Genomic DNA, 41,153 nt, shown 5'->3' with positions numbered 1-41,153 from the left:
CCATTCTGAGCTGCTCGTTCTCCTTGCGAAGCCGGCGGATTTCTGCAGCCAGATCTGGGGTGCCCCCGCCTCTCTGCGCTCCTTGCGGGCTTTGTCGACCCAGTTCGACAGGGTTGCCTTCGAGATGCCAAGATCCTCAGCTACCTGCCTCACCGACAGGTTTCCACTCTCGACGAGTCTGACCGCGTCTTTTTTGAATTCGCCGTCAAATTGTCGACGAGTCATCTCTTTCCTAGTTTTCTGTTCTTCCGTTTCACCCATACCTATATTCTCCTCGTTCTAAGGGTGAACCGTGTCCCGTATCGTGAGTAGTTTCAAGAGACCCACGACATGTATCCCTCTTTATACCCAGAGCCAGCACATCTCACGAAAAAGCGTAGCTTCTTACCTAGAGCCATCTCCATCTCTTTACCCTAGGTCTTAGATGTATAGTTGGAACACCATTTGACTGAATCTCTAGTAGCTGAATGCAGCTAGGGCCAAAACTTAGCTTCACGTCGCTCCCTAAATGCATATAAAGCCTCTTTGGCGTCCTCGGAGGATGATGCGATAACCTGTGCCTGGGTCTCGCGCTCTAGTGCCTGCTCCATAGAGAGGTTGTAGGAGTCGTTTAAGAGGCGTTTTGTGAGCGACAACGCTAGAGGCGGCATATCCCTAAGCCTTATCGCCCAGTTAGCTGTGACCTGATCTATCTCAGAAGGTGAGACCACCTCTGTTACAAGACCCATAGAACACGCCTCTTTCGCCCCGATACGCTCAGCAAAGTACGCCAACTTCTTCGCCTTCTGCAGCCCTACAAGCCTCGGTAAGAGAAAGCTGCCACCAAAGTCGATGGTAAGCGCTCTCTTGGAGAAGATCTCCACAAAACTTGCACCCTCAGAGGCTATCACAAAGTCGCATCCAAAGGCCAGATTACAACCAGCGCCGGCTGCAACACCTTGTACCTTAGCGATAGTGGGCTTTGAAAGACCGTGCAACCGAAGCGCTACCTCGGAGATGCGTCTCATTCTAAGAAGTGGGTCCATTCTGACTCGTGCCTGATCACGAAGATCAGCCCCTGAACAAAAGGCCTCGCTTCCCCCTGTGATGACTAGCACTCTGGCATCTCCGGATTCAAACTTGACAAAGAGATCGTCAACCTGTTCCCACATCTCATGAGTAATTGCATTTTTTACCTCTGGGCGATTAAGTGTTAGCGTTGCCACGCCGTCTTGCTCTTTGTAAGCGATATTTTCCATGAAGGCAACTTAGCAAATCACAGGCGAGGTTTTACTTCGAGAGACAAGGAGAGGACGGTTCTATGACACATCACGCATCCATCTGCCGCAACCAAACTCTAAGCCAATAACTTTTTATTGATATGGATCCGATCTCTGACCACGTAGGACAACTCACAGACCCCCTCTCAGGACTGATCGCCGATGTCAGATTCGTCCATCCTTACAGGGCAAACAAGATCTACATCTGCCCATTATGCAACCAAGAGATTCTCCATGGTATCGGGCACTACGTTGTGGTTCCCTTTGAGGCACCTGATCTCCGCCGACACTGGCATCGGCAGTGTTGGCAGAGACGCACCCGATACCGTTAGCTCTGTCTTAGCGCCGTCTCTAGAGCCTGTACAAGATCCTGTTCAAGGAGATCCCAGGGTTCAATTCCAAATGACAGGCGCACAAGACCAGGGTGGGTGCCCTCCTCGCCCTTATGTATCGCTCGACGCTCCGCTAAAGACTCCACGCCTCCTAAGGAGGTCGCCTTATGAAATTGACGAAGTGCGTCTAGAAACCTCTCCGCTGTAGCTTCATCTTCGAAGACCACGCTTACAACACCACCACCTCCGGTCATCTGGCGCATCGCTAGCTCAAGGGTGGGACTGCTTGGATGGTAGGGGTAGTAGATCCTTGACGGGTCTAGATACTTAAAAAACACAAACAAAGAGCTATAGGCGTTCTTTGAGGCCCGGTCGACCCTTAGTTCCGCTGTCTTTAACCCCCTCAGTATTAGATACACATCCCATGCAGAAGGAATTGCACCAAGAAGTGACCTCCTGAGGCGAAATAGGGAGTCGAGCTCAGGGTCCTTCGTGACAACAGCTCCGCCCAGCACGTCGGAGTGTCCCGACAGTGCCTTTGTCAATGAATGAACAACCACGTCGGCACCTAGAGACAGTGGTCTTTGAAGAAACGGAGTAGCTAGTGTAGAGTCCACCACCGACATTAAGCCATGGTCCCTACAAACTCTAGATATCGCTGCGATGTCGTAGAGGTTGAGATGTGGATTAGAGGGAGACTCATAGAACAAGATATCTCCAGGAGAGGCGTCAGTGATAAAACATAAAGAGCTCAGTTGCTTTTGCGTCACCATATTTAGATGAAGTCTTCCAATGTCACTCAGGTACTGAGCTAGTCTTCTTGTGCCGTTGTAAGAGTCCTCGGCCAGAAAGAGAGTCTTCCTACCTTCAACTGCGGCAACGATGGATGAGATAGCACCCATACCGGAGGCAAATACAGTACACCTTCCCCCTTCTAGCCGTCCTACCTCCGCCTCTAAGTACTCCCAGGTAGGGTTAGTATCTCGGGCGTACACGCTACGCTGACCCCTAAAATACGTCGAGTTAAGCGAGATGTAAGGATTCGGACCGTAGAGATGACCGATCTCCGAATCAAAACCTTTAGACGTCTCTTTGTCTCGGTCAGCAGCCAAGGTCAACTCCTAGGTAACGAATCAGACGGATGCGATCTCTTCAACGTTTACATCTCTGAAAGTTATGACCCGAACCTTGTTCACCAAACGCTGCGGCCGATACATATCCCACACCCAGGCATCCTTCAAGGTCACCTCTACGTAGTCCAAACCCTTCTCAGACGTCTTTACCTCGAGCTCTACGGAGTTTGCTAAGTAAAAGCGTCGCTCGGTCTCCACCACGTACCTAAAGAGCGACAATACGGAACGATACTCCTTGTAGAGAGCGAGCTCTATCTCAGTCTCATACCGTTCGAGGTCTTCAGAACTCACGGGTTAGCTTTTCACTCAGGCGTGCTAGAGCCAAAGTACGACCAATAGGGTAAGGCGTCATCGCCACACTAGCGCTTCTCTTTTATCTTTGCCGCTTTTCCTACCCTGTCTCTCAGGTAGTATAGCTTTGCTCGCCGAACATCACCACGAGTCACGACTTCGATCTTGGAGATGATAGGGCTGTGCACAGGAAAGGTTCTCTCAACTCCCACTCCAAAGCTAACCTTTCTCACGGTGAAGGTCTCATGAAGTGAAGAGCCCTGGCGGCGTATGACAGCTCCTTGGAAGACCTGGATGCGCTCCTTATCACCTTCCACGACCCTTACGTGCACCTTAAGGGTGTCACCTGGGGCGAAGTCGGGTATGTCTGAACGTAACGAGTCTTGATCTACGATGTCAGTTGGGTGCATTTCAGTCCTCAGATGTGCTTGGTATCAAATCAACCTCTACAGAATAGCCGTTCTCCGCTAGAAACTGCACGTCCTCCTCGGACAGCACCTCGCGCTTCAAAAGATCGGGACGCCAACTTGCAGTCCGCAACAAAGAACTTCTTCGGCGCCATCTTTCGATCTCTTGGTGATTACCCCCCAACAAGACACCTGGAACCCTCATACCCCTAAACTCCGCTGGACGGGTGTACTGAGCGTACTCTAAGAGACCGTCTTCAAAGCTATCTTGCGCTGGTGAGTTTTCGTTACCAAGGACCTCAGGCAAGAGCCTTGAGACAGCCTCTAAAACACAGAGCGCCGCAAGCTCGCCACCGGCTAACACGTAGTCGCCGAGACTGATTCTCATATCCACTACCAACTCTTCGACCCTCGCATCGACCCCTTCGTATCGCCCGCAAAGTAAAGTAAAGCCCTCCAAAGACGCCAGCTCCCTTATTTTGCTCTGACTGAGCCGTTCCCCCCCTGGTGTAAGGAGCACAACTGGCCTGGCTACGTCGTTCGCCTCGATGGCTTCGACTATCGGCTCGCACTTCATGAGCATCCCGGGTCCACCTCCATAAGGAGCGTCGTCCACCGATCTATGCAAATCATGGGTGTAGTCTCTAGGGTCTATAAACGATAGCTCAAGAGCACCCACCTGTTGAGCCTTAGAGATCACCCCAAAACCACAGTAACTACGCAGCTGATCTGGAAAGATCGAGATGAAGCTAACCCTCATATCTCAAAGATCAAACAGACCCGCTGGGGTGTCTACGACAACTACCTTCTGTTGCTTATCAAAATCAGACACAAAAACCATCGGGACAAGCTTACCGTTGTCAAGGACCAACAGGTCCGAGGCTGGGTTCGCCTCAACCGATACCACAGAACCCCTCACGACACCTTCAAGGTCAATAACCTGAGCTCCGATGATCTCGTGAACCAATAGAGCGTCGTCTTCGTACTCACCAGCTTCACCAAGTAGCAACGCTCCTTGGACTTCTTCAGCGGCTTCACGACTGTCCACGCCTAGGAAGTGAACGAGTAGTCGATCCTTGTATGGACGACAAGAGACGATCTCGACCTCAAGTGTCCTCTCACCTTTTTTAGCCTCAAGCCTCACTCCGGCCCTGAAACGACCTTCAACGTTTGAGATCGCCTTGACTAACACATCACCGTTCAAGGAGTGTGGCTTTGAAATCCACCCAACCTCCAAGCGATCAGGCACGAAGTCTACCCACAGTCATCTGTGACTAAGATGGACGGCGTTTTGGTCTGCCGCCTTGTCCGTAAGGTCTACGTTGTCCCGGTCTCGAAGGTCCGCGTCTTCCGTCGGAGAACTCTACGTGGGTCTCAAGATCGTTCTTTGCACCTGCCACCTGCACCAAAGCTCTAACAGCGTTCGCTATGCGGCCGCCTTTTCCAATAACCTTGCCTAGATCGGAGCCGGGAACCTGCAGGGTAAGACGTACTGACTCTCCCCTCATTGAGCGCCGAATCGTAAAGTCATCTTCTCTAAGGAGCAAGGAGGTGGCTAAGAACCTAAGCAGACTCTCTGCGCCGTCAGCTCTTGATGTATCCACGTTCCCGTTGGGATCTGCGAGCTCTTCGCCGCCCTCTCCGCTCACCTCGTTCTCTAGGTTATCCACGCTCAGCCTTAGCCTTTTTGAACTCATCAAGAGCACCTGAGATCTGAAGGAGCTTCTCCACCCTCTCAGAGGGCTTAGCGCCGTTCAAGAGCCACTTCACAGCCTTTTCGTTGTCGATGCTGACCTCTGATGGTTCCGAACGAGGAGCATAGTGACCTATGATCTCAATGAACTTACCGTCTCTGGGGGAGGTAGAGTCGGAGGCAACAACCCTGTAGTAGGGCTGTCTTTTCTTGCCAAATCTTGTTAGACGCAGTCTTACTGCCAATTGAACTCCTTGTTCGCGGGAAGATCCCCTTCCCAAAGTACTAAGTAACCGATGGTCATATTAGCAGGTCTCAGCGACGGTTCTTCCGTCCCTTCTTTGACGGTCTGGGCTTTGGCCGCCTCTTCGTTGCCGAGGCGGGACCGATACCCATAGACCTCATCATCTTCTGCATCTCCTTGAACTGTTTGATGAGAGCAGAGACGTTTGCAGATGTAGTTCCAGAGCCAGCTGCAATTCGAGCTCGACGGCTTGCATCTATGATCGAAGGGTCCGAGCGCTCCTTCTTCGTCATTGAGGAGATCATCGCCTCGATCTTGCCCAGCTCTGCATCGTCGATCTCTACATCTCTCAGTTCCTTTGGCACACCAGGGAGCATCGAGAGCATGCCTTTGAGAGATCCCATCTTTTTGACCTGACGGAGCTGCTGGAGGAAGTCCTCGAGATCAAACTTACCCTCCATAAGCTTCTTGGCACCACGTTCAGCTACCTCTTCGTCCATGGTTCGCTCAGCCTGTTCTATGAGGGTAAGAACATCACCCATGCCCAAGATCCGAGAGGCCATCCTATCTGGATGAAAAGGCCCAAAGTTGTCGAGCTTCTCCCCGTCAGATGCAAAGGCGATAGGTTTTCCGACCACCTCTTTGACCGACAGAGCTGCACCGCCCCTTGCATCTCCGTCTAGTTTGGACAGAACGATGGCATCAAGCTCAAGGACGTCGTTGAACGCCTTGGCAGTGTTTACGGAGTCCTGTCCCATCATTGCATCTATCACCAAGAAGGTGTACTTCGGTCTTACCTCCCTTGAGATAGCCGCTATCTCATCCATAAGTTCGGCGTCTACGGTGAGGCGCCCAGCTGTGTCGATGATCACGACATCTCGACCTATTCGTCTCGCCTCAGCGACTCCCGCCTTCGCCACCTCGATCGGAGAGGTCCACTCAGAGAACATTGGTACCTGGATCTGGGAGGCAAGAGTCTTTAGCTGCTCTACCGCCGCTGGCCTTTGTAGGTCGGCCCCGACCAACATAGGAGATCTTCCTTGAGCCTTGAAGTATCTGGCCAGCTTGGCCGACGTGGTGGTCTTTCCAGATCCTTGGAGACCCGCCATCAATATAACTGTTGGGGGTTTTGACTCATAGGTGATACGAAATGTCTCGCCACCTAATACATTGATAAGCTCGTCGTTGACCGCCTTTACTACCTGCTGTCCGGGGGTAAGCGACCTAGATGCCATCGCACCCACCGCAGCCTCACGTATTCTGTCCGTGATCGCTCTTACCACCAACAAATTGACGTCGGCCTCCAGGAGGGCGTTTCTGATCTCTCGCAGAGCCAGCTCAACATCGGCTTCGGAGAGACGCGCCTTTCCTCTAATCTTGGAGAGAGCGTCTTCTAAACGCCCACCTAGTGACTCAAACACCTAAAGCGACTCCTTAATCTAACGCTTAAAAACCAGACCAAAGTTGGCTACTGGGACACCTCGCCTGTTATCTCATAAACAAAGGCTTTCGGGTCGAAGGGCACGAGGTCTAAAATACCCTCACCTAATCCCACAAACTTGATCGGGATATGAAGTTTATCCTCAATGGCAAAGGCCACGCCACCTTTGGCAGTGCCGTCAAGCTTAGTAAGTATTACTCCAGTAACCGAGGCAGCTTCGGCGAAACCCTGCGCCTGTAAAAGCCCGTTTTGCCCCGTCGTTGCGTCCAGTACCAGCAAGACCTCTGTGACGGTTCCAGAAGCCTTCTCTGCGACGCGTCGTATCTTTTTTAGCTCGTCCATCAGGTTTTGCCTGTTTTGCAGACGACCTGCGGTGTCTGCAAGCACAAAGTCTGCTCCCACCGCAGCTCCATGAGATATAGCGTCAAAGACCACCGATGCTGGGTCCGCACCAGATGCACCCTTTACAACCTGGACGTCTGAGCGCTGAGCCCACATCTCGAGCTGCTCTGCAGCCGCAGCCCTAAAGGTGTCCCCTGCTGCTACTACAACCTTCTTACCTTCAGAGGACAGTAGTGCGGCCAACTTCCCGATCGATGTCGTCTTGCCTACCCCATTTACTCCGACGAAAAGGACCACCGAGGGAGGCGCATCACCTAGGTTGAGGTCTCTGTTACTGTGGTCAAGACGCTCTATCATCTCTTCCCTTAGCATCTCAAGCGCAGCGTCTGTGGCGGTGACACCTTCTTTGTAGACTTTGTTCCTCACCGACTCCACCAGATCCACCGAGAGGTCTAAACCTAAATCAGAGAGGATCAGCGCCTCCTCAAGTTCTACCCAGAACTCCTCCCCAAGGGCCCGTTTCGCCCTCATCCGCGCTAGGGCAGAGCCAAGTAAAGACCGTGACTTTGGAAGTGATCCATCTAGACCTCTAGAGATCACAGGCTCTTTCGAGCCGGCTTCTTCTCCCTCAAGTGACGGGGCACCCGCTGGACTTTTTAGGGCTGGTTTCGTCTCTGTCTCTGTACCAACCTCCATGGCCTTGGGCTTTTTAGAGCGAAGGACGAAGAAGGCGCTTCCCCCTACGACGACAAGCACCACCACAACTACAGCAAGGACAATACTCATATGAGATTCATAGTAGGCACAAAAAAGCGTATTTGCGCAACTTGTTGCGACATAACGACCGATGCATATCGTTACATAAGTACTACCATCGAAGAGCCGCAAGACCTAGGGGTCGTAGCTAGATGTGGGGGATGTTCGCTACTTAGCCCAGGATACGACCGTCGGATAACTCTACATATCTATCACAGAGGAACATTGATCTAAAGATCTCTGAGTGTGAGATCGCAACCATAGTTGCCCCCAAGAACAGATCGTTTATGAGCCCGACAATAATCTTTTCGTTCTCGCCGTCTAGGTTTGCCGTAGGTTCATCCAATAAGACGGTCTTTGCTCCCCTTAGAAGCACCCTGGCAATCGACAGACGTTGCATCTCTCCGCTTGAGAGAGAGTTCTGGCGCATAGATATTTTAGAACCTAACGACCCACCCCTGCTTAGGTACCATGAAAGTAACCCCACTTGATCGATCACTTCCATAAGCTCCGCGTCTGTAGCCTTAGGGGAAGCGATGCGCAGGTTTGCCTCGATCGACGCTTCAAATACGTAGGGCTCGGGCCCGAGGTAGCTTATGTGTCGGGCGATCTCCTCTTCGCTTAGCTCGGAGGTGGGTACACCGTCGATAGTGATCTCGCCTCGGTTGGGAAGCCATCCACCCATAATCAGGGAGGCTAACGTCGACTTCCCGCTTCCACTTGGACCAGTTACCAACAGATGCTCCCCTCGTGGGACGATGAAAGATACACCTTTTAAGACGGGTTTTTCCGATGAAGGATACGAGAAGGTCACATCTGTCAAAGTGATCTCCACAGGGCCATGTCCGGGAAGTTCACTTGGATTACGGTCCAAGCTGCGTTTTTTGAAAGAAAGCATCGAATTCAACCTGTCCTTTGACACCTTGAAGGTCGCTACCTTTGAAAGCTCTACAGCCACCGTCAAGAGGCCCTCGAAAACCCCTAGTAACAAAAAGGGCACAACTGCGACGTAGACAGAGCCCAACCGATGCGACGCCACCTCTTTGACCCCCAAATAAAGAGTTGCCGAGACCGTAAGTACCAGCGCCACAGCCTCAATCAACGCCACGACGCCAGAGAACATACCGATTGAAACCTGAGTCTGTGCGAATCTACGGGTATCAGCTCTGAGGCGGTCTAGTAGGAAGTCGTCTGAACCAAGAAGCCGCCTCTCAGAAAAGGTATCAGAGACCGACGAAGCGCTCCTATATGCGCTTGCACGTACTGACTGGTTTGATCTAGATGACCGTGTCGCAATGACGTAGCCCAAAAGAGGTATCGAGACGGCCATGACCACTGCGCCCAAGGCTGTTACAACTCCAAAACTCACCGAAAAAGACGTCGCCACAGCGATGGCCACCACCAAGGAGACTCCGCTGGCCACAAGGGGTTCAAGGACCCTCAACAAAAACGCCTGAGTCTCCTCCACATCTCCGTTTAGGGAGGCAGTCAGTTCTGCAAAGACCCCAGGGAAAAGACGGTGCGGCACCACGTTTGCTAGGGCTCTAAAAAGCTCGACCCTAACTCGTGCTGCATACTCAAGCACCAAGGAGTGTCCCACAAGCCGCTCCCCATAGAGCGACGCCCCACGGGCGACGGCAAAAAACCTGACCGAGCCGATCGCCACGCCAAGAGTCAATATTCCGGGCTTGAGCGCAGACTTTGCTAACAGGTATGCGGAGAAGGCAAACAAAATACCGGGAGAGAGGTATGCAAGGGCACCTGAACTCAGATAACCTAGCACAGACCATCTCTTTTCCCTAAATAGTTCAGACCCTAGCTTCGTAAGTGACATTTTCCCTCGCTAAAGACCACAACCTGATCACACTCAGAGGCAACGTGAGGAGAGTGCGTCACCACTACGGTTACAGATTCCTTCGTGGCTTCTCTTAGCACCCTTACCACCTCTGCCTCAACCTTTGGGTCTAGATGCGAGGTGGGTTCATCTAATAGAACAAGACTCCTTCGGGAAAGAATCACCCGTGCCAACGCCAGGCGCTGTCGCTCTCCTGAGGAGAAGTTCACTCCCGAGGGAAGCACCCTGTCCAAAAGACGGAACTTCATATAACTAAGTTCAACCAGTTCAAGCGCCTCATGGATCTCTTTCTCTGAGCAGTCGCCCCTATACAAAGAGAGGTTTTCCCTCAATGTTCCATCGAAGAACCCGGGACGGGAAGGAAGATAGGCTATCTCCTGCAGAATATTGTGCAAATCACCGTCGCTACCGGCTAGTCTCAGCCGTCCATGGAAGGGTATCTCCCCCGTTATCGCCCGCAAGAACGAGGTTTTGCCACTCCCGCTTGCACCTGTAACTCCGAGCCACTCCCCTATTTCTAGGCTTGTTGTTAGATCCACGTATATCGATCTCTCGGGGACTTCAAATCCAAAGGAGTCAAAGACTAAGTAAGGGATTGCGACCCGACCAACCAAGGGGTCCAATTTATCTAGACAGGCTTGGCTCGACCCTTTCCCGAAAAAAGTTAGTGAGTTGTTCGGATCGTGGGAGTCGATTCGGTCTAGCACCGCTACCGCGTCCTGGGAGGCATGAAACTGAAGCGCTGCGGTTCTAATTGGAAGAAAGATCTCAGGGGTTACAAAAAGTACCGCTGCTCCAGCACCTAGAGATAGCCCTCCATCGTTTAGGCGAATGCCGATTGAGACAGCCACGATTGCCACCACGATCGATACCAAGGTATCTAGAGCAACACCAGAAGCAAAGGCTATCTGAAGCACCGACAGGGTAGTCTTCTTCAGCTCTGACGCCGACCTTGATATGGACTTTACCTGAAGTTCCGCCTTGTTGAAGGAGTTGAGCACCCCCACACCCCTCAGAGTATCTAGGTACAAAGCGTTCAGAGATACCGTTGCCTCTAACTTCTGTGCAGCCTTATCCTTTGTGGCTTGTCCGATCACAATCATCAACACCGGTAGGACTGCCAGTCCTACCAAGATCTCCACGAAGTACAACACCCCGTGGAAAAAGACAAAGAGGATGAGTAGTGGGGTTACCGTAAAAGATGCGGTCAAGGAGGGAACTAGACGTTGCACGTAGGTAACTACGTAAGTGAGTCCGTCGGTACTTAGAAAGCCAAGCTCAGACTCTGAGATATCTGAGTCTTTCGCTGAAGATAAAAGGCGACTCCGAAACCGCTCTGCAACGTATGCCCCGTAGCGCAGTGAGGCCACGTCAGCTGCCTTTACAATCAAGAGACGCAGGCCAAAAAACAGAGCAAACAACCAAGTTGCCTGGAGAGCTGTGGCTATCTTGTGATCTATGACAACATCTTGGAAGACCTCGCCGATCTGAAGGGCGCTTAGGACCAAGAACGCCGCCTGCAGCGCCTCAAGTAACGCAACCGCTACAAAGGCCGCCTTAGCTCGCCCACCTTGCAAGATTCGCATGTCTAGCGGAGGAGAAGTCTTTTCCGCCTTGATGTCTCCTCCGCCTTGCATATAAGTTACGAATCTACTACTAGATCTATCTTTATAGGTGCGAGGTCTGCGTCACATCCGTTACGCCGCTTCTCGGTGGAAGCGAGATTCTCTTTCTAAACACCCAGTAAGTCCACGCTTGATAGGCCAGTACAAAAGGCGTGAAGATAAGAGCCACGATCGTCATTATGTGTAGGGTATAAGGCTGCGACGCCGCCTTGGCTATCGAAAGAGAGAAAGCCTGCGAGGTCGACGACATCATAACATCGGGATAAAGGGTCATAAAGATCGTAGCAGTGATAGCCAGTATTGCGACTCCCGTGAAGAGAAATGCCCATCCAAACAGCCTCTCTCGAGCCAACCACGACACAGATGCCACGATCAAGAACGCCGATACAGGTATTAATCCCGGCACGTCACCCGAGTGTCCGTCACCTCTAGCGACCAGATAGGTCACGGCTAAGAACGCCAACAACACCGTAGTCGTAATCGGCGCTATCCGCCTTATACGATCAACCACTTTCTCTTTTAGATCCCCCGTAAGCTTCAATGAAAGAAAAAGAGCCCCATGCAACAAAAAGACCATCGTAGTGGTAAGACCTGCAAGTAGGGCATATGGTTGAAGCAGATCAAGGACATTACCCGTAAAGACACCCTGGGCGTTTAGGGGTATTCCCTTGATAAGGTCCCCAAAGGCAACTCCCCAGATAAACGATGGAACTAAAGACCCAAAAAATATCACTCGATCCCAGTTACGTTTCCAGTTCTTGGAGTTGCCTTTACCTCTGTACTCAAAGGCAACACCGCGCCCTATCAGCGCCAGAAGTATTACGAACAAAGGGAGGTAGAAGCTCGAAAACATCGTCGAGTACCAAAGTGGGAAAGCGGCAAAGGTAGCCCCGCCAGCGACTATGAGCCAGACCTCATTACCGTCCCAAGTTGGTCCGATGGAGTTGATCAGAGCCCTACGCTCTACGTCCGAACGTGCAACCACGGGAAGAAGCATACCTACACCAAAATCAAATCCCTCGAGGAAGAAGTATCCCGCCCACAGGACCCCTATAAGGATAAACCAGAACAACTGAAGACCGCTTGCGTGCATCTCTTAGCTCCTTTCTAGTAGACCAAAGAGCCGAGCTCTTCATCTTCCATCTCGTCATCGTGGTGCAAAGAGAGACCCTTATCGCCCTCTCCTATCACCTGAATCTCTTTCTTGGCGTACTTGAGCATCAACGATATGTCAACGGTCGCAAGCAATCCATACAAAGCGGTAAAGCCCACTAAGGTAATGCCCACCTCAAAGGCAGAGAGGTTGGAGACGGCCTGCGAGGTCTTGAGCAGTCCATAGACCACCCACGGCTGCCTGCCCGTCTCCTGGAAGATCCAACCGGTAGTATTAGCGATAAATGGTAGTGGAACCATCGCCATCGCTGCCCATCTAAACCACTTAGAGTCATCGAGTCTCTTCTTGCGAAGTAGGTACATTCCCCAGGCTCCAAAGGCAAGTATGACTGCTCCTATACCAGCCATGATCCTAAAGGACCAGTAGTCGAGCCATACGATGGGCACGTAGTTACCCTTCCCGTACTCTCTTTCATACTTCGCCTGTAGCTGATTTATCCCCTGGACCGTACCGTTCCACTTATCCGTAGCTAGTAGCGATAAGACATGAGGAAGGCCGATCTGAAATATAACCTTGTCGTGCAGGTTACCGATTGTAAGAAGAGACTCCGAGGCACCCCGTTCAGTGTTGTAAAGTGCCTCTCCAGCAGCCATCTTCATGGGCTGGTCTTGGACCATAACCTGGCCTTGGACGTGTCCGTCTAGAGCCATCGCCAGGGAAGAGACAAAGAGTACTATTAAAGCGACTCTCGCTCCAAGAGCAAAGATATCTTTTGTCGCCTTCCTCTTCATCTGATAAAAGGAGATGCCCAGCATAAGAGCGGCCGCTGTCATCGCAGCTGCGAGAAGCGTATGGAACAAAGTCACCAAGAACAGCGAGTTGGTTAGAATCGCCCAAAAGTTCGTCATAACAGCCTGATGAGTAGCCTTATCGATACTGTAACCAACAGGATGTTGCATCCAGGAGTTAGCCGCCAAGATAAAGGAGGCAGATAGAACTGTGCCGAAAGACGCCATCCAGATCGAAAAGAGATGTACCCTCTCTGAGACCCTGCCTTTGCCGAAGATCCAGATGCCAAGGAAGGTCGACTCCATAAAAAAGGCCAAGAGTCCTTCGATCGCCAGGGGGGGACCAAAGATGTTCCCAACGAATGCAGAGTACTGTGACCAGTTCATACCGAACTGAAACTCCTGGACTATTCCGGTGACCACACCTATGGCAAAGTTAATAAGAAACAGCTTTCCAAAGAAACTTACAAGGCGGTCGTACCTCTCGTCATGCGTCTTATAGTAAGCACTTTGAAGGATCGCTACTAACACCGACAACCCTATCGTCACCGGCACGAATAGAAAATGATAGATCGTCGTTGTTGCAAACTGCCACCTTGATAGCAGGAGGGTCAAGTTACCTAAGATCGGATGCATCTTCTACGCTCCATTCCAACTCTTTTTTATCAATCATAAGAAGAGCTAACGATACCCTCCTGGGTATCTGAGTCGTAGTTCACACTTTGATCCAATAATTTTCTCAGAGAGTACTTGGCTTAAAGTCACGAGAGGTTTACTTACAAGGACCTAACTAAGCACTTCGTTACTGCATACAACGACTGCGGGACTTGTGAGCTAGAGAATAAGACTTTGGTTGTCCTAGACCAATTCACTCTCGTAGCGAGAGACCTCTTCCCTTATGATCTGCGAGCTTCCCTTCTGGGTGGAAGACACCCCAACGAGGACGTCTGCCGTCTCCATGGTGCGCTTTTGATGGGTAACGACTATTATCTGCACTCGACTTCGAAACTCTTTTAGAAGTTCTATGAAACTAGTTAGATTTCTGTCGTCTAACGCAGCCTCTACCTCGTCTAAGACTACAAAAGGGGTCGGTTTTGTCTCAAAAATCGAGAACAAAAACGCCAACCCTACCAAAGACCGTTCGCCGCCAGAGAGTAGCGACAGTCTGGTCACCTTCTTGCCTGGAATCTCGATGTCGAAGTCAACCTGCGCCTCTAGTACGTCCTTGTCTGTCTCAAGACGTAAAGAACCTTTGCCCCCGGGGAACAGCTTTTCAAATAGACGAGTGAAGTTCCGCTGTATCTGGGAGAACGTGTCAGCAAATGAGATACGCATCTCGTCATCTATGGCGCTTAGAAGACTGCGCATCTCTCTCCGAGACGCTCTCACATCCGATGAGTTAGCTTCAACCTCTTTTAGCTCAGCTCTCAAAGCCTCAAGCTCCAAGGCTGCGTAAGCATTGACGGGGCCGATCTCCGAGAGGCGTCGCTCCACCGACTCCAGTTCATCTTTTGCTAAAGTTGGAGCCACACCTTCCACCGGCCTTGCACTTAGAACCTGAGCCATAGAGGCTCCTAGATACCTCGAGAAAGACTCCTCTTTTAGCCTCATGGTCAAAGACACCTTGGAGATCTCCTCATCAAGAGAGCGAGACTCCTCTCTCGTGCTCTGCAGCTGAGCCTCAAGACTCTGACGTGTACTTTCTAGGGTAGCCCTTTCCTTTGCGCGTCGAGATATCGCCTCTCTAATAAGACCAAGTCTAGATCGGACTTCATCCCCTAGTTCTAGTAGTTCCATGAGGAAATGCTCTAAAGCATTGCGGTAAGTCCTCGCCTCTTTAAGCCGATTATCCAAAAAGGTTCTCTCCTTCTTAGAAGCCGCCATAGCATCCTCGTAAAGCCTTGTCTCTTCGGACAGATCTGCCTCTATCTGTCTGAGCATCTTGACGTAAGATTCAACCTCAACTGCCTTTAGCCTTATCTCATTTTTGAGAGTCTCAAGCGCCCGCTGTCGCGCCTCAAACTCGCGTCTTTGTAAGCGGGCATCACTTAGGGAAGCCTCCTTATGAGCAAGAGCTCTAAGCGTCTCGGTCAGGTCTCTTTCTTTTTCAGTGAGATCCTCTTCGCTCAAGGTGAGACCTGCACCTTCAAGCTGAAGGGTAAGTCTCTCCTTGTCTTTCTCTATCAGCTGAAATCTGTCCTCAACTACCTGGAGCTTTCTGTGATGAGCAGTCTGAGTCTCAACAAGCCGCTCGATCTCAACAACCATGGATCGGTGCTCCCTAAGTGTCGAAGTTAGCCTTGTGTCCACCCTGGCGATCTTCTCTTGGAGCTCCTTGTATCTTTGATCCCACTCTTTACGGCGCTTTTGGAGGTGTAACGTTCTAAGTTCTATAGCTCTGTCCCCCCGAATCGAAACCTCTGTACGCCCAAGTGAAAAGACGTGCCCTTGTCTTGTGACGAAGCGAGCATGGGGACGTTCGGCGAGGAGCGACGCAGCCTCTTGATCATCATCAACCATGAAGACATCTTCAAGTAGGGCCATGAGCGCCTCTTTAGAGACCCCTGTTTCTTTGGCTTCGACGTTGGACACAAGGAGCTTTTTAGGCCTGTTTCCAACAAAAGCGTCAGAACTTCGCTTCGATGATATCCCTTCAAGAAACCCTTCAGTTACGATGACGCCCGAGCTGCCCGCTTCACACAGCGCCAGATAGCCTGCTCTTAGGTCTTGTTCCGAGGAGACAACGAAAGCCCTTCCGAGATCGCCGAGAGCTGCTTCGAGAGCGAACTCATATCCCTCAGGCACCTGGTAAAGATCGAGCAAAGTCACAAAGTCAACCTGAAGCGCAGCTCTTGACTGCCTTCCTCCCTGAAACGTTCTAAGTGCAGAAAGCTCAGCGTCTATTGAAGATAGCTCTTCTTTGACGCCTTGGGCGAGTTGCCTTAGCGAAGACAGCTCGTCCTCCAGGGCATCGGCGTCCAGCTTTAAAGTCTCTGCGTCTTGGCGCTTCACCGACACTTTGGTCTGGGTCTCAAGTATCGACCGCCGCAGGGACTCCGAGTCGGCCGAGAGTTCCCGCATCTTTTTAGCCAACTCCTCCAACGCTTGGTGTCGCTGCTTTTGATCGTTCTTCTCCTGCACAAGTCGTCTTTTGAGTCCCTCGAGGTCTGATCGCTTTTCATGGACAGAGGCCCTTAGCAGATCAACCTCTCGCTCGTAGGTCTCGAGCTGCTCTCGAGGTGGCTCTACAACTGACTCAACCCTATCTTTCAGCCTCTGCTCCTTGTCTACAAGCTCCTTTCCTTCAGCCGCAACCTTTGCCTCAAGCTCCGCCTTGGATTTACGAAGCCTTTGTATGCGACTTAGATCAAGTTCTGCGTTAAGTTGTAGGACTCTACCTTCGATAGAGCGAATCCTCTCTCTCAAAACAGAGCTCTTCCCCTTTATCTCAGATTCAAGACTCTGGATCTCTCCGTCTAGCGCCTCAAGCTGCGCAAGCGCCGCAGATTCATCAACTCTTTTGAGCTCAGAGAGATCTCGAGCACTCTTCGCCAAAGCCTCACTTGTCTCAACCGCCTTTACTTCTAGGGCAGCTTTAGCCGATTTGAGTGTGGTCTCTGTGATGCTTAGTTCTTTCATCTCCATAGAGGCGATCCATAGAGATAGTGACCTCTTCCTACCTATTAGCTCATCGCGCATTCTCGCTAACTCATACTGTTTCTCAAGCGGCTTTATCTTGCGCTTTAGGTCGCGCTCCATCTTTGAGATATCCTCAAGATCGCCATCTACTTCGACAAGACGCTTTAGGGCTTGGTCTCTACGCCTTTTGTGGCGCGTTATACCAGCAGCCTCCTCTATTATCACCCTAAGATCGTCGGCTTTGGCGTTTACAATGTCATCCACCTCGCCCTGTGAGATAATAAGGTGCTGGCTCTTTCCCACCCCCACCTCACCAAGGAGATCCACTAGGTCACTTAGTCGACAGGCGACCTCGTTTAGCTTGTAACTGCTCTCGCCGGAGCGGTACAGGCTTCGAGAGATTGAAACCTCACTAAGAGGGACAGAGAGAGACTCATCTGAGTTGTCAAAGGTGACCGAGACCTCTGCCCGACCTAGCGGAGGCCGTTTGGAGGAACCGGCAAAGATTACATCCTCCATCTTAGATGACCTAAGCTGCTTAGGTCCTTGAGCTCCTAACACCCAGGCTAGAGCATCTACGACGTTGGACTTGCCCGAACCGTTCGGTCCAACTATCACAGTTAGCCCCGGGGAGAACTTTACCTTTGCTGTGTCAGCAAAAGACTTGAACCCCCTAATCGAAAGATACTTCAGATACATAGCCTCATCTTCACAAGTTTCTTAGCCCATCCCACTTTGACCGACTAAGAGTAGTCCCATCGGTCAGCTCCCTGCTGGCAGATCGAACAGAAGCTTGAGTACCTGCCAGCTATCAAGACGCGGTCGATATCCTCTCCACATACCATACACGCCTTGGAGTAACGGCCATAGACTAAATGCTCACTCTGGTAGCTACCAGGGCGCCCAGATAGATCCATGTAGCTCTTGTCTTTAAGTGACGACCCACGAAGAACAACCGCCTTGTTGACAACCTCAACCACTGCCTCAGCCACTCGCTCAATACCTCTTTTGTCCAAGGCTGAGACTGGGAAAGAAGGAGAGACTCTGGAGCGAAATAAGACCTCGTCGCTGTAGATGTTGCCGAGTCCTGCTATCACCTTTTGATCGAGGAGGACCGCTTTAATTGCCCTAGAGGATCGCACAGCTACCTCCCCCAACGCACCTGCTACGTTATGGGGATAGAGGTAAGGGTCTATGCCAAGCCTTTTGCTTAGAGTCATTGGCCTACCCAAGTCGTCAAGTCCTGTCTCCAAAAACACCTCTCCGAAGGTTCTCGGATCCCAGAGATATAAATCCTCTTCCGAGAACCTGACATGCATTTTGGTGTGATCCCTGCCATTTGGCATCTCTGGAAGCTGAAGGACAAATCTTCCCGACATTCCAAGATGGACCACCAGATAGCTGATCTCACCTATCTGGGAGCCTGATAACTCCAAAATTAGGTACTTACCGTATCTCTTAGCATCACTTAGTTGCCTGCCAAGGAGCTCAGGACCGACCTCCTCTAAATTAGTCTTGTTACGCCTGATGGTTCTTTCACCCAAGATTTTGAGCATCTCGAGGCGCAGTCCAATAAATCTGAGAGCGAGATCACTTCTTATCGTCTCAACCTCAGGCAGCTCAGGCACCTCGCAAACCTGGCCTATAACTCTTGGTGAGGGACTGAACCGCCACCTTGGCTGCCGCCTGCTGGGCCTCTTTCTTGCTCTTACCCAAACCCTCTCCTAAAGTCTCATCCCCCAGCAAGACCAGCGAGGTAAAGGTTCGGTCGTGATCCGGCCCTGACCAGCTGTCTCTATAGGTCAGGGTCGATTGAGGCGTGGAAGCTGCCACCAGTTCCTGGAGCCTTGACTTGTAGTCTCCTAACACGTCATCTGGCACACTTTGGTCGATCAGATCACTAAGTACCTTTACGACAAACTCCTCCGACTGTTCCGGACCAACCGATAGGTAAAGGGCACCTACGGTTGCTTCAAAACAGTCGGCAAGCATCGAAGGTGTTGGGGTCTTCAGATCTGCCATGTCAGCCGATGAGAACCTTAGCCTCTCACCAAGGCCAAGACTATCTGCAACTAGAGCAAGTGAATGGGTGTTTACAACGGCAGCTCTCACCTTTGTCATACGACCCTCAGGGAGCTCGGGATATCTCCTAAATAGGTGGGAGGTCACTGCGAGCTGCACGACTGCGTCTCCCAGAAACTCTAGACGTTCGTTAGAGTCACCGTCACTAGTTGCAGCAGAGCGATGCGTCATGGCTTGATCGAAGAGTCTTGTTCTTAGAAAACCCCTTGGAACAAGGCCATTGAGGTTAGCTCTTTTCCCACTTGCACTCATAGTTCTCACCGATTGATGCGTCGCCTCGCAGTCTTCAACACTCAGCTCCAAGAAAACCTAAGCCTCACTACAAAGCCGACGAGCTGACAATTCATGAAGGGCTTCCAACCCTAAAACAGGTATTTGACTCCTCATAAGAGCACTTAGCCACCGCTCTGTAGGGGTCTTACGGTTGAAGATTCCAAGGTAAGACCTTTACCTCATCACGGTCTAAGCGAGATGAATGGGCTCATAGAGAGATCAGCTTCCCAACTTCTCGACTACGTAGTCCACAGCATCTCTCATGGTCTTTAGATCTTCCAACTCATCGTCTTCAATTCTAAAGGTCGTGTCACCCTTAGAGAACTCGTCCTCTATCGCCTCTACAAGCTCGATCAGAGCAAGTGAGTCTGCGTTCAGATCCTCACTAAAGGAAGAGCCTTCGCTTATCTTGGAGGGGTCGATCTCCAAGATGTCCGCCAAGTGCCCTCTAATAGTCTCAAATATCTCCTGACGGGTCAGCTCCGACACATCTGTCTCCTTTGTTCTATGAACCACTAAGGGCAGTCCTGATCGCTTCGATCAGCCCGAGCTGCGCAATCTTATCTGCCTCTACAATTGCGTTAAAGATCGCCTCTGCACCAGAGGAACCGTGTCCGATAAGACACAGGCCGTCCACACCCAACAAAGCAGCTCCCCCATAGGTATCCGCAGATAACTCAGTTATAAGTGGTGTCAGTCTGGGCATCGCCTTTGTCAAGAGGTCATCGGCATCGTCCGTTGGCGAAAGCGCACCAAGGGCTGCCTTGGCGAAGGCACGCATACCACCTTCTAGTGTCTTTAGAACCACGTTTCCCGTAAAGCCGTCGGTAACTACCACGTCGACATCACCCGCCATAATGTCTCTGCCTTCGCAGTTACCGATGAAGTTGATCCTTCCTTCCTTGGACAAAAGCTCGTAGGTCTCCTTTACCAACGAGTTGCCTTTCCCCGCCTCCTCACCGATGGAAAGGACTGCAACTCTGGGGTTTTCAATCTGAAATCTAAGGCCCGAGTAGATCGAACCCATAACTGCGAACTGCACTAACCATTCGGGGGTACAGTCCGCGTTTGCGCCAGAGTCCAACAAAATTGTCGGTGCGAAGTGGCCCGGACGTGGGATCGTGGTTGCGATGGCTGGTCTGGAGACCTTTGAGATCCGGCCCATCTTAAACAAAGAACTCGCCATAGCCGCACCGGTATTACCAGCAGAGAACAAAGCGGAGGCTCTGCCGTCACGGACCGCTTCAGCGCAACGCACTATGGACGAGTCTTTCTTCCTTCTCACTGCGTAGGCGGCGTCTTCGTCCATCTCTACCACCTCGGCAGCCTCTAAAACCGTGACATTGTCTAGTCCATCCACCATACTTACGGCTTCAGAGGTACCGACCGCTAGTATTGGTATGTGACTCTCCTTTGACACCCGCTCGAGTCCTTCGGCTATTGCAGCTGGTGCATGATCTCCTCCCATGAGATCAACGGCAATGGGTTTCACTGTGCTGTACCTTTACTCCACCTCGACGGCTTGACGCCCCTTGTAGTACCCACAGGTAGGACAGACATAGTGAGGTCTCTTTATCCCTCCGCAGTACGGGCAGGTGCTTGATGAAGCGACGTCTAGCCGCCACGCACTAGCCTTGCGGCTCGCCGACTTCGCCTTGGAGGTCTTCTTCTTAGGAACAGCCATTTAACGTTTCTCCAGAGTTACGTGACTTACGGTAAAGTACAAGGAAATAACTCTAGCCGGAGTTTCACTTGAAGCCTCCCTACAAAGAGCTAAGTTTGCCCCATCTGGGATCAATCTCATCCTTCGAACAGCTACAGGCTTCTTCGTTCAGGTTCTGGCCACAGTTAACACACAGCCCTTTGCAGCTCTTAGAGCAAAGGGGTACTACTGGGAGCTCTAGGACCACAAAGTCCTTTACTAGTTCACTAAGGTCCAAGATATCACCGGACAAGTGGTAGGTATCTTCCTCCCCTTGCCCCTCCTCCTCAAACAACTCAACCACATCCACCTCAATAGGACCCTCAGCCTGCTCAAGGCATCGAACGCAGGAACCCTGCCAAGTTGTCTTGATTGTAGCCGTTACCAAAAGTCCCTGGTGAACCGGCTCTACTACACCTGTAATAGTGACAGGCTCACCCTCTGGAACCTTTGAGAAGCTGACAAAGGCGTCTTTTATCCGCCCCTCAAGTTCAAAGTGCAGAGGTTCAGATGAATCACGTAAAAGCTTTGTAACACCTATGGCAAAGGGTTTCATACTCTCTAACTTTCATCCTGATCGAAAAAGTCATCCTCTAAAGTGCCGCTGTTTCCAACTATAGGTTTAGCAGGCTCTCTAACGCCCACAGAGATAGCAAGTCTCTCCCTCCCCGCCTTGACCGCCTTCAAGGTGTTGACGAGGGCTATCTCAAGGGCTGCTAGACGTTGGTCTGCGTAGTCTTCAGCCTCAAAGCGCATCTTTGAGGCCTCTTCCTTGGCTTCCTGAATGAGATGACGCGCCTTTAGGTTCGCCTGACGCATCACCTCCGTCTTTGACACAAAGGTCTCCGCCTGCGCTCGAGCCGCCTCAAGTATCTCCTCAGCCTCCAGCCTCACACCCTCAAGGTAGGACTCTTTATCTCGCAGAAGCCGTCTAGCCTCCATAATCTCCTGCGGGACCATATCGACGGCACGGTAGAGAAGGTCTAGAAGCTCTTCTCTTGAAACCATTACGGAGGAGGACAGCGGCACAGACTTCGCAGACTCTACAAGCGAGATGGCATAGCTCAAAATAGACGAAACGCTGTCGCCGCCACCAGGTACCTGACCTTGAGGGCTATCATCCGCCATCTGCACCTCCAAAGCGACTGGAGAACTCCTTGGCTACCGGAGGGGGAACCATCGCAGATATATCTCCGCCAAAGAGGGCTACCTCCCTTAGTAGCTTAGAGGCTAAGAAGCTATAGATAGACGACGTAGGAATAAACACCGTATCGATGCCAGAGAGCTGCCGGTTCATCTGTGCCATCTGCAACTCTGACTCAAAGTCCGAGACAGCTCTTAGCCCTCTAACTATCACAGTAACGTCCAAAGACCGTGCCAGATCTACCACCAGTGTCGACAGTGACACGATCTCGACGTTGTCAAGGTGGGAGGTGGAGGCCTCAATCAAGCTCTTTCGTTCTTCCAGATCGAACATGGGACTGGCTTTTTGCGGATTTCGCATAGCGGCGACCACAACCTGGTCAAAGAGTTGTGATGCGCGTTCCACTACCTCCAGGTGCCCGTTGTGAAAAGGATCGAAGGACCCCGGGAAAAGCGCTTTCTTCAACTCAAGCCACCTCGCTGTTCTTCAGCGCTCATAATAGTAACCACACTTCCGCCGTACCTCTTGCTCCTAAGCACAGTCCTTCCCTCTACAGCCTCAATCTCTCGATCAGACTCAAGAAGTAGGATCGCCGACCTTGGAGCACTCATAAGTAAGACACCCCACTCAGAGAACCTATAGGGAGGGTCACAGAACACAAGGTCGTATTGGTCCTTCTCGTCGTCACTCATACGCTGTAAGTACTCTAAAGCATCTAAGCGCACCACCCTTGCACGATCTTGCACGCCGAGTCTAAAGATATTTTCCCTCAGTACCTTAGATGCTTTAGACGACCACTCTACAAATGTCGCACTCGAGGCACCTCTAGACAGCGCCTCAAGGCCGAGTGCACCGCTACCGGCGAAAAGATCAAGGACTTTGGCCCCAAAGAGGTCGTACCTCGCACAGAGCATATCGAAGGTCGAGCTTCTTACCCTCGCAGTCGTGGGTCTGGTCGAGGACCCTTGTGGCGCTACAATACGCCTCCCCTTGTCGCTACCTGATAGGACCCTCACAAGGGTTCACTTTACCACCTAACAGCTTTACATGCGACTACGGCCGCAAGGACGCACTACCCCATAAAGAGGTACCTAACGTCTTCGTCTTTGAATAACTCTCGTATCTCCTCTTTGAGCTGTGGGGCACGAAACAGCGTGGGATCACTTGAGATCACAGCCTCAGCCACCTCACGCGTCTTTGGCACCATGTCTCTGTCTCTCACCAAAGACGCAAGTTTAAGGTCGTTGTTACCCCTCTGCCTCGTTCCAAAAATGGTGCCTTCACCCCTTAGCTCCAGATCTTTTTCTGCAAGAAAGAACCCGTCTGTGGATCGCTCAAGCGCTCGCAGACGCTCCTCTGCCTGAGACTTGTCAGAGTTTGAGAGCAGGTAACAAAAAGACTCCTTCTTACCTCGACCGACCCTGCCTCGAAGCTGATGCAGCTGTGCTATTCCAAACCGGTCGGCGTCTTCGATCACCATCATCGTTGCGTTAGGGACGTCGACACCAACCTCAATAACGGTTGTGGCCACAAGCACATCTATCTCATGGCAACGAAACGCCTCCATAACACGATCCTTCTCATCGGCTGACATCTGTCCGTGCATGAGGCCAACTCTCACCCCCCGTAAGGGACCTTCCTTCAGGCGCTCGAACTCCATCACCGCAGACTTAGCCACAACCTTGTCGGAGCCTTCAACCAAGGGGCAGACGACATAACCTTGTCCCCCTGCCCCTACCTCTTCTAACAGGTGTTCATAGGCGCTCTTGGTATCACCCGAGAGCCATATCGTCTTTATAGGAGTGCGGCCCGGCGGAAGCTGGTCTACCACACTTACATCCAGATCTCCATAGACAGTCATGGCTGCCGTCCTCGGAATCGGCGTCGCAGTCATAACCAAGGTATCGGGATCCCTCCCCTCACCCTGACGGTCACGAGCCCTAAGCACAGCCCTCTGATCCACACCAAAGCGGTGCTGCTCATCCACTACAACAAGCCCAAGAGACCTAAACGAGACCCCTTCAGACAAAAGCGCATGGGTTCCAACGACGATGTCAATTTCACCGCTTCGCACACCCTCTACTACGCTTTTTCTCTTTGCCCCAAGTGAACCCTTTAGCAGTCCGACACTTATCCTCTTCTCTGATCCCTGAAACAGGGAGTAGGTACTTTGGTCTTTCACCTCAAAGTCTTTGAGGTACTTAGAGAGTGAAAGAAAGTGCTGTTCCGCAAGAACTTCGGTCGGAGCCAACAGAGCCGCCTGCATGCCGCTTTGAACAGAAAACAACATAGAGACAAGAGCTACAAGCGTCTTTCCAGAGCCGACGTCGCCCTGTACGAGTCTGTGCATTGGAGCGGGACCTTCCATGTCCCGTGCAATCTCGGAGACCACCCTCTCCTGGGCCTTTGTGAGCGGGAAGGGTAGTGAGGAGATAAAAGCGCCTACGAGTGATACCCTTTCTGCCTTTTTACAAGCATACGGCGACACCTCATGAGTCACGCCACGAGACTCCCTCAAATATCTCGCCTTTCGGGCTACCAAGGTAAGCTGCAAACGGAATAGCTCATCGAATATCAGGCGCTGTCTGGCAGCTTTTGCTTGGTCCAAGGTCTCTGCAAGGTGAACGTAACGATAAGCCGAGTCTCTATCCAACAGGTTAAAGCGTTCGATTACATCCTTTGGCACTGGATCAAAGATGGAAAAGGATGGATCGCTAAAGACCGTTTTTATCGCCCTGTGGACATCCCAGGTGGATATATGCGCCTTCTCACTCATGGGATAGATCGGAACAATCACCCCGGTACGATCTCCGACTGTATCGACGATTGGATTGGTCATCTGAAACTGCGACCTAAAGCTCTGCAGCTTGCCAAAGACTGCAACCTCTCGCACGCTCTCTAACTGCCGTTGGCGCCACGGTTGATTGAAAAATACAAGCTTGCAGCGCCGATGTCCATCAGAAAGTTTCGCTTCAACCATGACCTTGCCGCCTCGTAGTCTTCGGCTACTTACGTCACTGAGCAGACCAAGAACTAAAATCTCCTGGTCCAAAGCGGCCTCAACTAGAGGCGACTGGCGCGTGCGATCTATGTAACGTCTTGGATAGTAGGTGAGGAGGTCGTACACGGACTCGACCCCCAAAGCACTAAAGGCTTTTGCGCGCACAGAACCCACCCCGTGGATGCGTTCTATAGGCAGCTGAAGTAACTCAACGATCGAACTTTCGCGCACCGTCGACACACTTTCGCACATATGTTCCAGTATAGGCTCAAGGTGTTACTCAATGGAGATCAAAAAGGGATAGTGTGGCTGACCTCCGTACAAAAGATCCACGCAGAGACTGGGAAATGCCCTGCTTAGCTCCGACTGAATCTTTTCAGCCTCATCTCTTTGAACCTGAGACCCATAGACCAATGTGACCAATTCATCGCCTTCGCACAGCATCACCTCGCAGAGAGCAAGGGTCGCTGCCGCTAAGTCATGGCTGGCGACCTCTACCTTGGAACGGTATATCCCGATAACCTCGCCAACTTCAAACCTTACATCCTGAGAGGAGACAACACCTGATCTTGAAGCATAGGCAATTTCGCCGAAGCGAACCTCGTCGATCTTTTCTTTGAGAACTGCTGCGTTCTCCTGGGCTGTCTTTTCGGGATTAAAGTCCAAAGCCAGGGAGAAGGCCTGTAGCACGGAGCTAGTAGGGATGACCTCCACATCCTTAGGGGAGAGGTCTTTCGCTAGGTTCGCCGCTGCAACCACATTTTTACTGTTGGGAAAGATAACCACCGATCTACCCCTTGCCTCGGAGATAGCTCTTAGAAGCTCCTCCGTAGAAGGGTTCATCGACTCACCACCATCGACAAGAACATCTACCCCAACAGAGCGCAAAGTCTCCGCAAGACCACTCCCATTGACCACCGCAACCATAGCCGATACAGTATCCCCAGCTTCAACGCTCGAGTGAACGTGGTTATCGGTCGATTCTGTCGCTGTATCTGACAACACCTCCATTGCGTGCTCGCCGATCAGCTCGTATAGATCCGACACCCTGATTCCGCTAATGCTTCCCACTCTGATTCCGCTTTCGATCGACGCTCCAATATCGTCACAGTGGATATGGCAGTTATAAACTCCATCTGACCCCACTACCACGATTGAGTCCCCTATCTCCGCCCACCTCCTCTTCATCTCTTCAACACCTTCGGAGTCAGCCTCGAGGAGAAACATCACCTCATACCTCGGTCCTCTACTCGAGCTGCTTGGGTCCACGTATGTAACTTCGTCAGAGATATGAGCATCGCCTTCACCGTCTTCTTCGAGCCAAGGGTGGCTTCTCAAGGAGTCTGGGAGATCCTTACCCAAAAACCCCATGTAAAGCGCCTCTAGAACATGCACGAACCCCGCACCACCGGAGTCCACTACGTTCGCCTTCTTTAGCTGCTCTAACATGTTGGGTGTCTCAGCCAGGGTCTTTCGGGCTCTTTCAAGAGACTCCCTGATCACCAGCTCTAGATCTGCCCCTGCACTTTTAGAGACTATAACCGCCTGCTTAGCTGCACTGGAGGCCACCGTCAAGATGGTGCCTTCCATGGGCTTTAGTACAGCTGCACGGGCTTCGTCAGCGGCTTTTTGCAGTGCCTCTGCCCATGCACTCACTAGCTCAGTGGGATCTTTTACCCGCTCTATAGAGGATGAGAGATGGGACACGAACCCTTGAATGATCTGCGAGAGGATGACGCCAGAGTTGCCACGCGCACCTAGAAGCGCAGCCTTTGAGATCGTCTTGGCCAGGACTGCTGCCTCTTCTGCCTGTCCTTGAACCTTCTTTAGAGCCTCGTTCACCGACCTTACCGTAAGCAACATGTTGGTGCCTGTGTCGCCGTCAGGAACAGGAAACACGTTGAGACGATTGAGCCTCTTGTAGTTTGCCTCTAACAGCTCTTCGAGCTTGAAGAAGCTTCTCTTTATGGCGTTCATCTCGTCGAAGTTTCTTTCATTCACTGCACAAATAGTAGTGCACAAAGCCCGATAGTGAACTAATAAATCCCGATACCCCTTCACTCACAACAACTAATTTCTCACATCACATGACAACAATAAGTGACATGGTTTTTTTAGATCGCTGTCTTCTCCAAAAACTGAGATCGTCGGTCCCCTTAGCTTGCCTCGGAATCGTTGCAGGTCAACGTGATCTTACCCGTCTATGAGTCCTCATCAAAACGAGGGCGTTATGCCGCTAATGAGCTACCAAGCCCTTATGCCCCTCGTACCTCTAAATGCTCCATAGGATTACACCCAACGGCTCGACAACATAAAGCACGAGATAGTCGCCTTTATATGTGCGATGAGCACCAGCCGACATCACCCAAGAGTCCTCAATATCCGTTGCATCTTTGGATGACGTCAAATTATCGATAACTGTCCAAGAGAGCTCGGCGGAGCGTGTAGAATAGGTCTTCCGTGTGCGACAGTTGAGGAGATAAAGTGGCAGCAGTATGTGAACTTTGCGGGAAGAAACCGTATTTTGGCATGAGTCTATCACACTCTCACAGAAGGAATAAAAAGAGGTTCAACCCCAACATTCAAAGGGTTAGAGCCGTCGTTGGTGGCGCTCCAAAGCGCATTTCGGTGTGCACCTCTTGCATTCGTGCTGGCAAAGTGAGCAAAGCCTAAAAGACGATGTCTCTCAGGGGAGAGGACGCTTACGACGCCGTACTCTGGCTCTCATTCGGTGGACCGGAGTCGAAAGAGGACGTAGTTCCATTTCTGCAAAACGTTACTCGTGGGCGCAACATACCCAGAGAGCGCTTAGAATTAGTTGCCCATCAGTACTACCTGTTCGACGGAGTCTCTTCCATAAATGAGCAAAACCGTGCGATGATCGAGGCGGTTAGGGAGGAGCTAAAGAGCAGAGATCTGGCGCTTCCTATATATTTCGGCAACAGGAACTGGCACCCCTATGTGGAGCACACTGTCGGTCAAATGATTACAGATGGAGTAAAAAAAGCACTCGTCTTCGTCACCTCAGCGTACTCCTCGTACTCCTCCTGTCGGCAGTATCGCATGGATATCGCGCGCTCTATCGAGGCTAACGCCGACACTGGTTCTATCGTCCTTCACAAAGTTCGTGGATTCTACAACCACCCCAAGTTTCTGAATTCGCTTGTCGAGTTGACCGTTATGACCTTTCGATCAGCAGGATCTCCTAGACCATCTACTACCGCTTTCGTAACTACCGCACACTCGATACCTTTAGCGATGGCCTCTGCTTGCGACTACGAAAGCCAGCTAAGGTTCGTAAACTCCTATCTAAAAAAGGAACTCGAACAGGCCCTAGGTAACACATACCGTGTCGATCACGCATTTCAATCCAGAAGCGGTCCGCCCTCCCAGCCTTGGCTCGAGCCAGACGTTGGAGACAAGATCGATGAACTCGCCAGCGAAGGTTTCAGTGAAGTAGTGGTAGTGCCGATCGGGTTTATCTCCGATCATCAAGAGGTTCGATACGACCTCGACACCCTCGCTAAGGAACGCGCAGAGACGGCTGGCGTAAATATGTACCGAGTCCCCACTGCCTCTAATTCTTCGCTTTTTATCTCTATGGTCGCCGACCTCATCGAGGAGAGACTCGCAGATCACGGCACACGCCTAGCCGTGGGTGCGGCCTTGCCTGACTTCTGCGAGGAGCACTGCTGTTTGTTCTCCGAGTAGTCACAGCGATTGATATGCAACTTTAGCTGGAGACAACCTCGCCGGTCAGCGTTACCTCTAAGATTTAGACGCTAACGCTTGGTGGCACCCACAAGAAGTTTTAAGACCCTAATCGAACGGACAACAAGGCTCCAAGCCTTTGAGTTAGATCCACATGCCACCTCTATAGGTATGAAGTTCAAGGGTCAACAAAACACGAGTACGCTTACATACTCCTCTTAGCGAAACCTGCGAAAAGTTCATAACAACGCCATACCTATTGGCAGATTGGCATTACCTGTGTTCCAAAGACACATAACACCTCACACACGACCCTCGAACAAGAAACCAAGCCGCTACCCCACTTAGCACCGCAACTACCAAGTGGCCTCAAAATGCGATACTAATCACCCGCTTAGGTAGCATCGTGACTTTTTTAGCTAGCGTAAGAAGTGCGCACCCCTCCGACGAACACCATCGGTCTGTGAACCTTGTTAGGGATTGCTCGCTTAGTAGCTAGTTGTTCCTGATCGTCGATCTCAACCGCTCAAGGTGATCCCAAAGCCTCTTGGGCAACTTAGGACCAAAAGAGTTAAAGTGCTCCTCGATAGATACAACCTCTTCGATAAGCTCAGATTCATTAACGTCAAATAGCTGAGTTAGGCGCTCTGGCTCGAGATTAAGACCTTCAAGGTCAAGATCCTCAGGCTTTGGAACTAGACCAAGAGGAGTAGAAAGAGCATCCACCTTACCCTCAACCCTTTCGATCATCCACTTCAGGACCCTGGAGTTCTCGCCATAGCCTGGCCATAAAAACCGTCCATCAGCGTCCCGACGGAACCAGTTGACCAGGAAGATCTTAGGTAACTTTGAATCATCTCCCGACTCACCCATAGCCAGCCAGTGCGCAAAGTAGTCGGCCATATGATAACCGCAGAAAGGCAGCATCGCAAAAGGATCCCTGCGCAGCTTGCCAACCTTGCCTTCAGCTGCAGCCGTGGTCTCCGACGCCATCGTTGCGCCCATAAAGACTCCGTGATCAAAGCTGAACGACTCCGTTACAAGAGGGACTAGGGAGGACCTTCTCCCACCGAACATTATCGCTGATATCGGTACACCATTTGGATCTTGCCACTCAGGTGCGATGGTCGGAGAGTTAGAGGCTGGTACAGTAAAACGGGCGTTTGGGTGCGCCGCAGGTGAACCCACAGAAGGGTCCCAGGGTTTCCCTTGCCAGTCCGTCAACTTTCCGGGCTCTTGCTCGATTCCCTCCCACCATACATCTAAGTCCTCAGTCAGTGCAGTATTGGTGAAGATAGTAGAGTGCTTTATCGTCTCCATAGCAACGGGGTTACTTTTAGAAGATGTACCTGGCGCCACCCCAAAAAAGCCCTTCTCTGGGTTCACCGCATAGAGCCGTCCATCGGATCCAAAGCGCATCCAGGCTATATCATCTCCTATGGTCTCCGCTTTCCATCCTTTCAGGGTCGGTACTAACATGGCGAGATTTGTCTTGCCACAGGCGGAAGGGAAAGCTCCGGCCACATAGTGGACACGCCCAGAGGGATCCGTTAGTTTCAGTATCAGCATGTGCTCTGCTAGCCATCCTTCCCGTCGAGCCACCGCAGTTGCGATTCGAAGAGCTAGACATTTCTTTCCAAGCAGCGCATTTCCACCGTAGCCCGATCCAAACGACCAGATCTCTTCGGTCTCTGGAAAGTGAGCAATGTATGTATTTTCAGGGTTACACGGCCAAGGAACATCTTCGCTTTCCTCGTCATCTATGGGTGCCCCCACACTGTGAAGACACTTGACAAAGTTACCGTCGTCCCCAAGACGCTCAAGAACAGTTCTACCAACCTCGGTCATATACATCATGTTTAGGACAACGTAAGCAGAATCCGTTATTTCAACGCCAATAATTGAGAACTCTGAGCCCAAAGGACCCATTGAGAACGGAATCACATACATAGTCCGTCCTCTCATTGAACCTTTATATAGATCTGTAAGAGTCGCTTTCATCTCCAAGGGAGACCGCCAGTTGTTCGTTGGGCCGGCGTCTTCCTGCCTCTCGGAGCATATATAGGTCTTGCTTTCGACCCGAGCTACATCTCGGGGATCCGAGTGCGCCCAGTAGGAGTTTGGACGTCTTTCCTCGTTCAGCCTTACGAGGGTCCCTGCTGCCACCAGCTTCTCAGCAAGCTCTTCAAACTGCTCCTGTGAACCGTCACAAAGGTAAACTTCCTTTGCTTCACAGTGATCGAAGATCTCGTTGATCCATCTTTGTAACTCAGGATGGGAGACAACAGTGGACATATCAAATCCTTCCAACGCCAAATGATTTTTCTATAAAAGTGCTTGCGTATTACAGCTAGGGTAAGTTTTACTCATTTTATATATAAACGCAAATACAAGGAACTGAGGTAGCGAGAAACTGAACCCCCAACCTTGGAATGAAGAACAACTTATCCGTAGGGTAACTGACGAAAACGCTAAGAAAGGGCCCCATATTGAAGTGGGAATAGGTGACGACTGTGCTGTGGTGGTCCCCCAATCTAAAGATCTTCTGCTCTGCAGTGATATGCTCGTGGAGCACACCCACTTCGAGACTTCATACTTTAGAGCCAGCGATATCGGTTTCAAGTCCGTTGTGGTCAACCTCTCTGACATAGCCGCTATGGGGGGTATCCCAAAGTACGTTCTCTGCGCAGTCAGCGGACCAAAAAACTTCCCAATCGATGAGGTCCTCGAGGGAGTTCAGATGGCCTGTTATACTTACAACGCTGACCTTGTAGGGGGAGACATCTCTCGTTCCACGGAGATAGTCGTTACAATAAGCGTTGTAGGCACGAGCAACAACCTTGTGCCCATGCTCAGGTCAAAGGCAGCGCCTGGCGACTCAATAGTTATCACCGGTCCAACTGGAAGGTCTTCAGCAGGGCTAAGAAGCCTTTCAAAGAAGGGGCAAAGACCAGAACACCCCAGTGAAGTTGAGCTGGCACATCTACGTCCCAAGGCGAGAGTAACAGCTGGACGTGTGGCGGCTGAGTTCGGCACCAAAGCTGCTATCGATATCTCAGACGGTCTCGCGCTAGATCTACATCGGGTTGCGGACGCATCCGGAGTCGGCTTTCAGCTCGAAAGAGTTCCCTTTGTCTCCCCTGCAACCGCCGAAGACGCTTTGTTCGGTGGTGAGGACTACGAACTCCTTCTGTTCCATCCGGATGGAGAACTACTCGTAGAGATGCTAGAAGAGGTCTTGGAGGGCACCCGTGCCACCGTCATAGGTAAAGTCGTAGAAGACCCCACAACTAGAGATCTACAGGGAGAGCCTCTTCTAAAAAGAGGATACTTGCACTAGGCAATCGAGTCAGTTAGGAAAAGTTCTACACCGCTCACAAAGTGGCGGTGCAGATCAGTGACATAATCCATTTAGGCGTGCTCAAACCAAGCGAACTGTTTGATTAGGCGCGAACCTTGTATAAATGCCTTTGGATCTCTACCAAAGCAAGCAGCTATGCGAGAGTAGCCCCTTCAGTCACCGCGTTAGGCTGTCCCGACTTGGTAGAAAAGACAGGCTTGGAGTGTCTCACCGTTGCAAGCTTGGTCTTGAGCAGAACCTTGATAACCGCCCATGCCGGATCAAACTCACGCCTACCGAAAGACAGTCTTGCAGCCGTAGGTGCCGCATGGTGATTGTTATGAAGGCCTTCTCCAAAGGAGATCAGGGCCAGCCAGTTGTTGTTTGTCGCCAAATTACGATAGGGCCTCTTTCCGTACGTGTGGCCGATTGCATTAACGGCGGCAGAGATTCCAAGATAAGAGACCACGTGTACCAAGGAACCAACAAGAGCAACCTCCCACCCTCCAATGAGGTAAAGGATTGCAATTCCAATGCCAAGACCTAAGAGGGAACGATCCAAGAGCTTCTCATCGAGTTTGTCGCCCACAAGGTCCTTGGCGTACTTATCGACCGTGGCTCTACGATTCGCCTCTCTTCTGTAGTAAATGACGTTTCCAAGCTGAACCTTCCAAAAACCTAGGACCCATGGTGAGTGTGGGTCTGGATCCTCGTCGGTAAAGGCGTGGTGTTTTCTATGAACGGCAACCCACTCTCTTGGGCGGATACCGGTTGTAATCCAAATAACTAATCGAAAGACTAACGCTAACCTCTTGTCCATCGTTAGCGACTTGTGCGCCAAACCTCTGTGCAGATAGATTGTCGTTGCCATCACAGCGAGCTGTGTTGTTGCAAGGCCTAATATGACCCCTAATATCCATGAATTCACTTACCTATCGTACCTTCGAAACAGTGGATATATCCCTCTATCTCTAAGAAATATCGTTATGGCTCCGATAAGCGATCCGTCACCTTAGTCTCTGCTTTTATTTTTCGGTAATCTTTGCCGCACTGATCTTCTTGGCCCCATGTCGCATCCATAAAACCCCTAAGAGGGCGGTCAGATCAAAGGCCAGAGATACGAGACCGGAGTAAGTCGGATGCAGTGAATCCGTCAGAACCGCTATCAACTCTACGGCCCCTATCGCTAACAGCACTCCAGCTTGAGCCAAAAGAGGCGAAGAGAAGATCTTCTTGAGTTGCTGCTGCTCTGCACGGGCGATCTTGAGCGACAGCGCATTTTGATATAGGCCGAGACAGGACGAGCCCTTAGAGCTACAGCTATCGCATGGTGAACTTTTACCAGAGTCGCAAGAGCCACCTGAAGAGGCCTTAGAACCATAGATGTTTTGCTCTTTCACGTAACGGTATCCCACATACTCGCCTAAGAGCAAGACCGCCGCCACGATAACAACGAAAACAAGACCCGATGTCCTGAGAACCGCTGCAGCTAGAGCAGCTAAAGACACGACAAAAGAGACGGAGGACTGGGTAAGAACCAGTCGCATGCGACTCAGTTTGGCGAAGAATACCTCAACAGCGATCTCAACTGCATCTGCGAGACCCTCATCAGCCTTGTTCATACAGCCTCCCTTGGAACACCTCGAAGTCTTAGGGCATAGGCTAGAACAAATACGTCTGTGAGGGTAAAGCCCAAAAACCCAACCGCCATGAGGAGCGAGGCTGATCGCTGATAGTTATCCAGGTAGGTTAGGCCATAAAGTGACGCCAGAAAAAAGAACGATATCGCCACCAGAGCTGACACAATGAGTACCTTGGAATTAGTAGGTCCCACCACTATCTGAAGATAGACCACGGAGACCGCCAAAATACTCGCAAGTACGATGTGAAGCTGCAAAGCTGTAATACCCGAGGACAGTCCCCACTTGACTATGTCGTATGATGCCCCTAGATAGTTGTTATCGTTGTAGCCGGGATGGTCTTTGGGAATATTATCGTAGAGATTCATCCATATTCCGGCCAAAAACTGAACCGAAAGCACAAAGGCAATCACAACGGCACTTACAACAGTTTTACCGTACGCTCGCATCACCTTATCGCTTTTCAATGAACCTTCGATCACCTAACAACCCCTGAGAGTCTCGAATCCTTTGCACCTAAAACTAAGTTATCAGATGAAGGTAGTAATGTACTACCTTATAAAGCCCTGAACAGCCTCTGCAACCAGCTGAACAGCGATAGCTGCCAATAGAAGTCCAAAGACCCGGGTTAGCAACATGATCCCACTTTCCTTTAGAATCTTTATAAGTTGAAGGGAGAATCTAAGCGATAGCCACAAAATAACAAGTACCGAAAGGATCGCAGCGACGAGGGCTACTACGTCTCCTCCACCTCTTATCTCCTTTACAAAGACGATTATCGCAGCTATCGCGCCTGGTCCTGCGATAAGAGGAGTGCCTAGAGGAACAAGCGCCACAGAGACTTCATCAAGTGCCGTCGGCTTGGAAGCCTGACCGGTAAGGAGCTCTAGAGCCACGAGAAGCAGTAGAAGTCCACCGGACCCTTGTAACGCTGGGATCGTAACGCCTAGGTAGTCAAGTATCTGCTTGCCAAATAGTGCAAATACACCGATGCCCCCTCCTGCCACAAGAACCGCTTGAAATGCAAGCTTCTTCTGGGAGGAGGTCTTAGATCCACTCGTAAGAGAAAGGAATATTGGCACATTCCCTAAAGGATCCATGATTACCAGCAACGTGATAAAGACCTGCGTGAAAAACTTAATGTTGAAGGTTGCCATCTAGCCTCGTACCATCTGGGGATTCGGTACCTACAAGTTAGCTCTTAGATATACGACTCAATCCACCCTATGCAAGATTTGCATTGTCTTTGGATGTCTTTGATCCTTCACATTGCTCGAATCGGCACTTGTAGGTTTTTGGTGGTATTGCTAACGTTAGAGGTATCAGAACCTTGGGGTCAAGCAGGAGGTTGGGGTGATGGATCGAGGGATAGGCAACTGGGCAAGGGAACGAGCTAGGTTGTCGGGGGATCAGATCGCACTAAGCACCAAAAATGTAGCTATTTCCTACACCGAACTTGACACAAACAGCAATCGTCTAGCAACCTCGTTGGTCTCTTATGGGGTTCGTCGAGGCGATCGAGTTGCGCTGTTTTTAGAGAACTCACCACAGTGGATCGAGATACTCTTTGCAGTTTCGAAACTCGGCGGAGTCGTAGTCCCCCTCGAGGCTTCACTAAGAGTTGATGACCTGGCCTTCGTCATCGAGGATTCCAGTCCAAGGGTACTTTTCACCTCTGAGTCCGGCTACGAAACTGTTCAAAAGGCACTCAAATCTGTATCTTGTGAGATGGATCTAATCGTTACGACAAACATGGCAAGATCACCCGTCGCCGACTACAGCGCCCTGCTAGCAAGAGGAAAGCCAAGATTTGAAAGTAACCACATCGACGACACCGAGACGGCCATGTTGGCCTATACGGCCTCCCAGGCACTTCGACCACAAGCTGTCCAACTCAGCCATCGCAACCTAGAAAGCCATACGGTGTCGATGATAGCCACCCTAGATGAACTCTCTAGCAACGATGATACATTAACCGCAGAGCCGCTCTCATCAGTTCTGGGTCTCACGACCTTTGTACTTCCTCTTCTCTATCTTGGAGGGACCGTTCATATAGAACACGATCTAGGCGCTTTCTCAATCGCTGACGCGATCAATCGCACCCAGCCCACAGCGCTGTCGATGTCTTATAGGAACTGGCAGGAGATAGCTAGGCGCCGCGCGCTCGTCGAGCCAGTGTCCCTAAGATACGCTCTCGTCACCGAGGGAGTATTAGGTGCAGAGGAGAGCGATCTGCTGTACTCAATGGGGATAGACCCAAGGCGCACCTACGGTCTAAGCGAGGCCTCTGGGATCGTCACTGTTGATAATCCATGGTCCTGCTCCAAAGATCTCACAAGCAGAGGTAAGGCTATCTTTGGCACAGAGATACATGGATCGTTCGACTCAAAGCAGTCTTACAACAAAGGTGGTAGAGTCTCTGAAATATCAATTGCGAGTCGTTCTGTCACAAAGGGTTATTGGCTCTTACCCTATGAGACATCTAAGGTTATAGGCGACGGAGTCCTAAGAACTGGCGAGATCGGCACTGTCGACGCTCTCGGGAACCTTCACTTAGAAAGTACAAGTGAGAGGTGGCAAAAAATCGGTGGACGTCTCTCACACAAGGAACTGGAGGTAGGCCTTGCGAGCGAGGAGTTCATAGGCGAGGTAGTAGCTATCGACCTTTCACAGATGAACGGCACCGACGCTTTTTTGATAGCTGTTACTCCATCAGATCACAGCTCTTTCTCAGAGACTGAGTTGAGGAGGCGCCTGAAAGATCAGTGGAGCTTAGAAGGAGTGAATATAGAGATTATGGTCTTAGACGAGATGCCGCGATCCGCATCAGGAAAGTTGCTTCGGTCCCAGATAGCCCGCATGTTCTTCAAGTACACCGGGACACATATGCGACCTGAGGAAGGATCCAACACCGTCCTTCATCGGGAGTAGCTCCAACTAAGATACATCAACCCCGGCTCTGCGCTCTTTCGAGTGAAGATGGCTCAGTAGAGCGAAAAACGACGAGGGCAACGGAGAGTAGTACTCCGACGATCACTGCGGTCTCAATCGCCAAGCCAGAGAGGAGAAGCACAAGAAACACATACATCGCAAAACCGAGCAGAATTCCGTAAACGAACGGTTTCTTTCTTTGCCAGAACGACTCACTCATACGGATAACCTTTCCATGCCTCATACGTATCGTTAGAATCCATCGGATTAACTCTTCCGACCATTTAACGATTTTGGTGCTGACACAGTCCTAATAACAAACCCCAGTGCTTCTTTAGTTCATCTACTCCTCAGGTTCATCCACATCCCATAAGATATCCGCAGGGTCGAGGCGACGATGATCCAAACTCCAACTGCCATCGTAAGTGCCGAAAGTGTAAGTAGTGGAAATACGAGTAATAAAGTGCCACCAATCACCGAGAGGACGCCTAACGCTGCAAGGAATCGGGCAAAGTTAGCTGCTGGGCTCGCTGCGCGGAGACGAAACTCCATCACGCCTTGGAATATCAGCCCCACGCCAGTGAGGGAGCCCGCAAGCACCAACGCATACTTTGGATTGAGGAGGAAAAGCCCACCGAGGATTGCAATTACTACCCCAGTAAATCCCCCTATAGAGACAATGGGACGGGACAAAATAACGGAGGTTACGAACAAAACGATTAGGCCGAGGAAGACAACTGCTAGCCCCAACATCTCCCCGATCGCAGTATCAACAAATCTAGGCACGGCGACAAAGATCGCCCCCAGGAGCAAGGTGGCAAGACTAGGCACAACGCTTCGAAGCGAAAGTAGGTGAGCATCTCCATAGCTTTTGCTTTCAAAGTCACCGTGATAGTAGTGCTTAGGATACATGTTCATCATCTCCTAAGTCCACGTTATAAAGAACCACTTTGGCGAACAATAGTTTTGCATAACTTCACAGAAACCTCAATGCCCCTTTGATAATTTAACCTAGGTACCTCTTGGTCAGCCCCCGGCATGCCAAGATCACCCTAAGACTCTGTTATTGTTGAACTATGATTCCTAGAGCGCAATTCGGCAACACAGGGCACTTGAGCACCAAGATCATCTTTGGGGCAGCAGGTCTAGGCAGTTGCTCACAGGCCTTCGCAGACGAGGTGTTTGATACTTTAGTGCGCTATGGGGTCAATCACATCGACACCGCTGCTTCATATGGAAACGCTGAAGAGCGTATCGGTCCATGGATGAAGGAACATAGGTCGAAGTTCTTCCTTGCAACTAAGACAGAGGATCGAAACGCCGACGCTGCAAGGAGATCTCTAGAGCGTTCTTTGTCACGCCTTAGGGTCGATAAGGTCGATCTAATTCAGCTCCACAACTTAGTCGAGGCTGACGAGTGGGAACAGGTACATAGAACAGGAGGTGCTCTTGAGGCGCTCGTAAAGGCAAAGGACGAGGGCTTAGTCGACTACATAGGTGTTACGGGTCATGGAACACGCATCCCCGCCATGCACATTAGGTCTCTAAAGGAGTACCCTTACGACTCAGTGCTTTTCCCATACAACTACGCTATGATGTCCGATAGTTCTTACAGAGAGGACGTGGAGGAACTACTTGTAATTTGTGAAAAGCAGGGGGTTGCGGTGCAAGCGATAAAGTCTATCGCCAGGGGCCGCTGGAATAACACCTCTCCTGACACCCCTCACTACAGCTGGTACGAACCGCTTACCCACGCTGACGCAATAAGACGTGCGGTACACTACGTTCTTAGCAACCCACAGCTATTTCTGAACACCTCCAGCGACTATCGAACGTTAGATCATATATTGAACGCAGCCTCACTCCCCATCTCCGCTCCGGCAAACATCGAGATGGAAGATGACGCTCGAGAGTTTGGTATCAGCCGTGTCTTTGATGGGCACGATCTTGAACGAATCTGAATGATCTAAGTCCTCGCTGGTCAACACAAACCGTAGCGGTACACGGTTAATCGGTCACCATAGTTTGAGCGGACCCAATTGGAAAAGTTCAAATTCTTGCACATCTCCAGTCTTCATACCGCAGGATTTGATTGTCTTAGCGAACCCAAATAGTAACTTAGAGCTCAAGTCGCTTAGTACAGACAACTTTCCGCTAGTTCTTTCGACGCCAAGGGTATATCAAGATACTGCGCCGCTGAATCTTCGCTTTTACGAAGAGGTAGACCACTTTGCCATTGCGACTCGGTGGGTCCACGGCTTTATGGCCCGGTACGCTCGCCTTACTAGAGTTAAACTGCTTGTCCTCACACTTCTAGTCGCATGGTAGAGTACCACAAGACACGAAAGCTCCTTGGACGATACCTCCCGAATTTCCTCGGCTGCTACTGGCAATATATTTGCAAGAGGTCTGTCGCACTTCGTTCCAAAACCGTTATTTAGCGAACCTAGACCATGCATATCGAATACACACGCCGACCCTCTCATCACCAAAATCCATGGCTATAACTTTCCGAGCAGACATGCAACCAATGCCGGCGCAATTACAGCGGGAATTAGGCTCTAACGCCACCAACTAATGACTATCGTTGCTTTAGTCGCTGGTCTTTGTCTAGTGTTTAGCTACATTTACGTAGAAGTCCACTACCCCGGATAGATGACCGGAAGACCTGCTCTCGGAGCGTTAGTCATAATCATCTTCTTCAAACTTGGGACTTCGATTTTTCTAAGATTTGCCCCAAACCATCCAAGAACGCAAGCTATGGTGGATCTTTCAAACAAAAGACATCGACCAACAATCGATCACTTTGCACAAACCAATGTCAGATGAGCTACCTAAACAAGGTGATTGACCTCCTGAACCCGAGGTGACAGTTTCCTGGCGGCTAAATACATCTTGCCAGGCAACTTTGAGATCGGGATCGACCCTAAATCTCAGGAACCTTCCATCCCATTCCTTCAGCGATCTCCTTGCAGGTTGGACAGAGGGGATATTTCTTTGGGTCACGATTAGGTACCCAGGTCTTTCCACACAACGCAGTACAAGGAGTACCAGTTACAATGGCCTCAGTCACCGCCGAAGCAGGAAAAACAATATGAGCCATGCGGTCGCGCTCTTCAATGTCGGTTTCTCCTGGAAGAAGCCGGGTAAGTTCATCAACACTTGCCATGAAACCAGTTTACCGTGCGAGAAATCGTGAGACCGCCGACGTTAACAATCGCACCTCTCAAATATTCCTATGAAACTTCATAATTTTTTTATATGTCAGCTTGACTTAGGGAAGGATCTACACCCAAGTCCAATACCTAGGCATTGGATAACGCATCCAATGCGGCAGTACAGAGATCGACGCCCTACCATCCTTGCGTTACCGTCTCGCCAGCTACCACCAGCACAACGTGTGAGAACCTCGATTAGTAATATCGCTAAGCATAGTACGATGACGACCTTATTCTCTAGGAGCATTTACTTCACCGACAATGGAGATCTCTTGGGAAATTGCAAACTCACTTAGGTGGTTGCAAACCAGTGGCATTAATGACACTACTGGATTACCAACCTCTCCCTTCTTCAACTGCGCTGCGTCACAGCCCTCTGTCCCAGAGATGCGAGAATTCCCTGTTTACAGACGTGTTGCCAACGCCTTTGTGAGTGATACGACTGCTATCTTCTACTCCCACGGCGATCTTGCGCCGGGCTTTGAAGTCGTTGGCAATCAATTTCACATACATTGTCAGTGGTCATAAGTTTCAAGATTGTGTGCTTGCAAGACTTCGGAGCCCGGCTGCATATTCGGTGAGAACGGTATCGATGATCGGTACGCAACCTTTGAAAAGAAAGGCTCAGACGATCCCTGCCTCGGTGGGCGAGTTTAAAGGTACATGGAGAACGACGCCCTGGACGGCTACCTTAGCAGTTTCAACACCACGTTTCCTATTTACGGCTGAACGCCGACACGTTGCCGACACTTACGTCTCGTAGCAGAACGCACCATCACCATCGCGCACAAAAAGAGCTAACTGCGAAAAGCCCCGCATCAACGATGACGTTCTACTGGAGTCAGGGCTGCGAACCACCTCTCTACCTGATTCATCCAAGAAGAATACGTTGGTGTGAAATGGAACACAAATCTCGGATGGGCAAGGAGCCAGGTTCTCACCGACTCGGTCTTATGGGATAAGTAGTTGTCTAAAACGACGTGAACTCGTAAGCTCCTTTTGGTACTTGTCGGTCGATGAGCTCTAAGAACTGATAATGAATTCAACTGCCCTCTTGGCAACCGTCATCTTGGTGATAACCTTGCCGGAGGCGACATCAAGGGCAGCGTAGAGATTACTAATGCCATTGCGCTTGTACTTAGGTGTACGACGCAGAGGAACCCCTGGCACCATTGCAAGCATGGGCTGGGTA

42 protein-coding genes are annotated in these 41,153 nt (G+C 50.9%); 6 read left to right on the top strand and 36 right to left on the bottom strand.

Annotation, left to right across the window (positions count from 1 at the left end; translation table 11 throughout):
* Together BUA24_RS12945 and BUA24_RS07460 are read right to left on the bottom strand one after the other, a co-directional pair.
* Positions 1-225, bottom strand: a 225-nt coding sequence (locus BUA24_RS12945; protein WP_245790354.1) for a transposase, incomplete at its 3' end; no start/stop codon positions are given.
* Between the two features lie 248 nt (positions 226-473).
* Positions 474-1,238: an enoyl-CoA hydratase/isomerase family protein gene (locus tag BUA24_RS07460; RefSeq protein ID WP_072790754.1), complete on the bottom strand. Its 765-nt coding sequence runs from the start codon at positions 1,236-1,238 to the stop codon at positions 474-476.
* A gap of 122 nt (positions 1,239-1,360) precedes the next feature.
* Between BUA24_RS07460 and BUA24_RS12800 the strand changes: the two genes are divergently transcribed.
* Positions 1,361-1,591: a hypothetical protein gene (locus tag BUA24_RS12800; RefSeq protein WP_072790751.1), complete on the top strand. Its 231-nt coding sequence runs from the start codon at positions 1,361-1,363 to the stop codon at positions 1,589-1,591.
* Here BUA24_RS12800 and BUA24_RS07450 read toward each other — a convergent pair.
* From BUA24_RS07450 to BUA24_RS07330, 25 genes are all read right to left on the bottom strand, one after another.
* Complete coding sequence (locus BUA24_RS07450) at positions 1,588-2,703, bottom strand: trans-sulfuration enzyme family protein (RefSeq protein WP_072790748.1); 1,116 nt, start codon at positions 2,701-2,703, stop codon at positions 1,588-1,590. The genes BUA24_RS12800 and BUA24_RS07450 overlap by 4 nt on opposite strands.
* A gap of 21 nt (positions 2,704-2,724) precedes the next feature.
* A complete protein-coding gene (locus BUA24_RS07445) occupies positions 2,725-3,015 on the bottom strand; it encodes a DUF2469 family protein (RefSeq protein ID WP_072790745.1) in 291 nt (96 codons plus the stop codon).
* A 68-nt stretch (positions 3,016-3,083) separates the two neighbouring features.
* Complete coding sequence (rplS, locus tag BUA24_RS07440; protein ID WP_072790742.1) at positions 3,084-3,425, bottom strand: 50S ribosomal protein L19; 342 nt, start codon at positions 3,423-3,425, stop codon at positions 3,084-3,086.
* 1 nt (position 3,426) lies between these two features.
* Positions 3,427-4,182, bottom strand: coding sequence for a tRNA (guanosine(37)-N1)-methyltransferase TrmD (gene trmD, locus BUA24_RS07435; protein WP_072790738.1), 756 nt, complete (start codon positions 4,180-4,182; stop codon positions 3,427-3,429).
* A gap of 3 nt (positions 4,183-4,185) precedes the next feature.
* Positions 4,186-4,671 (bottom strand): ribosome maturation factor RimM, encoded by a 486-nt coding sequence (gene rimM, locus BUA24_RS07430; protein WP_072790736.1) that lies wholly within the window; start codon positions 4,669-4,671, stop codon positions 4,186-4,188.
* 25 nt (positions 4,672-4,696) lie between these two features.
* Positions 4,697-5,119, bottom strand: coding sequence for a KH domain-containing protein (locus BUA24_RS07425; protein WP_084660308.1), 423 nt, complete (start codon positions 5,117-5,119; stop codon positions 4,697-4,699).
* Positions 5,085-5,360 carry a 30S ribosomal protein S16 gene (gene rpsP, locus BUA24_RS07420; RefSeq protein ID WP_072790730.1) on the bottom strand — a complete coding sequence of 92 codons (276 nt, stop codon included), beginning with the start codon at positions 5,358-5,360 and terminating at the stop codon, positions 5,085-5,087. Before rpsP ends, BUA24_RS07425 begins: the two co-directional genes overlap by 35 nt.
* A 70-nt stretch (positions 5,361-5,430) precedes the next feature.
* A complete protein-coding gene (gene ffh / locus BUA24_RS07415) occupies positions 5,431-6,780 on the bottom strand; it encodes a signal recognition particle protein (RefSeq protein WP_072790727.1) in 1,350 nt (449 codons plus the stop codon).
* A gap of 47 nt (positions 6,781-6,827) precedes the next feature.
* The gene (gene ftsY, locus BUA24_RS07410; RefSeq protein ID WP_072790725.1) at positions 6,828-7,928 is read right to left on the bottom strand and encodes a signal recognition particle-docking protein FtsY; all 1,101 of its coding nucleotides are present in this window, start codon (positions 7,926-7,928) and stop codon (positions 6,828-6,830) included.
* 142 nt (positions 7,929-8,070) lie between these two features.
* Positions 8,071-9,732, bottom strand: a complete 1,662-nt coding sequence (gene cydC, locus BUA24_RS07405; protein ID WP_072790722.1) for a thiol reductant ABC exporter subunit CydC — start codon at positions 9,730-9,732, stop codon at positions 8,071-8,073.
* Positions 9,714-11,390, bottom strand: coding sequence for an ATP-binding cassette domain-containing protein (locus BUA24_RS07400; RefSeq protein ID WP_072790719.1), 1,677 nt, complete (start codon positions 11,388-11,390; stop codon positions 9,714-9,716). Before BUA24_RS07400 ends, cydC begins: the two co-directional genes overlap by 19 nt.
* Positions 11,391-11,421: 31 nt before the next feature.
* Complete coding sequence (gene cydB / locus BUA24_RS07395; RefSeq protein WP_072790715.1) at positions 11,422-12,471, bottom strand: cytochrome d ubiquinol oxidase subunit II; 1,050 nt, start codon at positions 12,469-12,471, stop codon at positions 11,422-11,424.
* Between the two features lie 14 nt (positions 12,472-12,485).
* Positions 12,486-13,916 (bottom strand): cytochrome ubiquinol oxidase subunit I, encoded by a 1,431-nt coding sequence (locus BUA24_RS07390; protein ID WP_072790712.1) that lies wholly within the window; start codon positions 13,914-13,916, stop codon positions 12,486-12,488.
* A 222-nt stretch (positions 13,917-14,138) separates the two neighbouring features.
* On the bottom strand, positions 14,139-17,618 hold the full coding sequence (gene smc, locus BUA24_RS07385) for a chromosome segregation protein SMC (RefSeq protein WP_072790709.1): 3,480 nt from the start codon (positions 17,616-17,618) through the stop codon (positions 14,139-14,141).
* Between the two features lie 44 nt (positions 17,619-17,662).
* On the bottom strand, positions 17,663-18,547 hold the full coding sequence (gene mutM, locus BUA24_RS07380; protein ID WP_072790706.1) for a bifunctional DNA-formamidopyrimidine glycosylase/DNA-(apurinic or apyrimidinic site) lyase: 885 nt from the start codon (positions 18,545-18,547) through the stop codon (positions 17,663-17,665).
* Positions 18,540-19,253 (bottom strand): ribonuclease III, encoded by a 714-nt coding sequence (rnc, locus tag BUA24_RS07375; RefSeq protein ID WP_072790763.1) that lies wholly within the window; start codon positions 19,251-19,253, stop codon positions 18,540-18,542. Before rnc ends, mutM begins: the two co-directional genes overlap by 8 nt.
* Positions 19,254-19,493: 240 nt before the next feature.
* The gene (locus tag BUA24_RS07370) at positions 19,494-19,763 is read right to left on the bottom strand and encodes an acyl carrier protein (RefSeq protein WP_084660305.1); all 270 of its coding nucleotides are present in this window, start codon (positions 19,761-19,763) and stop codon (positions 19,494-19,496) included.
* 16 nt (positions 19,764-19,779) lie between these two features.
* Positions 19,780-20,766, bottom strand: coding sequence for a phosphate acyltransferase PlsX (plsX, locus tag BUA24_RS07365; RefSeq protein ID WP_218587437.1), 987 nt, complete (start codon positions 20,764-20,766; stop codon positions 19,780-19,782).
* 12 nt (positions 20,767-20,778) lie between these two features.
* Positions 20,779-20,958 (bottom strand): 50S ribosomal protein L32, encoded by a 180-nt coding sequence (gene rpmF / locus BUA24_RS07360; RefSeq protein ID WP_072790704.1) that lies wholly within the window; start codon positions 20,956-20,958, stop codon positions 20,779-20,781.
* A 79-nt stretch (positions 20,959-21,037) separates the two neighbouring features.
* Entirely contained in the window at positions 21,038-21,532 is a 495-nt protein-coding gene (locus BUA24_RS07355; RefSeq protein ID WP_072790701.1) for a YceD family protein, read from the bottom strand.
* A 5-nt stretch (positions 21,533-21,537) separates the two neighbouring features.
* Entirely contained in the window at positions 21,538-22,104 is a 567-nt protein-coding gene (locus BUA24_RS07350) for an ATP synthase subunit B family protein (protein WP_143146454.1), read from the bottom strand.
* A complete protein-coding gene (coaD, locus tag BUA24_RS07345) occupies positions 22,094-22,585 on the bottom strand; it encodes a pantetheine-phosphate adenylyltransferase (protein ID WP_072790695.1) in 492 nt (163 codons plus the stop codon). The genes BUA24_RS07350 and coaD overlap by 11 nt, the downstream gene beginning before the upstream one ends.
* Positions 22,582-23,136: a 16S rRNA (guanine(966)-N(2))-methyltransferase RsmD gene (gene rsmD / locus BUA24_RS07340; RefSeq protein WP_072790692.1), complete on the bottom strand. Its 555-nt coding sequence runs from the start codon at positions 23,134-23,136 to the stop codon at positions 22,582-22,584. Before rsmD ends, coaD begins: the two co-directional genes overlap by 4 nt.
* A 56-nt stretch (positions 23,137-23,192) precedes the next feature.
* A complete protein-coding gene (gene recG / locus BUA24_RS07335) occupies positions 23,193-25,373 on the bottom strand; it encodes an ATP-dependent DNA helicase RecG (protein WP_072790690.1) in 2,181 nt (726 codons plus the stop codon).
* 24 nt (positions 25,374-25,397) lie between these two features.
* Complete coding sequence (locus BUA24_RS07330; protein WP_143146452.1) at positions 25,398-27,122, bottom strand: DAK2 domain-containing protein; 1,725 nt, start codon at positions 27,120-27,122, stop codon at positions 25,398-25,400.
* Positions 27,123-27,605: 483 nt separating this feature from the next.
* Between BUA24_RS07330 and rpmB the strand changes: the two genes are divergently transcribed.
* Both rpmB and hemH read left to right on the top strand, forming a co-directional pair.
* Complete coding sequence (gene rpmB, locus BUA24_RS07325) at positions 27,606-27,794, top strand: 50S ribosomal protein L28 (protein ID WP_072790685.1); 189 nt, start codon at positions 27,606-27,608, stop codon at positions 27,792-27,794.
* A gap of 6 nt (positions 27,795-27,800) precedes the next feature.
* Complete coding sequence (hemH, locus tag BUA24_RS07320; protein WP_072790682.1) at positions 27,801-28,832, top strand: ferrochelatase; 1,032 nt, start codon at positions 27,801-27,803, stop codon at positions 28,830-28,832.
* Between the two features lie 495 nt (positions 28,833-29,327).
* Here the strand turns inward: hemH and BUA24_RS07315 are convergent, their stop codons facing one another.
* Positions 29,328-31,127 carry a phosphoenolpyruvate carboxykinase (GTP) gene (locus BUA24_RS07315; protein WP_072790680.1) on the bottom strand — a complete coding sequence of 600 codons (1,800 nt, stop codon included), beginning with the start codon at positions 31,125-31,127 and terminating at the stop codon, positions 29,328-29,330.
* 118 nt (positions 31,128-31,245) lie between these two features.
* Here BUA24_RS07315 and thiL point away from each other — a divergent pair, with 118 nt between their 5' ends.
* Complete coding sequence (thiL, locus tag BUA24_RS07310) at positions 31,246-32,172, top strand: thiamine-phosphate kinase (protein ID WP_084660304.1); 927 nt, start codon at positions 31,246-31,248, stop codon at positions 32,170-32,172.
* A 154-nt stretch (positions 32,173-32,326) separates the two neighbouring features.
* Here the strand turns inward: thiL and BUA24_RS07305 are convergent, their stop codons facing one another.
* From BUA24_RS07305 to BUA24_RS07290, 4 genes are all read right to left on the bottom strand, one after another.
* Positions 32,327-33,100, bottom strand: a complete 774-nt coding sequence (locus BUA24_RS07305; protein WP_072790674.1) for a fatty acid desaturase — start codon at positions 33,098-33,100, stop codon at positions 32,327-32,329.
* A gap of 97 nt (positions 33,101-33,197) precedes the next feature.
* Positions 33,198-33,794 carry a hypothetical protein gene (locus tag BUA24_RS07300; protein ID WP_072790671.1) on the bottom strand — a complete coding sequence of 199 codons (597 nt, stop codon included), beginning with the start codon at positions 33,792-33,794 and terminating at the stop codon, positions 33,198-33,200.
* Complete coding sequence (locus tag BUA24_RS07295; RefSeq protein WP_072790668.1) at positions 33,791-34,294, bottom strand: hypothetical protein; 504 nt, start codon at positions 34,292-34,294, stop codon at positions 33,791-33,793. Before BUA24_RS07295 ends, BUA24_RS07300 begins: the two co-directional genes overlap by 4 nt.
* Positions 34,295-34,363: 69 nt before the next feature.
* The gene (locus BUA24_RS07290; RefSeq protein WP_072790666.1) at positions 34,364-34,969 is read right to left on the bottom strand and encodes a MarC family protein; all 606 of its coding nucleotides are present in this window, start codon (positions 34,967-34,969) and stop codon (positions 34,364-34,366) included.
* Positions 34,970-35,168: 199 nt separating this feature from the next.
* On the opposite strand from BUA24_RS07290, the gene BUA24_RS07285 reads away from it, so the two are divergent.
* Positions 35,169-36,743: a class I adenylate-forming enzyme family protein gene (locus tag BUA24_RS07285; RefSeq protein ID WP_072790663.1), complete on the top strand. Its 1,575-nt coding sequence runs from the start codon at positions 35,169-35,171 to the stop codon at positions 36,741-36,743.
* Positions 36,744-36,759: 16 nt separating this feature from the next.
* Here BUA24_RS07285 and BUA24_RS07280 read toward each other — a convergent pair whose 3' ends face one another.
* Positions 36,760-36,963 (bottom strand): hypothetical protein, encoded by a 204-nt coding sequence (locus tag BUA24_RS07280; protein ID WP_072790660.1) that lies wholly within the window; start codon positions 36,961-36,963, stop codon positions 36,760-36,762.
* 119 nt (positions 36,964-37,082) lie between these two features.
* The gene (locus BUA24_RS07275; protein ID WP_072790640.1) at positions 37,083-37,655 is read right to left on the bottom strand and encodes a DUF308 domain-containing protein; all 573 of its coding nucleotides are present in this window, start codon (positions 37,653-37,655) and stop codon (positions 37,083-37,085) included.
* Positions 37,656-37,819: 164 nt separating this feature from the next.
* Here BUA24_RS07275 and BUA24_RS07270 point away from each other — a divergent pair, with 164 nt between their 5' ends.
* Positions 37,820-38,704, top strand: coding sequence for an aldo/keto reductase (locus BUA24_RS07270; protein ID WP_072790637.1), 885 nt, complete (start codon positions 37,820-37,822; stop codon positions 38,702-38,704).
* Between the two features lie 965 nt (positions 38,705-39,669).
* On the opposite strand, the gene BUA24_RS07260 is transcribed toward BUA24_RS07270, so the two are convergent.
* On the bottom strand, positions 39,670-39,912 hold the full coding sequence (locus BUA24_RS07260; protein ID WP_072790616.1) for a DUF3039 domain-containing protein: 243 nt from the start codon (positions 39,910-39,912) through the stop codon (positions 39,670-39,672).
* A gap of 867 nt (positions 39,913-40,779) precedes the next feature.
* Positions 40,780-41,007, bottom strand: a complete 228-nt coding sequence (locus BUA24_RS13400; protein ID WP_072790613.1) for a transposase — start codon at positions 41,005-41,007, stop codon at positions 40,780-40,782.
* Positions 41,008-41,153 lie beyond the last annotated feature (146 nt).

This window comes from Ferrithrix thermotolerans DSM 19514 (assembly GCF_900128965.1).
Lineage (GTDB): Bacteria > Actinomycetota > Acidimicrobiia > Acidimicrobiales > Acidimicrobiaceae > Ferrithrix > Ferrithrix thermotolerans.
Note: the sequence above shows the minus strand (reverse complement) of the source record. Positions and strands in the feature narration are given on the sequence as shown.

Bases quoted from the DNA above. Each gene is read 5' to 3' on its own strand.
- BUA24_RS07460 (WP_072790754.1), bottom strand. From the start codon at position 1,238: ATGGAAAATATCGCTTACAAAGAGCAAGACGGCGTGGCAACGCTAACA.
- BUA24_RS12800 (WP_072790751.1), top strand. From the start codon at position 1,361: ATGGATCCGATCTCTGACCACGTAGGACAACTCACAGACCCCCTCTCA.
- rplS (WP_072790742.1), bottom strand. From the start codon at position 3,425: ATGCACCCAACTGACATCGTAGATCAAGACTCGTTACGTTCAGACATA.
- trmD (WP_072790738.1), bottom strand. From the start codon at position 4,182: ATGAGGGTTAGCTTCATCTCGATCTTTCCAGATCAGCTGCGTAGTTAC.
- BUA24_RS07425 (WP_084660308.1), bottom strand. From the start codon at position 5,119: ATGAGTTCAAAAAGGCTAAGGCTGAGCGTGGATAACCTAGAGAACGAG.
- ftsY (WP_072790725.1), bottom strand. From the start codon at position 7,928: ATGAGTATTGTCCTTGCTGTAGTTGTGGTGGTGCTTGTCGTCGTAGGG.
- cydC (WP_072790722.1), bottom strand. From the start codon at position 9,732: ATGTCACTTACGAAGCTAGGGTCTGAACTATTTAGGGAAAAGAGATGG.
- BUA24_RS07400 (WP_072790719.1), bottom strand. From the start codon at position 11,390: ATGCAAGGCGGAGGAGACATCAAGGCGGAAAAGACTTCTCCTCCGCTA.
- cydB (WP_072790715.1), bottom strand. From the start codon at position 12,471: ATGCACGCAAGCGGTCTTCAGTTGTTCTGGTTTATCCTTATAGGGGTC.
- BUA24_RS07390 (WP_072790712.1), bottom strand. From the start codon at position 13,916: ATGCATCCGATCTTAGGTAACTTGACCCTCCTGCTATCAAGGTGGCAG.
- smc (WP_072790709.1), bottom strand. From the start codon at position 17,618: ATGTATCTGAAGTATCTTTCGATTAGGGGGTTCAAGTCTTTTGCTGAC.
- rnc (WP_072790763.1), bottom strand. From the start codon at position 19,253: ATGAGTGCAAGTGGGAAAAGAGCTAACCTCAATGGCCTTGTTCCAAGG.
- rpmF (WP_072790704.1), bottom strand. From the start codon at position 20,958: ATGGCTGTTCCTAAGAAGAAGACCTCCAAGGCGAAGTCGGCGAGCCGC.
- BUA24_RS07355 (WP_072790701.1), bottom strand. From the start codon at position 21,532: ATGAAACCCTTTGCCATAGGTGTTACAAAGCTTTTACGTGATTCATCT.
- BUA24_RS07350 (WP_143146454.1), bottom strand. From the start codon at position 22,104: ATGGCGGATGATAGCCCTCAAGGTCAGGTACCTGGTGGCGGCGACAGC.
- recG (WP_072790690.1), bottom strand. From the start codon at position 25,373: ATGTGCGAAAGTGTGTCGACGGTGCGCGAAAGTTCGATCGTTGAGTTA.
- hemH (WP_072790682.1), top strand. From the start codon at position 27,801: ATGTCTCTCAGGGGAGAGGACGCTTACGACGCCGTACTCTGGCTCTCA.
- BUA24_RS07315 (WP_072790680.1), bottom strand. From the start codon at position 31,127: ATGTCCACTGTTGTCTCCCATCCTGAGTTACAAAGATGGATCAACGAG.
- BUA24_RS07300 (WP_072790671.1), bottom strand. From the start codon at position 33,794: ATGAACAAGGCTGATGAGGGTCTCGCAGATGCAGTTGAGATCGCTGTT.
- BUA24_RS07290 (WP_072790666.1), bottom strand. From the start codon at position 34,969: ATGGCAACCTTCAACATTAAGTTTTTCACGCAGGTCTTTATCACGTTG.
- BUA24_RS07285 (WP_072790663.1), top strand. From the start codon at position 35,169: ATGGATCGAGGGATAGGCAACTGGGCAAGGGAACGAGCTAGGTTGTCG.
- BUA24_RS07280 (WP_072790660.1), bottom strand. From the start codon at position 36,963: ATGAGTGAGTCGTTCTGGCAAAGAAAGAAACCGTTCGTTTACGGAATT.
- BUA24_RS07275 (WP_072790640.1), bottom strand. From the start codon at position 37,655: ATGTATCCTAAGCACTACTATCACGGTGACTTTGAAAGCAAAAGCTAT.
- BUA24_RS07270 (WP_072790637.1), top strand. From the start codon at position 37,820: ATGATTCCTAGAGCGCAATTCGGCAACACAGGGCACTTGAGCACCAAG.
- BUA24_RS07260 (WP_072790616.1), bottom strand. From the start codon at position 39,912: ATGGCAAGTGTTGATGAACTTACCCGGCTTCTTCCAGGAGAAACCGAC.